Source organism: Streptomyces sp. Ag109_O5-1 (assembly GCF_003814875.1).
GTDB lineage: Bacteria > Actinomycetota > Actinomycetes > Streptomycetales > Streptomycetaceae > Streptomyces > Streptomyces sasae.
On sequence record NZ_RKQF01000001.1, the window covers coordinates 10,722,866 to 10,780,344 of the forward strand.

A 57,479-nucleotide genomic window follows, 5' to 3' on the forward strand; every position below is an offset into this window, starting at 1 on the left:
CATCGCCCATCACCAGCCCGCTGTCCTCCACGGACACGATGACTCCGGACGGCACCTCCTCCACGTACACATGGACCTCGGCCGTCGGGGGCGAGAAGTTGGCCGCGTTGTCGAGGAGTTCGGCGAGCGCGTGCATGACGCCCTCGGCCGCGTGTCCGGCGACGGCGGCTTCGCTCACCGAGTGCACCCGCACCCGGCGGTAGCCGCTGATGCGTCCCATCGCACCGCGCAGGATGGACTCCATGCTGATCGGACGCGCCCAGCGGCGGCCGGAACGCGCCCCGGTCAGTACGGCGATGGAGTCGGCGAGCCGGCCCGCCTGCGCCGTGCGGTGGTCCAGGTGCAGCAGGTCGGCCAGCACGTCCTCGCCGGTGTGCCGCTCCTCCATGGCCCGCAGGTCGGCGAGGGTGGCGGTGGCCAGGGCCTGCATCCGGCCGGCCGCGTTGCTCGCGGCGGCGATCGCGGAGGCCCGCTCCCGGTTGGCCCGCTCCAGCCCGGCGGCGAGCCGGGTGTTCTCCTGCCGGTACCAGTCCAGTTCCTGACTGCTGTCCTGGTGGATCCGGGCCCGCTCCTGCTCGAAGGAGTCGGCGAACTCGCTGCGCTGCTGGGCCAGTTCGTCGATGAGCCGCTGCTGTTCCTGGCGGGCCTCCTCGGTCGTCCGGGCCTGCTGCTGAAGCAGCCGTCCGATGTCCTGACTCACCGTCTCCAGCCGACGCCGGGCGCCACGGGCGGCCCGACCGGCGTGGACGGCCCAGGTCACCGCCGCGCACAACAGGAGCGCGGCCGCACTGCCCCCCAGCGCGAGGGGCACACGGACCGAGTGCGGCGCGGCGGTCACTGCGGCGACGACCGCGAGGGCCGACACCACAGCGGTCAGCGCGATGGTCGGAGCGAGCCTACGGAGGGAGGGTCGATCGCCGGGATGCGTGGGCGCGGTCATCGGTCCGGTCTGGTCCTTGAAACGGGGAGGGATGAGGATCCGGTAAAGGAGGTGTGACGCTCGGTGCTGAACTGCGCGTCACTATACGAGAGTCCGTGATCGAAACAGAACGGTTCCGGTTCTCATTGCATGAAACCGACGCCAGGAAAGTGACTTGCTGTGTTCCGGCTGTGAACGATCTTATGCGCGGCCGTGCTTGAACGCGTCCGTCACCACCGCCGCGGCCTTCCTCGCCAGCGGTGAGTCGGCCTGGGCGGTGGCCTCGATGTGGGTGGAGAACACGGCGAGGACGACGGGGGCGCGGCCCGGAGGCCAGGCGATCGCGACGTCGTTGGCGGTGCCGTAGCCGCCTGTTCCGGTCTTGTCGCCGACCGTCCAGTCCCCGGGGAGCCCCGCGCGGATCCGTTCCCCTCCGGTGGTGTTGGCGCGCAGCCAGCCCGTGAGCCGCCGCCGGTCCGCGCCGTCCAGGGCGTCGCCGACGACCAGCCGCGCGTAACTCACGCCGACGGCCAGGGGAGTGGTGGTGTCCGTGACCCGCCCGGGCTCCGCCGAGTTCAGCTCCGGCTCCCACCGGTCCAGGCGCGTCACTTCGTCCCCGAGGGAACGGCACAGCCGCGTCACCGCCACCGGCCCGCCCAGTTGCTCCAGCAACAGGTTCGCCGCGGTGTTGTCGCTGTACTCGATCGCCGCCGCGCACAACTCTGCGACGGTCATTCCGGAGGCGAGATTCCCGGGTTTCCCGGTGACGGGCGCCCCGCCCGCCCGCTCGACATCACGCTCGTCGTAGTGGACGACCTCGGCGAGCACCTCCTCGCCGAGGTCGCGCAGGACGGCGGCCACCGCGAGCGTCTTGAACACCGAGCACATCGGGAAGAGCTCCCCGCAGCGGTACCGGATCCGGGCCCCGGAGCCGGTGTCCCAGGCGAACACCCCCAGCCGGGCCCGGTGTTCGCGCTCCAGCGCCTGGAACCGGCTCGCCGCCCGCGGTGCCGCCCGGGTGCCCAGCGCGGTACCGGCGGCCGCGGTCAGTACGACGCGGCGGGACGGCTTCTGCATGACCGCTCCTTTACCCGAGGCATCGGTGAGGGGGACGCACCGACGGCCTTGAGGGTTCACTCGTGGACGGGTGATAAACCCGACCTCGGAATTCGACCAGTAGTAGCTCCCGCATCGTCGCAAATGATCCAAACGTCTATACGATGCGCGTGGAACGGCATGCACGCGGAGAGCCTCTTCGGAGGCGCAGGTCCGAGCCGGGGGGCGGTGTCGAGGGGGCGATGCCTTTCATGAGGGGCAACGGAAGCTGGGGGACGGCCGCCGCACGAGCGGTCCGGTTCGTGCGGCGCACGCTGCGCGAGGAGTGGCAGAACATCGTGATGGAGCCGGTACGCCAGCTCGTACGCCGTGGCCTGTCCGGGATCGTGCTCGCGTTCGTGGCCGCGTTCGGCGTCATCTTCTTCCACGCGATCGCCCAGCACCCCTTCGGCAGAAGGATGGTGTGGCACCTCGGCGGTGTCACCGCCGACCTGCCCCTGTGGCTCTCCCTGCTGCGCACCCCGGTGTCGCTGTACGTCCCGGCGCTCGACCTGCCGGTCTGGGCCGGCATCACCCAGCTCTTCCTGGCCTTCGCGCTCGCGGAACTCGGCCTCGGCCGCGCCCGCACCCTCGCCATCGCCTATGTCACCACCCTCGCGGGCACCATGACCGCCCGGCTGATGGTCGCGCTGGGCCCCGGCTGGTGGGGCTTCGGCCTGCCCCCGGAGGTCGGCCGGGTCCTCGACACCGGACCGTCCGCCGCGGTGGTGGGCCTGTTCACCTATCTGGCGGTGGTCCGGCGCGCCCCCGTCGTCTTCACCCTGACCGGCGGCTCGATGGTGTGGGAGTCCATCGCCGTACCGAACCTCGCCGGCCGTGAGCACCTGATCGCCGTGGCCGCGGCGATCGTTCTGGGCCTGATGCACGGCCACCGACTGCCGCTCCCCGCCCGACTGGTGGAACGCCTCGGCACACCGCCGACACCGCCCTGGTCCGACCCGCCCGTGTACCGGCCCGGCCCGCCGCGCCACCCGGTGCCGTCCTTCCGGCTCCCCTGAGACCCCAACCCCTCCGGCTTCCCGGAAACCCCATATGTCACGCGTCCGACCCGCCGAACTGCTCAACGACGTCAATGTGATGGTTTTCGCACTTCAGCCTGTTCGGGCAACCCCTAGTGTTGCGGCGAGCTAGGGGGTGTCCGGCGGATCGGGCCGGCGGGAAGACGCGGTGCCCTGTGGCCGAAGGCCGGGGGCGTCGGCGAGTCACGACAACGCGGCTGGGGGTACCCCGGGTACCCCCTCTGGGGGAGGGCGTGCCGGATCCCGCGTCGCCGACATGATCCGCCGGACACCCCCAAGGACGGGCGCGGCTGACACCATGGTGTTTGTCGCCGGCAGGCTGAAGGGATCCAGGGATGTTCCGCAAGGTGCTGGTCGCCAACCGTGGAGAGATCGCCATCCGCGCGTTCCGCGCTGGCTATGAGCTGGGTGCGCGCACGGTCGCCGTCTTCCCCTACGAGGACCGCAACTCGCTGCACCGTCTGAAGGCCGACGAGGCCTACGAGATCGGGGAACCCGGGCACCCGGTGCGCGCCTACCTCTCCGTCGAGGAGATCGTGGGCGCCGCCCGCCGGGCCGGGGCCGACGCCGTCTACCCGGGCTACGGCTTCCTCTCCGAGAACCCGGAACTCGCCCGCGCCTGCGAGGAAGCGGGCATCACGTTCGTCGGCCCGAGCGCCCAGACGCTGGAGCTGACGGGCAACAAGGCCCGTGCGGTGGCCGCCGCCCGCGCCGCCGGTGTACCGGTCCTCGGTTCCTCCGCGCCCTCCAACGACATCGACGAACTGGTGCGCGCCGCCGAGGAGATCGGCTTCCCGGTGTTCGTGAAGGCCGTCGCCGGCGGCGGTGGCCGCGGTATGCGCCGGGTCGAGGACCCCGCCACGCTGCGCGAGTCCATCGAACAGGCCTCCCGCGAGGCAGCCTCCGCGTTCGGCGATCCGACCGTCTTCCTGGAGAAGGCCGTCGTCGACCCCCGCCACATCGAGGTGCAGATCCTCGCCGACGGCGAGGGCAACGTCATCCACCTCTTCGAGCGCGACTGCTCGCTGCAGCGCCGCCACCAGAAGGTCATCGAGCTGGCCCCCGCGCCCAACCTCGACCCCGGACTGCGCGACCGCATCTGCGCCGACGCGGTCCGCTTCGCCCGCGAGATCGGCTACCGCAACGCCGGCACCGTCGAGTTCCTCCTCGACCGCGACGGCAACCACGTCTTCATCGAGATGAACCCGCGCATCCAGGTCGAGCACACGGTCACCGAGGAGGTCACCGACGTCGACCTGGTCCAGGCCCAGATGCGCATCGCCTCCGGCGAGACCCTCGCCGACCTCGGGCTCTCCCAGGAGACGGTGAAGCTGCACGGCGCCGCCCTCCAGTGCCGTATCACCACCGAGGACCCCGCCAACGGCTTCCGCCCCGACACCGGCCGGATCAGCGCCTACCGCTCCCCGGGCGGCTCCGGCATCCGCCTGGACGGCGGAACCACCCACGCGGGTACGGAGATCAGCGCGCACTTCGACTCAATGCTGGTGAAGCTCACCTGCCGGGGCCGGGACTTCAAGGCCGCCATCGGCCGGGCCCGGCGTGCCGTCGCCGAGTTCCGCATCCGCGGTGTCGCCACCAACATCCCCTTCCTCCAGGCCGTCCTGGACGACCCGGACTTCCAGGCGGGCCGGGTCACCACCTCCTTCATCGAGCAGCGCCCGCACCTGCTCACCGCCCGCACCTCCGCCGACCGCGGCACCAAGCTGCTCACCTACCTGGCCGACGTCACCGTCAACAAGCCGCACGGCGAGCGTCCCCACCTCATCGAGTCCACCACCAAGCTGCCCGTGCTGCCCGCCGGCGAGCCCCCGGCCGGCTCGCGCCAGCGCCTGGTCGAACTCGGCCCGGAGGGCTTCGCCCGCCACCTGCGCGAGTCGCCGACCATCGGCATCACCGACACCACCTTCCGCGACGCCCACCAGTCGCTGCTCGCCACCCGCGTCCGCACCAAGGACCTCCTCGCCGTCGCCCCGGTCGTCGCCCGCACCCTGCCCGAACTGCTCTCCCTGGAGTGCTGGGGCGGCGCCACCTACGACGTCGCGCTCCGCTTCCTCGCCGAGGACCCCTGGGAGCGGCTCGCCGCCCTGCGCGAGGCCGTCCCCAACATCTGCCTCCAGATGCTGCTGCGCGGCCGCAACACCGTCGGCTACACCCCGTACCCGACCGAGGTGACCGACGCCTTCGTCCAGGAGGCCGCCGCCACCGGCATCGACATCTTCCGCATCTTCGACGCCCTCAACGACGTGGGCCAGATGCGCCCCGCCATCGACGCCGTACGCGAGACGGGCACCGCGATCGCCGAGGTCGCCCTCTGCTACACCGCGGACCTGTCCAACCCGAACGAGCAGCTCTACACCCTCGACTACTACCTGCGGCTCGCCGAGCAGATCGTCGAGGCCGGCGCGCACATCCTGGCCGTCAAGGACATGGCGGGCCTGCTGCGCGCCCCCGCCGCCGCCAAGCTGGTCTCGGCCCTGCGCCGTGAGTTCGACCTCCCCGTCCACCTGCACACCCACGACACCGCGGGCGGCCAGCTGGCCACCTACCTCGCCGCGATCCAGGCGGGCGCGGACGCGGTGGACGGCGCGGTCGCCTCCATGGCCGGTACGACCTCGCAGCCGTCCCTCTCGGCGATCGTCGCCGCGACCGACTACTCGGACCGTCCCACCGGGCTCGACCTGCGGGCGATCGAGGACCTGGAGCCGTACTGGGAGAGCGTCCGCAAGGTCTACGCCCCCTTCGAGGCGGGCCTCGCCTCCCCGACCGGCCGCGTCTACCACCACGAGATCCCCGGCGGCCAGCTCTCCAACCTGCGCACCCAGGCCGTCGCGCTCGGCCTCGGCGACCGCTTCGAGGACATCGAGGCGATGTACGAGGCCGCCGACCGGATCCTCGGCCGTCTGGTCAAGGTCACCCCGTCCTCCAAGGTGGTCGGCGACCTCGCCCTGCACCTGGTCGGCGCCGGGGTGAGCCCGGAGGACTTCGAGTCGACGCCCGACCGTTTCGATATCCCCGACTCGGTCATCGGCTTCCTGCGCGGCGAGCTGGGCACCCCGCCCGGCGGCTGGCCGGAGCCGTTCCGCACCAAGGCCCTCCAGGGCCGCGCCGCCGCCAAGCCGACGCCGGAACTGTCCACCGAAGACCGCGAGGGCCTGGCCAAGGAACCCCGTACGACCCTCAACCGGCTGCTGTTCCCGGCCCCGACCCGCGAGTTCGAGACGCATCGTCAGACCTACGGCGACACCAGCGTCCTGGACAGCAAGGACTTCTTCTACGGCCTGCGCCCGGGCAAGGAGTACTCCGTCGACCTGGAGCCCGGCGTCCGGCTGCTCATCGAGCTCCAGGCCGTCGGTGAGGCCGACGAGCGGGGCATGCGCACGGTGATGTCCTCGCTCAACGGCCAACTGCGGCCGATCCAGATCCGGGACCGGGCGGCGGCCTCCGACATCCCGGCCACCGAGAAGGCCGACCGCGCCAACCCCGGCCATGTCGCGGCCCCGTTCGCCGGAGTCGTCACCCTCGCGGTGACCGAGGGCACGGAGGTCGAGGCGGGCGCCACGGTCGCCACCATCGAGGCCATGAAGATGGAGGCCACCATCACCGCCCCGAAGGCCGGGCGGATCTCCCGGCTCGCCATCAACCGCATCCAGCAGGTGGAGGGCGGCGACCTCCTGGTCGAGATCGCCTGACCCGGAAAGCCCCCGAAGGGCCGGCCCGCTCCGCCGGCGCGGCTCTGCGATGCGGGCTGGTGCTGTGCCGGCGCGGCTCTGCGATGCGGGCTGGTGCTGTGCTGGTCCGGTCCTTCGGCGCGGGTGGTTGCCGTGCCGGCGCGGCTTTTCGACGTGGGCGGGTGTTGTCCCGGTCCGGTTACTCGACGCGGGCGGCTGTTGCGGGCGGCGCTCTGCCGACGGGGCGGTTGTGGTGGCCGGGGTCCTGTGCGCCTGCGGTTGTCGGGGTTGCCGTGGGCCGGTGTTCGCCTTTCGGCCGGTGCGGTCCGGTCGCCGTGTGTGGCACGCCGTTCCTTCGCCACGCGCGGGTGAGTCGGCCGGAACTCCCGCACCGGCTCCGGGCTACTGGCGGGCGAAGTAGGCGTCGAGGCGGCCCTTCAGCAGGTTGGGGTCGCGCTGGGTGAGGTAGGCGGCGTCGGCCACGAACAGGTCGCGGCCGCGTACCGCCAGCGAGGTCGGGTTGGACAGGCCGTCCTGCACGGTGAGGACGATGTCGCGGGTACCGTCCGGGCGGACCAGTGCGACCTCGTTGGACGTGCTCAGGGCGGCGAGGACGACGTCCGAGTGCCCGGGGAAGACGAAGTCGTCGACGCCGTCGAGGCCGGTCGCCCGGGTCGCGACCGCCCCCGCCGAGCCGTCGGCGCCGACCGGGATGCGCAGCAGCGTTCCCCGGTCGGTGTTGGTCACCCAGACCGCGTCCTTGTGGACCTTGATCCCGTTGGCGCCGAAGCCGTCGGCCGATCCCGGCAGCCCGGTGAGCGCGGCGCCCCTGGCCCAGGCCGTCGGCGCGCCGCCCGACTGCGGGACGCGCCAGACCGTACCCAGGGCCGAGTCGGCGACGTAGAGCACGCCGTGCCGTTCGTCCAGGGCCAGGCCGTTGGGCAGGCCGTCCGGCGGCAGTTGGGCGATCTGCTCGGGCGAGCCGCCGCCCGCCGGGATGCGCCAGACACCTGTCCTGTCGGTGCCGGTCGCGTAGTTGACGTACAGCGTGCCGTCCTGGGCGCGGGCCAGGCCGAGCGTGACGGCGCCGTTCACCAGTGCGGTGCGGGGGTGGTCCTCGGGGGGCAGGGTCGCCAGGACATGGACCCGGCGCTCGCGGGTGACCTTGACGACCTGCCGGGCGAACGCGAAGGAGACGTCGGCCGAGCCGCCCCGCTCGGCGACGACGCTGTCGGGCGTCTGCCCGCGCGTCAGATCGAAGTGGGCGCTGGCATGGGGATTCGAGACGAGCGGCCCGTCGCTCGCGGCCGGGGCCGCCGCGAGCAGACCGATCGCGACCACGGCCGGCGCGACGACGGCCGGGCGGGGGAATCGGGGCATGTGACCTCTTTCGACGGGAGTGCGAAACTCCGGCGTACCGGTCACACCAACATGACGCTTCCCGGGCCCGGCTCGGCGTCAGCCCCGGCCGGGACGTCGCCCGCCCGGCGCACGGCCCGGCCCCGCGTGCCGCCCGCCCGGGTGACGAACCCGCTCAGTTCCACAGCGGGACGGTCATGACCTGCGTGAATCCCGCCGGCCTCGCTCCGGAGTAGGTCATGGTCATCCGGGTGAAGTGCTGCACGCTCGGATGCTTCTTCCACACCGTCGGCTGGTCGAGCCGTACGGTCACCGGGTACTTGCGGAAGGTGCCCTTCGCGCAGTACGGCTTGCAGTCGTTCACCCAGTTGATGCCCTGGGCGACCGCGGTGTTGTCGTTCCACTGGGTCCAGTGCATGCCGGCGAGGACGCTGTTGCCGTCCCCGCACGCCAGGATGAAGTTGGTCGGCCGGAACCGCTGGTGCCAGAGGCAGTCGACGAGCACGGGATGCTGGACCCCCTGTGCCGCGGCCGGCGCGGCCGATGTCGGCGGAGTCGCCGATGCCGTCGTCATCGCCGTCGTGAGCAGCAGGCAAGCCCCGAGTCCGATCGCCGTTCCCACCACTGGTTTCCGCATGGTCGCTCCCGCCCGTACCGCCGTATGTGCTTCTCTACGACGCTACGACCGTCCCGCGAGATGTACCACTTGCGACTGATGTGCGAGGCCGGAGTCGTCGTAGCCGCCGTAGTCGGTGGTGCTGCGGTAGAGGACCTGGGTGACCAGGCCCAGCAACAGGAAGACCCAGACCAGGAGCTTCGCGGTGGAGTCCAGGAGCAGCGGCCGGGTCGCGGACCGGACCTCCCCGGCCTCTCCGGCCGCCTCGGCCTTGGTGGCCGGGTGGTCGCCCAGGAGCCCTTTGGGATAGGCGGGGGTCAGCATGCTGGCGTAGGCGCCGAACCGCAACCGGTAGCGGGCCACCGCCGCCGTCGCGCCGAAGACCGGCCCGGGCAGCCGCCCCAGCACGATCCCGATGATCCAGAAGATCCAGCTGATCGCGAACCAGCCGGTCGCCGCGAGGTTGGAGATGATCGCCGCCGGGATCATCAGGATCAGCCGGAACAGCACCGCGAGCCGGTTCAGTGTGGTGGGCCGCAGTTCGATCTGCACCGGATGGTCGGGAGCGGTCAGAGCGAAGGGCGGATAGCGGTCCACCAGGAGCATGGAACTCGCCGAGATCCGTGTCTCGTACGCCAGGTACTTGCCGAGGAACGAGGCGATCGGGTCGGGCAGCCGGCCCAGGAAGAGCGCCGCGAACCAGCCGGCAACCGTCACGAAGAACGCGGCGATGCCCAGCAGGAACAGCACGATGTACTGCGGGATCAGCAGCAGCCAGCGCAGCAGCACCGTCCAGCGACGTTGCGGCCCGGGCGCGGGGATGTCCAGCGCGGGCCGCCATTCGGCGCCGTCCGCCGTGACGGGAGGACGTGGTCCCCAGCTCTGAGTCATCGGTCCTCCCGTCGTCCGGCCGTGGCGCGGATGGCCCTTCCATCGTCCTGCGGAACGACAGCCCCCGCCAGGCCGGACCAGGCGAACTCAGCCGTGTGTGACAGTCAGTCCGTAGAAGGCGACCCGGGCGCCGTTCGTGGTGCTGTCGGAGGACGACTGGTTGTACGAGCCCGCCTTGAAGTACTGCTTGTACTGGTTGAAGGAGGACGGGATGGCGTAGTGCGTGGTACTGCCGTTGACGGTCAGGTCGATGGTGTTCCCGCCGGAGACGGCGATGGTGTAGCTCCAGGTCTTGCCCACCGGCACATGGCCCACGCTGTGCGTGGTCTGGCCGCCGTCCGGGGAGTTCTCGGTACCGAGCACGATGTCGCCGTTGGAGTGGTAGTACAGCTCCAGCAGCGGCTTGGTGGACGAGCCGCCGGTGCCGAGGTGGATCTGGCCCACGCACACGTTCTTGGTCACCGAGACCACCCGCAGCGTCGCGTTCATCCGGTGGCTGCCGCTGAGCGACCAGTTCGCGGCGCTGCCGTCCCGGTTCATCTCGCGCAGTTCGGAGCGGGCGTAGTTGGAGTTCGGGGTGGTGACGCCCTTCTCGGGTGCCCAGAAGGTCATCGCGCCGTCGCGGGTGTCGGTGTAGAAGTACGCGTCCTGGTAGCCGTTCGCGTCCTGCAGCCGGGACGAGGGGATGGTGGTCGGCGAGCCGGGGGAGCCGACCGGCTCCTGGAGCTGCCATATGGACAGGTCGAAGTTGCCGCCGGGCGCGACGTTCGGGTTCGCCGCGTTCGCGCTGCCGCCGAGCAGGACGGTCAGGGCGAGGGCCAGGCCCGCCGCGGTCGGCGCCGCGAGCAGCCGGGAACGGTTCACGTGGGGGGTCCTTTCGTCAGGGATGCGGCCGCAGCCTTGCTGTTCATGTCTGTGAACTGTGGCCGCATCCTTAACCGTCGATGACCCGCGAAGCTAAAGGTCCGGACCAATCACGTCAAGGGGTTCAGCAGGCGCCCTCGTCCGTCCAGGGGCCCCACTGCGAGGCGCCCGGCACCTCGTTCTGGGTCCACCACTTGGCCTTCCAGTTGTGGCCGCCGTACGAGGCCTCGTCGTCCTTCACGTACACCGCCGTCGAACTCCACGCGGTCTTGCAGGAGGTCGGGGTCGGCGTCGGGGTGGGTGTGGGGGTGGTGGTCGGCGGGGTGACCCCGGCGAACTTCACCGAGTACTTGGCGAAGTCCCAGGAGTTCTGGGCGACGCTGGAGCAAGTGCCGGATGTGCGGCCTCCGTTGTCGGCCGGGGTGCACTGGCGGTCGCGGTTGAGGGACCAGAAGGTGAAGCGGTCCATGTTGTGGCTCGTGGCGTAGTCGAGCACGGTCTGGAAGTCGGCCTGGGTGAAGTACTCGCCGGTGTCGCTGCGGCCGTTCATCCCGGAGAAGCCCTCGTGGGCGTAGGCGGTCGCCTGGTCCCAGCCGAAGGTGGACTGCAGGATCGAGTTGAAGTTGGTGAGCGCGCTGGTCTGCGAGGCCGCCCCGTTGAAGCCGCCGTCGAACGGCATGATGGAGAAGTTGTTCGGCGTGAACCCCTGCGACTTCGCCTCCAGCAGCATCTGCTTGCCGAACCAGCCGGTCCCGTCCGTCGTACCGGCAGTCGTCACCGACACGTACAGGCCGGGGTTGTTCTGCTGGAGGATCTTCGCGGCGCCGATCTCGTTCCTGATCGCCGCGGTGTTCTCGTACTCCGGCTCCTCCAGGTCGAAGTCGATCGCGTGCAGCCCGTACTTGGTGATGACCTGCTGGTAGGCCGCCGCCGTCGAGGCCGCGTCCGCGCAGGTCTGGCCCAGCTTGGTGCCGCCGTAGCCGCCGATCGAGACGGAGACGTCGCCGCCCTTGGCGCGGATGGTGTTGATGACGGACTGGACGGCGGTGTCGGAGGACACCGCCGTCGTACCGCCCCAAGTGGGGGAGCAGCCGCCGCCGTTGGGCGCGAGGACGAATGCCAGCTGGAAGGCCTTGAGGCCGGTGGCGTCCATGATGGCGGCCGCGCTCGGCGGGTCGTTGTCGAGCGGCATCAGATAGGGCGCGGCCGCGTACCAGCGGTTGCTCAGTGCGGTGGTCGCACCCGAGGCGTTGCCCGCGACGAGTGCGGTAGTGCCGGCGGCGGCGAGCGTGACGGCGGCCGCCGCGCCCAGACATGCGCGAAGAGGTCTCACTGCGTGCCTCCTGTGGGGGTGGGGAGTCGCCCCAGCTTCCGGAGGTGTCACGACCACGTCAATAGATTGGACTGGACCAAAGTGCACTTTGGACTAGACCATACGAGTTCTTTACCTGGAGTGGTGCAGCAGTGTCGGCACCCCGAACCGCACCCGCACGCCGGGGGACCAGAGCACGCTGACCGGCGGCCCCGCCGGAGCGGGCAGGCCTGTCGCCTCGATCAACTCGTCGTCCAGATCCAGCAGTTCGGCCCGGTGTAGCGGCCAGGGCGCATGCTCGTTCGGCAGGTGCGCGGTGCGGCCGAACCAGCTGACGTGCAGTCCCCAGCGCGCGGTCAGGAAGTGCTCCAGCGGCGAGGGTTCGGCGATCGGCGGCCCGGTCCGTACGACCACCCGGCTGGTGGCGGCCGTGCGCCGCCGTCGGCAGGTGTAGGTGATCACATCGCCCTCGTGGCGCAGCCGCATCGCGGACCAGAGGTACGGCAGCCGGACCCCGAGCCGGCCCGCCAGCACCGGGAGCAGCCGGGTCGCGTCCAAGGACATGAACACCACCCCGCGCCGGCCCTGCTCGTCCACCGAGTACAGCCGTACGTTCGTCTCGCAGAACGTGCCCAGATAGGGCAGCCCCGGCCCCGGCCCCAGACCGGTGCGCCGCAGCAGGAACGGAACGAGGCCGATGTACGTGACCCCGTCCAGCGTGTCCGGCCGGGTGCCGACCGGCAGCAGCCCCGCCACCCGTTCCGGCTCCACCGGCCAGTGCAGAAAGGTGAGTTCGTGCCATCCCTGCACCAGCGTCGGCCGCCGTACGGGCCGTGGGGTGGACGGGGTGATCGGTTCGGTCGCCACGGTCTCCATGGAACAGGGGCATAGCGCGCCAGTGCGAGATGGCGGGGGTGCGGGGGCGCACAGAGCGCTCGGCCGGTGGAGCCCGGCCGAGCGCCCACGGAGACGAGGCTCAGCTCATCGGGCCTGGGTGACTCCGCCGTCGCCCACGACGGCGGGGACGCCGTCCACGGGGGTGGCCCTGCCGGGTTCGACGTGCTTCGGCAGCTTGACGCCGGGCACCTCCACGAGCTCGGGGTCGTCCTGCGAACCGGCCGGCTTGATGTGGTGCGGGTGCACCCCGCCGACCGGGACGAGCGTGGTGCCGTCGCAGGTCACCGGGGTCAGTACGGTGCCCTTGCCGGGCTTGTGGGTGGTGGGCCTGCCCTCGCCGGTCACCGGGGTGAGCACGATGCCCTTGCCGGTCACGGGGGTGAGCCCGATGCCGACGCACGTGGGGTCGGGACCCTTGCCGGTCACCTGCTTGGTCGTGGTGTCGGTGCGGCCGGTCTTACCGTGACCGCCGGCGGCCGCCGAGGCGGCCCCGCCGGTGGCGACGAGTACGGCGACCGCGCCGGCGATCAGCATGCTGCGACGGCGTGATGCGTGCATGGGATCAGCTCCTTCATGGGTGGCGGAAACGGGGTGACCGGTCCCGCCCTCGAACGAGTACGGACACGACTCTTGCCGGTGTCCGCTGAAGGGCCGCTGAACGTCCTGAAGATCCCCTTCAGCCTCGGGTGCCGCCGGTGAGGCAAGGCGTACGCCATGCGCGTGCTGGTGATGGACGACGACGCCCGTCTCGTCGAGCTGCTCCAACAGGGCCTGCGGGCCGAGGGATTCGCCGTGGACACGGTGGGTGACGGCCTGGAAGGTCTGGCCCGGGCGGCGGCCGACACCTATGACGTGATCATTCTCGACGTCATGATGCCCGGTCTGAACGGCTACAAGGTCTGTGCCCGACTGCGGTCCGCCGGCGACAACACCCCGATCCTGATGCTGACGGCGAAGGACGGTGAGTACGACGAGGCGGAGGGGCTGGAGACCGGGGCCGACGACTATCTCACGAAGCCCTTCTCCTTCGTCGTCCTCATCGCCCGCCTGCACGCCCTGATGCGCAGGGCCCGTCCGGAGCGGCAGATCGTCCGGCACTTCGGGGACCTGGAGATCGACACCGGTGCCCGCCGCTGCCGCCGGGCGGGCACCGACATCGCCCTCACACCCCGGGAGTTCGACGTCCTGGCGCTGCTCGCGGCCACCCGGACATCGCCATCAGCAAGGCCGCCATGCTCGACAGGGTGTGGGACACCACGTACGAGGGCGGTCCGAACATCGTGGAGGTGAACATCAGTGCTCTACGCCGGAAGACCGACCGGCCGTTCGGCCGGGCCAGCATCGAAACCGTCCCCGGTGGGGCGTACCGGCTCCGCTCCGACGGGGCCTGAGGACCGTCGTCCGAGGCTGCGGCCACGGACGGTGCGCGCCAACTACGCGCCCCCTCACCACCCTGAAGGCCCGCCTCGAACTGGCCATGGCTCGTCCCCACAGCGCCGCATGGACGGCCGTCGGCCGGGAGGCCCTGCGCGACACCACGCAGCTCGAAGAGATCGTCGCCGATCTGCTGCTCCTCGCCCGCCTGGACGCCCGGCAACCGCTGAAACTGCAGCCGCTGTCCCTCACCGACCTCCTGCGGCAGACCGTCGCCGACCGTTATCCCCACCGGCCCGTCGTCCTCGTCACCGACGATCACCCCGACGACCACCCCGACGACCACCCCGACGAGGACGATGTCCTGGGCAGCCGCACCGCACTCGCCCGTCTCTTCACGAACCTCCTGGACAACGGTCTGCGCCATGCCCACGGCGGTGTGACGGTGGAGATACGGCGCTCCGGGCACAAGTTGACGGCCGAGGTCAGGGACGACGGCCCGGGCATCGAGGAAGCCGACCGCGAGCGCGTCTTCGACCGCTTCACCCGGCTGGACAACGCCCGGACCCGCACCGCGGGCGGCACCGGCCTCGGTCTCGCCATCGCCCGAGACATCGCCACCGCCCACGGCGGCACCCTCACCGCCCTGCCGCCCCGGGCCGGCGACCGGGGCGCCCGCATGGTCCTGACCCTGCCCTCGACGGCCTCCCTCACCCATTCACGTGAGGGACGGACAACGGGCCGCTGACCGAACCTGGTCCGCGAACGATCCCCCGCTTCCCTCCCGAGGTGAATCCGATGGTGCTGAACTACGCCCAGGCGCCCATCAGCAGAGTGACCGCGGCCAACGGCATCGAGTACGCGTACCGTGAGACCGGCGAGGGCGGGGTCCCGCTGGTGCTGCTGATCCACCTCAGGGGCAACCTCGACAACTGGGACCCGGCGCTGGTGGACGCCCTCGCCCGCGACCGGAGGGCCATCGCCTTCGACAACACCGGCGTCGGCGGCTCCGGCGGCACCACCCCCGCCACGGTGGCCCAGATGGCGCAGGACGCCATCGCCCTTCGTCGAGGCCCTCGGCCTGGAGCAGGTCGACGTCCTCGGTTTCTCGCTCGGCTCCTTCGTCGCCCAGGAGATCGCGCTCACCCGGCCCGCGCTCGTACGACGGCTGGCGCTCGCCTCGTCGGCACCCCACGGCGCGCCCGGCATGCACGGCTGCGCGCAGTGGGTCATCGACTTGCCCCGGCGGGACACGGCCGGGGCATCCCGTGGGGCACGTGGTGTCCGCGCCGGAGCACCACGTACCCCACCGCACCGCCTCATCAGGACTTCCGGGCCTCCCGCCGCGCCCACCTGGGTAAACTGTGGGCGACACGCAGGCCTTTGGAAGGAGGCGCCGGGATGCCGCCGCACGGCTCTTCCGCGGCCGGGGTCCCCGGCGAGGGCGACGGGCACGGCGAGGCGCCTCCCGTCCGGCAGGCGCTGTCGGACAGCGTGTACGAGAGCATCAAGGCGATGGTCATGGACCACGAGATCGCCCCCAACGCCCGTGTCGGCATCGACGCGCTCTCCCGCACCCTCAAGGTCTCGCCCACCCCCGTCCGGGAGGCGCTGGCCCGGCTGGAGTCCGACGGCCTGGTGGTCAAGCGCGCCCTCTCCGGATACCGGGCCACGGAGCTGCTGACCCCTCAGGGCCTCGCGGAACTCTTCGAGATGCGGCTGCTGCTGGAACCCAGGGCCGCCGCCCTGGCCGCCGCGAACGCCACCGAGGAACAGCTCGACGGTCTCGAACGCATCCTGGAGGAGATGCAGGTCCAGCCCAGCCCGAACGGCCGGTACGCGTCGTACCGTGACTTCGCCGCGCTCGACCAGCGCTTCCACGAGGCGATCGGACAGGCCGCGCACCGGCCGCTGCTCGCGGACGCGGTGGAACGCCTCCACGCCCACCTGCACATCTTCCGGCTCAGCAACGTCGTCGGCGCCGGCGGCCCGACCGTTGCCGAGCACGAGCGGATCGTACGGGCCGTGCTGCGACGCAACCCCGAGCGGGCTGCCGAGGCGATGACGGAGCACCTCACCCGCAGCATGCGCCGCCAGCACGAGGACCGGGGCGACGCGTCGGCTACTCCATGAGGAACACCTGCTCCGCCGTGGCCCACCACTCGCCGGGAGCCGCCTGCGGAACAGGCGTCTGACAGGGCACGGTGAGCCGCCACCACTCCCGGGTCGCCTCGTCGGCGGCCATCAGCGCCAGGTCCGCCTCCAGATCGTCGCCGTGGTACTCGAAGTAGGCGAACAGCCGGTTGCCAAGGAGATGGATCGAATAATTGGCGATGTGGCAGCGCCGGAGCCGGTCCAGGACCGGCTCCGGGACAGCGCGGTGCAACTCCCGGTACTCGTCGAGCTTTTCCGGCCGCACGGCGACGACCTGGGCCACCCGCCTCATGAGCGCACCGCGTCGCGGTCGTGGATCAGGCGGATGATCCGGCCGCTCATCCGGTCGTAGTCCCGGTCGTTGTCGACCTCGCCACGGACGCGGTGGTCCGTCATGACCACGATCCGGTCGGCGAGGGTGACCATCTCCGCGAGGTCGCTGCTGATCAGCAGGATGGGCAGGCCGTCGTGGGCCAGTTCCCAGATCAGTTCGTGGAAGGCCCGCTTGGTGCGGACGTCCACACCCACCGTCGGCTCGTCGATGACGAGCAACCGGGTGTCGGCTGCGAGCCACTTGGCGAGACTGACCTTCTGCTGGTTGCCGCCGGAGAGTTCACCGGCGTTCTGTGCGAGTCCCGCGATCCGGATGCCGAGCCGCTCGACCAGGCCCTGGGCCGTCTCGCGCTCCTTGCGCGCCGGGACGAACCCGAACGCCCTGGCCAGCCTCCGCCACACCGTCACCGTGATGTTGCGGACGATCGGCTGTTCCAGGAAGACACCCTCCTCCTTGCGGTTCTCGGTCACGTACCCGATGCCGAACTCGTGCAGGGCCTGGCGCGGAGAGCTGATCCGGGCCGTCCGCCCGTGCACCCGGACCTCGCCGGCCGTGATGCGGCCGAGGCCGAGCACCGCCTTGACCAGCTCGCTTCGGCCCGCACCGACCAGCCCGTACAGGCCGACGATCTCCCCGGGCCGCACCGCCAGACTGATGTCGCGGTGCCCGCCGGCCGTGGCGACCCCGTCCAGCTCCAGCGCGGGCGCGGCGGACCGGTCGACCGGGCGCGGGTGCAGCTCGGTCGCCGCGTGCGCGCGGCCCACCATCAGGCTCACGATGTCGTCGTGCGAGTGGTCGGCCAGCGGCGAGGACTCCAGCACCGACTTCCCGTCCCGCAGCACGGTGACCGTGTCGCAGACGGCGAAGACCTCCTCCAGCTTGTGACTGACGAAGACGACGCAGGCACCGCGCTCGGCCAGCCGCCGGATCACCTCGAACAGGCGCTCCGTCTCCTCGGGGGAGAGGGAGGCAGTGGGTTCGTCCAGGAGCAGCACCCGGCTCTCCGTGTACAGGGCCTTGGCGATCTCCACCAACTGCTGCTGTGCGACGGACAGTTCACGCACCGGGCGGTCCGGGGCGAGGTCGACGCCCAGCTCCGTGAGGCATCCGGCGGCCGGTTCGGTCATGGCCGCGTAGTCGACCAGCCCGCGCCGGGAAGGAGGCTTCTGCAGCGTGATGTTCTCGGCCACCGAGAAGCCGGGGATCAGGTTGCGTTCCTGGTGGACGACGCCGATTCCGGTACGGGTCGCCTCCAACGGCGAGCGCAGCTGCACCGGTTCGCCCTCCCAGGCGAGGGTGCCGCCATCGGGGGCGTGCACCCCGGTGAGGACCTTGATGAGGGTGGACTTGCCGGCGCCGTTCTCACCGAGGAGGGCGTGCACGCTGCCGGCGGTCAGCCGCAGGCCCACGCCGTCCAGGGCGCGCACGCCCGGGAAGACCTTGACCAGGTCCCGGCATTCGAGGAGGACGGAGTTCATCGGGCACCTTCCGGCTGCGGGGACGCCTCGCTCGACGCGCTCTTCGCGAGGCGGGTCTGGTGCAGGTGGCCACCTGCGACCGTGCCGAGGACGACCAGGCCGATCAGCAGGTTCACCCAGCTCGGGTCGAGCGAGAACTGGGCGCGGGCCGCGTCGATGAGCCGGGTCACGAAGGCCGCCAGCACGGTTCCGAACACGGCGATGGATCCGCCGGTCAGCGCGACCCCGCCGATGATCGGCGCGGCGAAGCTCGGCAGCAGCCAGTCGCCGCCGACGCTGTGGTTCACGCCGGGCAGCGAGGCGGTCGCCGTCACGGCGGCCACCCCGACCAGGAGCCCGGACAGCGTGTGCGCCAGCACGATCTGGCGGTCGGTGGAGATGCCCGACAGCCGGGCCGCCAGCGGGTTCCCGCCGGCGGCGAGCAGCCGCCGCCCCGCGACCGTGCGGTACATGAACGCGCCCAGCAGACCCGCCGCGACGATCGCCGTGACGAACACGAGGGGGGTGTCCAGCGGCGCTGCCGTGCCGAGGTCGCGCAGGGTGGGGGAGTAGCCGTCGACGGTCCGGGTACCGACGAGCCGGTACTGGGCGCCCAGGAGGATCGTCATCGTGGCGAGGGTGACGATGAAGCCGTTGATCTGCGTGGCCACGATGACGATCCCGGTCACCAGGCCGACGGCCGTGGCGGTCAGCAGCCCCACGAGCACGGCGATTACGGCCGGCACCCCGTGATCGGCCATCAGGACACCCGTCAGACAGGCGGTGAAGCCGCCCAGCGCGCCGACGGCGAGATTGAGCTGGCCCACGCACAGCGCAACCATCTGGGCCAGGCCGATGAGGATCGGCGTGGCCAGGTACTGCAGGAAGACCCGCACCGAGGGGCCCTCGAGGAAGGAGCCCGAGGACGCCACCTCCAGCGCCACGGATCCGGCCACGACCACCAGCAGCAGCATGGCCGCCGTCGTACGGGAGAACCGGCGCAGCACCTCGGCGGCCCGGCCCTGCTGATCGAGCAATGTGCTCATGTGGAGCGCACCACCTTGCGATAGGACACCACGGTGCGGATCCGGTCGGCCGACAGCGCCAGCAACAGGATGCAGCCGAGGTAGATGTTCAGGCTTTCCAGGCCGACCCCGAGCAGGTCCAGCCCCTTGCGGATCACGCCGACCAGCGCGGTGCCGAGCAGGGTGCCAAGGACGGACACCACCCCGCCGGTGAGCAGGGTGCCGCCGAGCACCGCGCCCAGGAAGGACGGCAGCATGAAGTCGTCGCCGATGGAGGCACGGAACGTGCCCGTACCGGCGGCGGCCATGAACCCGGCGAGCGCCGCGAGCAGTCCGGAGAGGGTGTGAGCCAGCAGGACCCGGCGTCCGGTGGGGATTCCGGAGAGCTCGGCGGCGGCCGGGATCGCCCCGGTGAGCAGCAGCTCCCTGCCGATACGCGTACAGCCGTAGAGGAAACCGAGACCGAGCATGGCGAACACGGTGAACTGGGCGAGCTGCGGGACGGCCGGCGAACCGCAGAGCGGGCCCACGCAGATGTCGGCGAGGGAGTAGGAGCGCAGTGCGTCGATGCCGGCCGGGCGGGTGGTGAAGGCGGCGTCCTCGGTGAGGCCCGAGTACATCAACGACACCAGGCCCAGCAGAGCGAAGTCCATCGCCAGGGTGACGACGAAGGAGCTCACGCCGGTCCGGGCGATCAGCCAGCCGGTGACCGCGCCGATCGCCGCACCGGCGGCCAGGCACAGCAACAGCCCGGCCTGCATGGGCAGATGAAGCCTGTCGTAGCCGATGCCCGCGAACATCGCCCCGAAGGCCGCCATCCGCCCGACCGCGAGATTCATGTGCCCCACGGACAGGGCGACCATCTGGGCCAGCGCCACCACGGTCAGGGTGGCGACGTCCCGCAGGAGCGGGAAGAGCACCAGCCGCTGGTCGAGGAACGCCGGCCGCAGCACGCCGAACAGCATGCTCAGGGCGATGACCAGGACCAGCAGGCCGAGCCGCTGGTTGACCCAGAACGGCATCCGGTGACCGGCCGTCCTCTCCTGTGCCGGAACGGTCTCCGGTGGGCTCACGGAGGTCGTCATGCCACCCTCCGGTCGTCGAGGGCGTCCAGGTCCCAGTCGATGCCGATGCCCGGCACGTCCGGGGCCACGGCCATGCCGTCGCGGATGGTCAGCTCGGTCCGGGTCACGGCCCGCAACTGCGGGATGTACTCGACGTACCGGCCGTTGGGCACCGCCGCGGAGAGGCTGACGTGCAGCTCCATCAGGAAGTGCGGGCAGACCATCACGTTGTGGCTCTCCGCCAGGTGTGCGACCTTCAGCCACGGGGTGATGCCGCCGATCCGGGCCGCATCGACCTGGACGACGGACGCGGCACCGGTCTCCAGGTAGCTGCGGAACTGCATCAGCGAGTACATGGACTCGCCGACGGCCACGGGTATCCGGGTGGCGCGGGCGAGCCGGGCGTGCCCGCTGATGTCGTCCGCGGGGAGCGGCTCCTCCAGCCAGTAGGGGTCGTACGGCTCCAGCGCGGCCGCGAGCCGGAGCACCGAGGACGCCGTCTGCGACTGGTTGGCGTCGGTCATGATGTGCAGCGAGGGCCCCACCGCCTCGCGTACCGCGCGCAGCCGTTCCGCGTCCTCGGCGGGATGCGGCTTGCCCACCTTGATCTTGACGCCCGCCCAGCCCGCCTCCTGGGCCCGCAGGGCGCCCTTCACCAGCTCCTCGGTGCCCAGATGGAGCCAGCCGCCCTCCGTGTCGTAGACCGGCACCTCCTGGCGATGCCCGCCGGCCAGCCGCCACAGCGGCTCGCCCGCCCGCTTGCAGCGCACGTCCCACAGGGCGGTGTCCACGGCGGCGAGGGCGAGGGAGGTGATGGCGCCGGTGGTGGTGGCCCGGGTCAGGGCGAACAGCCGCTGCCACAGGGCCTCGACCGTGCGGGCGTCCTGCCCGACGAGGGCGGGCAGCAGATGGTCACGCAGCAGCGCCAGTACGGCGGTGCCGCCGGTGCCGATCGTATAGGCGTAGCCGGTGCCCGCCAGGCCGTCCGCCGTCTCCAGGTCGACCAGGACCGTCTCCTGTTTGACGAAGGACTGCACCGCGTCGGTACGGTCCGTCTCGACGGCGATGTCGGCCAGCCTGGCGGTCGCGGTCGTGATGATGGTCATCGATGTCCGTTCTCTGTCGAGACTCTCTGTCGGGGCGCTGCCGGTGCTCCGTCGGGCGGTCAGCCGCACGAGAGGTACTTGTCGGCGAACTCCGTCTTCAGCTCCGCGGTCTTCGCCTGCCGGGCCTTGTCGTAGCCGTCGACGTTCGCCTTGGTGACGACGAACGAACCGGAGTCCACCTTCACGCCGGGATCGCGTACCGTGCACTGCTTCGTCTGGAGCAGCGCCAGCGCCCAGGTGCCGATCTCGGCCTGCCCGACCGGGTTCTGAACGACGGTGGCGGTGACCGTGCCCTGCTTGATGCCGCTGAGGATCTTGGCGTCGTCGTCGATGGCGATCACCTTCGCCTTCGAGCCGGACGACTTGACGGCGTCGTCGGCGGCGACGGCCGGGTTGTAGGCGGTGGCGACGATGCCGGTGATCTGGCCACCCTTGGCCGCCATCAGGTCGGACACGGCCTTTTGCGCGGTCTGCAGGTCCGTGTCGATGTCGGTGACGGTCTGCAGCAATTTCACCTCGCCGTCGGACTCCTTGACGGCGCGGGCGACGCCCTTGATCCGCAACTGGGTGTTGGCGTCCACGTTGTTGCCGGTCAGATGGACCAGGGTGCCCTTGCCGCCCATGGCGTCGATGGCCGCCTTCGCGGCTTTGTAGGCGGCGAGTTCGACATCCGTGGAGAGGCAGAAGTCGGCCTCGTCCGTGCTGCCGGCCGGACAGGAGCCCAGGGACGCCACGGGGAAGCCCTGGGACTTGAGGTCCGCGAAGGTCGTGTTGATGTCGGTGGGGGAGACACCGAAGATCCCGAAGGCGTTGTAGCCGCGTGCCGCGAGCGTGGACAGCAGGTTGTTCTGCTTCTGCTGGTCCCACTCGGCCGTCTCGTCGAAGGTGACGTCCCCGAGGCCGTAGGTCTTCTTCGCGACGGCGCCCGCCGTCTTCCAGGGCTGGAAGTACGGATGGGCGCCGCCGGGCACGAGGGCGACCTTGGTCTTCGAACCGTCCACCAAGTCGGCCCCGCCGCCCGAGCGTTGGGCCGCAGAGGCCTGACCGGCGGCGGGACCGGGTGCGTTGCGGTACGTACAGGCCGCCGACCCGGCGGCGAGCAACGTCACCGCGAGAACCCCGGGCAGGACGGATCTGGTCGGGAAGCGCATGTCCCACCCCTGAAGAATCAGATAGGAAATTGATGCGGCGATCGTGGGTCAGGGGCGCGCGTCCGTCAAGACTTGCGACAGAGATAGGTGTGATCAGGAGTGACATGGACGCTGGCAGCGCTTGCCGTCGGATTGGAGTGACCGGAGGGCCGCTAATCCTATAGGAAATCGGAGAGGTACCGGCTGCCTGACGCTCGCGAGTGATGCTCGGCCCTGGACCGACCAAGCAGGTCGACATGTTCGCAAATCATGCGACTGGGATAAACGGCCAGGAATTCCGCCATCGGCCCGCCGTCCGTGAAGTCGCCGGTGAGTGTTGGTATTTGACTCTGTCGGCCCAAAGAACGGGACAAGACATGGCCGGGATCATTCGCCTTGTAGCCGTCGGATCCGCGCTCGCCACCGGCGCGGTCATCACCGACATGTGCAACCACTCGGCGGTCATCAACGGCCAGCTGCAGTCGACGGAGGCATCGATCGGCGGCGGCTTCGCGGCCGTGTCACCCATCACCCAGAACTGCGGCTCGACGACCGACTCCCAGAAGTCCTTCACCGCCAGTGGAACGGTGACCCGGGTCATCCAACTGGAGGACGGCTCCAGCGTCTCCGGCGGCACGAAACTCGGCAGTGACATCTTCGAGATCGGCCTGGAGTTCAACACCCAGGAAATCAACATCAAGCGGGACGGCACCGCCACCGGTTTCTCGTTCACCCGGACCGACACCGCCCTCGCCGACCACATCGACGGGCGGCTGTGGCTGCGCAATCTCAAGTGCGGTACTCCGCAGGCCTGCGCGCTGCGCAACAGCGACAACAGTGTCCGCATCGAACCCGGATTCCAGGAGGGTGGGGACGGCGTGACCGATGCCGAGGTCCCGCTCTCGGAAGTTGAGGGCCTCACGGTCTCGTAGCCAAGGGACAGCCGCCTGGAAAAGCGCTCCGGCGAACGGCCTCCGTGTCGGAACGGAGGCCTTTCGCGGCGTTTCCTGAAGCAAATCGATTGCCCGGATCACATCGCGGCCGCCGCGTCGTCCGCGCCCCGCAGACTCGCGCCGTGCCGGCGCGGCACCGCCTCCGTACTGTTCCGGACGCCCAGGTTGGCGTAGATGTTGCTGAGGTAGTTGCGGACGGTCTGCTCGCTGAGGCCGAGGTGCGGGCCGATCTCCTGGACCCCCCACGCCCGTCGACAGCAACTCCATGATCTGCTGCTCGCGCCGGGACAGCGGGGCCGGTGGTGTGTCCCGCGCACCGGCCTGGGGGGAAGGTCATGCGCCGCGCTCCCTCCCGGAGGGCCGAGCAGGCGACGAACGAGAGATGGGTGTGCCCGTTCATCGCGTTCATGACCGCCACGGAGAGCATGCAGGGGGAGTGGTCGCCCTCGACGAGATAGCCGCCCCCGAGCCGGAAGACCGCCATGACCGCCGCGATGTCCCGGCGGGGACTGATGGCGATCACCGGAGCGGGCATGTCCCCCATCGGGTCGAGCAGTTCGGGGAACGAGTCCGACGGGTCCTCGCAGCGCGGCACCACCACGTCCGCGGCCTCCAGCAGGCCTCCGCGCAGGCCACGGCGGCGGTCAGTCTTCGGGGCAGCGGCATGGCGCGGGAGGCGTCCCACCCGGCGGGCCGGACGGCTCACCGGTCTGCCGTGCCTCGGCCGTGGAAGATCGCACGTCGTCGTGTCCTTCCGTCTCGGCATGACGTCCTCGAATGTCCATGCATACGCGGTGCGGACCGCCCTCGCTCAACGCGACCGGCCGATCACTCCTTCTTCCGGCCGTCAGGGCACCGGGCAACGGCCGAGGCCACGGCGACCTGACCGAAAAGGACCTGGAAAGTCCGAGTCACCACACCCCCATCTCGCCCTGACAGTGGCACCCTTGACAGCGTGCGTACTGTTTCGCGACGTTTGAGCGACACCTCCGGCCCGGCGACCCGGTCGCCGGCCGCGGAACGACGGTGCGCAACGGGGAACAGGAGCTGTTGACAGCAGCGGGAGAACGCGGAAGACGCGTTATGGGGGGAGCGGTCGCCCATGCGATCCAGAGGCCAGTGCAGAGGTCCGTCCGGGAGTCGGTCCGAGAGCCGGTTCGGGAATCATGAACCACACACCTCGTCAGCCGAGGGGCGGTTGATCTGAGGTGGACATAACGATCCACAGACCCGGCGAGCTGACCCAGTCGCTCTGCCGGACCTGGCACCGTGCGATGGACGAGTCCCCGGAGTACGCCAACCCCTTTCTGGCCCCGGAGTTCACGATCGGCGTCGGCAAGCAGCGCGCCGGCGTCCGGGTGGCGGTCCTGCGGGAAGACGGCGAACCCGTCGGCTTCTTCCCGTACGAGCGCAACCCCCTCGGTGTCGGCCGGGCCATAGGCCTCGGCCTCTCCGACTGCCAGGCGCTGGTGCACCGGCCCGGAGTCACCTGGAACGCCCAGGAGTTGCTGAGCGCCTGCGGGGTGTCCATCTTCGAGTTCGACCATCTGGTCGCGGAGCAGAGACCTTTCGCCCCGCATGTCACCGGCACCTTCGCCTCACCGGTGATCGACGTGAAACCCGGCGACGGCGGCTACCCGGAGTGGCTGCGCGCCACCTACCCGGGCCTGGCGAAGACCACGCTGAAGAAGGAAAGGCGGCTCGGCCGCGACATCGGCGACCTCCGCTTCGAGTTCGACGAGCGCGACCCTGCGGCACTGCGGACCCTCATGCGCTGGAAGTCAGCCCAGTACCGGCGGACCGGACGCATGGACCGCTTCGCCCGCCCCTGGATAGTCGACCTCGTCGACCACCTCTTCCACGTCCGCGAGGAGCACTTCACCGGCGTGCTGTCCGTGCTCTACGCCGGCGACCGTCCGGTGGCCGCCCACTTCGGTCCGCGCTCCAGCTCCGTGCTCGCCGCCTGGTTCACCGCCTACGACCCCGAACTGCACTACTACTCACCCGGGTTGATGATGCATCTGCGCACCGCCGAGGCCGCGGCGCGCGGCGGTGTGACCCTCGTCGACCTGGGGCGGGGCGACAAGGAGTACAAGGACTGGCTCAAGACCCGCGAACTGCGGGTGGGTGAGGGCTTCGTCACCCGCGCCCACCCGGTGGCCGCCGCGGCCCGGCTGTGGCGCCGCCCGGTGCGCGGGCTGCGCAACACCGTCCTCGCGCATCCCCGGCTGCGCGACCCGGCGGACCGGCTGCTCAAGACCGTCGGCACCCTGCGCGCGTCCCGCCGCGCCGACGGCATCCACAAGGGGTGAACCCACCGTCCTGACCATGAGCCCGCCCGGGCCGCCGGACCGGTCCGTGGTCAGGACGGCGACGGACGGCCCTGCACGTCCGTCGCCCCGGTGGCGTCCGCGCCCCTCCGTTCGCCGCCCACCGAGTCCTATTCGCACTATGATCCTGTAAAGGTAAAAATCCACGGTTTTGCCCTGGTAGGGCAGCCGCCGCGGCCGGAGTGCCCCATGCCCCGCAAGCGCTCGACGGACGACGACGAGCTGCTGGTCAGACTCAGGTCGCTCACCGCCCAGGCGCGCGAGCGGGCCGAGTACCAGCGCTCGCAGGTCGAGCTGGCCGTCGCCCTCCAGCGCGGCATGCTGCCCCGGGACCTGCCCGACACCCCACGCGTCCATCTGGCCGTCCGGTACGCCCCGGCCTGCTACGGGCTCAACGTGGGCGGCGACTGGTACGACGCGTTCACCCTGCCCGACGGCCGCATCGGCCTGGCCATCGGCGACGTCCAGGGCCACAACATCGAGGCCGCCGCCTTCATGGGCCAGGTCAGGGCGGCCAAGCGGGCGCTCGCCTCGGTGACCAGCGAGCCCGGCGAACTGCTCGCCCGGACGAACGACCTGCTGGTGTCCCTGGGCAGCGGCCTCTTCGCCACCTGCACCTTCATGCGGCTCGACCCGGAAACCGGAATCCTGGAGAGCGCCCGGGCCGGCCACGTCCCGTTCGTCTGGGCCACCGCCGACGGAAAGTCGGGCATCGGCGAGGACGAGGGCGGACCGCCGCTCGGTATCGAACCGGGCGTCGAGTATCCGGTCACCCGCTTCCGGCTCGCCACCGGCGGCATGTTCGTACTGCTCACGGACGGGGTGGTGGAGGGGCCGTCGATAAGCATCGACGAGGGGCTCGACCAGGTGGTACGCCTCGCCGGTGTGGCCGCCGTGGCCGGTCTGGAGGCGCAGGCGCTGGCCGCCGCCGTGATCAAGGGCGCGGAACGGGTGGGGCACGAGGACGACGCGGCCGTCCTGGTCGTGGGCCACGACGGCCTCGACTCCACGCCGTAGGAGAACCGGCAGCCCGCCCGGCACCGGCCCGCCGGGTCGGCCATGGGTGTCCCTCGCCTGGCCGACCCGGCCGCCTCGGTGTCTGATGGCTGCTGTGGTGGGTATCCAGGAACTGCGCCGACCGGCTGTCCTCGCCCTCCGGACGCTGGCCGTGGCCACCTGCTACTACGCGGGAGGGCAGCTGGGCCTGCTGCGCCGGCTCACCGTCGAGGGCGCCGTCGTCACCCCCCTCTATCCGCCGACCGGCGTGGCCGTGGCCTGTCTGCTGGTCTTCGGCCTGGGCTGTGGGCCGGGCATCGTGCTCGGCGCCTTCTTCGTCATCGTGTCGATCACCGAGCCCGCGCCCGACACCGTGGGCATTCTCGCGGGCAACACCGCCGGGCCTGTCTGCGCGTACCTGATGCTGCGCCGGGTCGGCTTCCGCAGCGACCTGGGCCGACTGCGGGACGGCATCGCACTGGTGTTCCTCGGGGCGCTCGCCGCCATGCTGGTCAGCTCGACCATCGCCGTGGTCACGCTGATGCTCGCCGGCAAGTTCGACCCGGGCAGCTTCTGGCCGATCTGGTTCGCCTGGTGGGCCGGCGACGCGATGGGCGTCCTGATCGTCACCCCGTTCCTGCTGGTGCTGCTCGGCGCTCGCTGGCCCCCGCCCATGGCCCGCTGGAAGGAGGTCCTGGCCCTCGCCGTCGTCGCCGCGGTCCTGGTCCCGGCGGCCACGCACAGCACCATGAGCGCGCTGTTCCTCGTCTACCCACTGCTGGTCTGGGCCGCGCTGCGGTTCCGGCTCGCGGGGAGCACGCCGTGCGCCCTGTTCACGTCGGTCATGGCCACGATCGCCGCGACGGACCATGTCGGCGCGTTCGCCAGGCTGTCCCAGGTCGAGGTGATGCTGAAGCTGCAGCTGTTCAACGGCGCGATGGCCCTGACCACGCTGCTGCTCTCGGCCGTGATCACCGAACAGCGCAACACCAGGCTCTCCGTCGAGGAGGCCTGCCAGGAACTGGCCGAGGCCCTGGAGCACCTCACCGCCCATGACACACCGGGGGCACGTGCCCCGGCGGAGACGGAGAGGCTGCGGCCCGGACGCGACGAACGGTGACCGGGCAGCCGCCCGGTCACCGTTCGTCGCGTATACAGGTACCGGCCCCCGTCGTCAGACGGTGCCGCTCGCCGTGATCTTGACCGCGGCCTTGGGGGAACCGCTGCGGGTGCCGTAGCCCTCGATCTTGTCGACGAGGTCGGAGCCCTCGACGACCTCGCCGAAGACCACGTGCTTGCCGTCCAGCCACGGGGTCAGCACGGTGGTGACGAAGAACTGCGAGCCGTTGGTGTGCGGGCCCGCGTTGGCCATGCTCAGCAGGTACTTGCGGTCGTGCTTGAGCTGGAAGTTCTCGTCCTTGAACTTCTCGCCGTAGATGCTCTTGCCACCGGTGCCGTCACCGCGCGTGAAGTCACCGCCCTGGAGCATGAACTCGGGGATGATCCGGTGGAACGACGAACCGGCGTAGCCGAAGCCGTGCTGCCCGGTGGCGAGCTCGCGGAAGTTGCGGGCCGTGTCGGGCACCACGTCGTCGAACAGGTGGAACACGATCCGGCCGGCCGGCTCGTTGTTGATCGAGATGTCGAAGTAAACGTTGTCGCTCATGCAGGTCAACCTATCGCGAACCGCCCCCCGGTCCCTCCCGCGGGGCCGAACGGCCCGGGGTGTCGGGTCCCGGGGACGGCTCAGCCGCTCACCAGCGCACGCAGCAACTCCCGGCCGACCGGCCAGTCACCGAGCCCGCTCGCGGAGTTGAGGTGCCCGTGCGCGCCGACGGAGTGCCGGGGCGCCTGCCAGGCCGCGGCCAGTGCGGCGGAGGCCGAGGGCCCGCCGTACGGGTCGTCGTCGCTCGCCACCACCACGGCGGAGCACGGCAGCGGGCGGGCGGACAGCCCCAGGAACGTCGGCGCGGCCGCACGCGGGAACGCCGGGCCCCGCGGATCCGGCGGCGCGGACAGGAACGCCGACACCCCCTCGGGTCGCGCCCGCGCCAGCCACTCGGCCGCCGCCCAGCAGCCGAGACTGTGTGCCACCAGGACCACCCGGCCGCCCCGCGCCGCCGCGCGGACGTAGGCGGCCTGCACCGCGGCGACCCAGTCCGGCAGCTCGGGCCGGCTCCACGACCCCGGTGCGATCCGCACGGCCGCGTGCCCCCACGCCGCCTCCCACCGGCTCTGCCAGTGCTCGCCGTCCGAACCGTCGATCCCGGGGATGATGATGTACGCGACCACCGCCGACCGCCCTTTCCTTCGTGGCCCCGGACTTCAGGGGCCCCCTCCTGGGGGCGATTCTGGATGAACCAGCGGCGACGGCGGGGTCGTGCAGGTGATCCATAAGAAAGTGGGGACGACGACGATGGAATCACTCGACGAGATCGACCGCGCGATCCTGGACCTGCTCCAGACAGACGGGCGGCTCACCGGGGCCGAGGTCGGGCGGCGGGTCGGGCTCTCCCAGCCGGCGGCGGGCGCCCGGATCCAGCGGCTGGAGAAGAGCGGTGTCATCACCGGCTACCGGGCCGTCGTCGCCCCCGCCGCGCTCGGGCTGAACATCCACGCCGTCGTCCGGCTGCGCACCACGCACGCGCACCTGCCGAAGGCGCTCGCCCTGGCCGCCGGCATCCCGGAGGTCGTCTCGACGCTCCGGGTCACCGGCGAGGACTGCCTGTTCCTCGACGTGCACTGCACGCACGCCGAACGCCTCGAAGAGGTCGTGGACTCCCTCGCCCGCTACGGTCCGGTCACCACGTCCCTCGTCCTACGCGCCTACCCACCCAAGCCGCTGCCCACGGCGCCCTAGGGGAGTCCTGTCCCCCTAGTACCTCCTGCCCAGCCGCTCCAGCACGGCCTGGGCCATGGCCGCCTCGCCCTTGGCGTTGGGGTGGACGGGGGCCGCCGGTGAGGTCGGCTGGAGGGGCTCGATCCAGCGGTCGGCGGGGGCCTTGCACGCGTCGTGGCCGACGGTCGGGCCGTAGGTGTCCACGTACCGGGCGCCGTTCCAGGCGGCGACCAGCCGCAGCATGAGGTTCAGCCGCTTGCCGGTGTCCCGGAGGTAGGGGAAGTCCTTGGCGGCGAAAGGCATGGTCGGGTAGCAGCCGCTGCCGTCGTCGGGCAGCAGGTCGGGGTAGCCGACGACCAGGATCCGGGCGTGCGGGGCCCGGACGCGGACGGCCCGCAGCACCTTGTCGACCTTCGGCGCGGTCTGCGCGATGTTCAGCGTGAGCTGGTCGGTGCCGGACGCGTTGTAGTACTGCTGGCAGGGGTTGCCGGTCAGGTCCTTGGAGCTGAGGGCCGCGCAGGTGCCGATGACGGAGCTGAACCCCACGTCGTTGCCGCCGATCTGGACCGTCACCAGGTCGGTGTCCCGCTGCACGGCGTCGAGCTGCGGGCCGTTGGTGCCCTGCGCCTTCCACATCTCCGCGGTCGTCGCACCGGAACAGCTCACGTCCTTGAACGCGCTCACCTGCCGGGCCGCCGCCACCAGCGAGGGGTAGTTGTGGTCGGAGCGGGCACAGTTCGCGTCGACCTGCGTCGGGATGAGGGGCCCCGAGGTGTAGGAGTCGCCGAGCGCGACATAGCTCGTGCCGCGGTCGTGGCCGGGGCCGCCGCCGTGTGCCGCGGCCGGTGTCGTGGACGCGGCCACCAGGGCGCAGCCCCCCAGCGCCGCCGCCACGGTGGCCCTACGCCGGTGCCGTCTCGCCGAATCGTCCGACGGGGTGCCGTACGCCATGGAAATCCCCCCTGCAACGAGGACGCGCACGGAACCGGTCCCGACGGGCGGCCCGTACGCGTGTGTCGGGCTCTGTATACCGCCCGGTAGGAGTCCGTAGCCAGAGGTCGGACGCAATGAACTTGATCGAGTAACTGCCCCTGCCGGCGCGGCGGTTCGGGCCGGCGGAGGACCGGGGGGCGCTCTCCGCGATTGAAGCTGGAAACCGATCGGTTTACGATGGGGGCCGTGCGTCGGAAACCGATCGGTTTCCAGTCTTCGTCCACGTCTGGAGTGTGAGTGTCATGACCGCGATCAAGGGCTCTGTCGTCCTCGTCACCGGCGGCAGCCGAGGCGTCGGAAAGGCGCTGGTGGAAGGCTTGTATGCACGCGGCGCGGGCAAGGTCTACGCCACCGCCCGCGACCCGCGGACCGTCGCCCACCCCGATGCCGTGCCGCTGGCCCTGGAGGTGACCGACCCCGCCTCCGTGGCCGCCGTCGCCGAGCAGGCGCAGGACGTCACCGTGCTGATCAACAACGCCGGGGTCGCCACCGGAACCCGCTTCCTGACCTCCTCGCTGGACGAGATCCGCCACGAGTTCGAGATCAACTTCTACGGCCCGTTGCTGGTCGCCCGTGCCTTCGTCCCGGTCATCGAGCGCAACGGCGGCGGCCACATCCTGAACGTCCACTCGGTCCTGTCCTGGTTCGCCGAGGGCGGCGCCTACAGCGCCTCCAAGTCGGCGCTCTGGTCGCAGACCAACAGCCTGCGCCTGGCGCTCCAGTCGCGCGGCATCGGCGTCACCGGACTGCACATGGGCTATGTGGACACCGACATGACGGCCGGTGTGGACGGCCCCAAGGCGAAGGCCGAGGACATCGCGGCGGCCGCCCTGGACGGCATCGAGTCGGACGCGTACGAGGTGCTCGCCGACGACATCACCCGCTGGGCCAAGGGTGCCCTGTCCGGCGACCTCGCCGCCATGTATCAGCAGCTCGCCGGGTGACGGGATCCCGGAACCTGGTGGGCAGTTGGAAATTTCCAGTGACCCAGGGCTTGTCCCCGGGTTGCCTCATCACTTAAATCAAATCCTGAACTAAGCAGTGGGGTGCGCCGGTTGCGCGTACCCCGTGCCAACCTCAGGAGCCGCTGATGAGACTGAGATCCCTGGGCGTAGCGCTCGCCGCCATGGCGGCGCTGCTCGCCCTGCCCACCGCGCACGCGCCGGCGGCGCAGGCCGCCGACGCCCCGTTGTCGCAGGGGAAGACGGCCACCGCCTCTTCCGAGGAGAACGCCGGGACCGCCGCGGGGAACGCGGTCGACGGCAACACCGGGACCCGCTGGTCGTCGTCCTTCTCCGACGACCAGTGGCTCCAGGTCGACCTCGGCGCCACCGCCACGGTCAGCCAGGTCGTCCTCAACTGGGAGACCGCGTACGGAAAGGACTACAAGGTCCAGATCTCCGCCGACGGCAGCAGCTGGACCGACCTCAAGTCGGTGACCGGCGGGGACGGCGGCACCGACACGCTCGACGTGTCGGGACAGGGCCGCTACGTCCGGATGCTGGGCGTGCACCGCGCCACCCAATGGGGCTACTCGCTCTGGGAGTTCCAGGTGTACGGCACCACCACCGGTACGCCCCCGGTCCAGGGCGGCGGCGACCTCGGCCCGAACGTGATCGTCGTCGACCCGTCCACGCCGAACCTCCAGGCGAAGTTCGACTCCGTCTTCGCCCAGCAGGAGTCGGCCCAGTTCGGCACGGGCCGCTACCAGTTCCTGCTCAAGCCGGGTACCTACAACGGCATCAACGCCCAGATCGGCTTCTACACCTCGATCTCCGGGCTGGGCCTCAACCCCGACGACACCCAGATCAACGGTGATGTCACGGTCGACGCGGGCTGGTTCAACGGCAACGCCACCCAGAACTTCTGGCGCTCGGCCGAGAACTTCGCCATCACGCCGTCCAACGGCACCGACCGGTGGGCCGTGGCTCAGGCGGCCCCCTTCCGCCGTATCCATGTCAAGGGCGGCCTCAACCTCGCCCCGAACGGCTACGGCTGGGCCTCCGGCGGGTACATCGCCGACTCGAAGATCGACGGCACCGTCGGCCCGTACTCCCAGCAGCAGTGGTACACCCGCGACAGCTCGGTCGGCGGCTGGACCAACGGCGTCTGGAACATGACCTTCTCCGGAGTCGAGGGCGCCCCCGCCACCAACTTCGACAGCGGCCCGTACACCACGCTGGACAACACCCCCGTCTCGCGTGAGAAGCCGTTCCTCTACCTGGACGGCGGCGCCTACAAGGTCTTCGTCCCGGCGAAGCGCACCAACGCCCGGGGCGTCTCCTGGCCGGCCAACGCGGGCACCTCCATCCCGCTGGACCAGTTCTACGTCGTCAAGCCCGGCGCCACCGCCGCCACCATCAACCAGGCCCTCGCCCAGGGCCTCAACCTCCTCTTCACCCCGGGCATCTACCACCTCGACCAGACCATCAACGTCACCCGCGCCAACACCGTCGTCCTCGGGCTCGGACTCGCCACCCTGGTCCCGGACAACGGCGTCGACGCCATGCACGTCGCCGACGTCGACGGCGTGAAGCTCGCCGGGTTCCTCATCGACGCGGGCACGGTCAACTCCGACACCCTGCTCCGGATCGGCGACCCCGGCTCCACCGCCGACCACTCCGCCAACCCCACCACCATGCAGGACGTGTTCGTCCGCATCGGCGGCGCCGGCCCCGGCCTCGCCACCAACTCGGTCGTGGTCAACAGCAACAACGTGATCATCGACCACACCTGGCTCTGGCGCGCCGACCACGGCAGCGGAGTCGGCTGGGACACCAACCGCGCCGACTACGGCCTGCGCGTCAACGGCAACGACGTCCTCGCCACCGGCCTGTTCGTCGAGCACTTCAACAAGTACGACGTCTACTGGAACGGCGAACGCGGCCGCACGATCTTCTTCCAGAACGAGAAGGCGTACGACGCCCCGAACGCCGCCGCCATCACCCACGACGGCGTCGTCGGATACGCGGCCTACAAGGTCGCCGACACCGTGACCACCCACGAGGCCTGGGGCCTGGGCAGCTACTGCAACTACACGGCCGATCCGACGATCGTGCAGTCCAACGGCTTCCAGGTGCCGACCGGCTCGGGCATCAAGATGCACGACCTGCTGGTGATCTCCCTCGGCGGCATGGGCCAGTACGCCCATGTCGTCAACACCACCGGATCGCCGACCTCGGGCACCAGCACGACCCCCTCGAAGGTGACGCAGTTCCCGTAGCCGGTCAGGCCGCCGCCTTCTTCTCCCGTGCCGGATACCGCAGCAACAGGCGTCGCGCGGGCCGCTCCACGCCCTCGTAGAGGAGCCAGGAAAGGCCCAGCGACACGGCGAAGGCGACGGCGGCGGCGGCCGCGCCGGTGACCAGGTCGAAGCGCGGACGGGTGCCGAGCAGATGGGTGCCCGTCCGCAGCACCAGCAGATGGACCATGTAGAACGCGAACGACAGTTCGCCCAGGCGTACCAGCCACCGGCGGCGCCACAGCGAGGGCAGGCCGCGCAGGTCGGCCTGGGCCGCCGCCGGGATGAGCAGCGCGAAGCCCGTGATGGTGCAGGCGGTGGCCGCGTAGCCGTCGGTGTCGACCTGTGGGACCAGGAAGTAGCCGATGACCGCCAGCGCGAGCGAGGCCTCCAGGCCGGGGCCGCGCCAGCGGCCGAGCAGCACCAGCCGGGCGGTGGCCGCGCCGAGCACGAACTCGGGCAGCCGGGCGGCCGGGAAGGAGCTGATCGGCTGGTCCCACCACTGATGGCTGTCCGTCCAGGCCAGCGCCAGCACGGCCAGCAGGGACAGCGCGGCCAGCGCCGTGGCGCCCCGCCCGCCGAGGCGGCGCAGCAGCAGCGCCAGCAGCGGGAAGGCGGCGTAGAAGAAGGCCTCGCAGGCGAGCGACCAGCTGACCGGGTCGAGTGTCTGCCACCACGGGCGCCACCAGGAGTGCACCAGGAAGACGTCGGCGAGGCCCTGGAGGAGGGTCGGCCTCGGCTGGCGGGGCAGCGTGAGCATCATGACCAGCGCGATGCCGACGGTCACCAGATGCACCGGGTAGACCCGGGCGACCCGCCGCCACCAGAAGCGCGGTGCCCGGTCGCCCGGCCGCGCGGACCACATCAGCACGAACCCGGAGAGCACGAAGAAGAACGACACCCCTGAGGCACCGGCCTCGAATCCCCAGTCCATGAGCCGGCCGCCGGTGCCGCCGAAATAGCGGAAGTTGTGCACGTGCAGCCCGAAGACCAGCACCGCGGCCATCCATCTGAGCCCGGTGAGGGACGGCAGCGAGGGGGCCGGGGCGGCCGGCCGGGGACGGGAGGGTGGCGCGGCGGCCGAAGCGGTGGAAAGGGCCTTGGTCGCCGTCGTCATCGAGTCACCTGCCGGAGGGTTGGCGCATGGAGCATGAAACGGAGCGTTGCCCGTTCCGCATGTTTCATTCCGGCCCCGTACGAAACATCACACCAACGCCGAGGAGCGGCCTCGGCCATACGGGCCGCAGCGGCCGGACGGGCGAGTGCGACCCTACCCGGACGGCCGACACGGTCCGTGGTCCCCGCAGCACCCTGCGCACCCGGGTGTGACGCCCCGGCCCGTGCCTTTGGGCGGTGGACGGTATGCCGAAACACGGCGGCACGAACGGATGACTCGTCCGGTACGGAGTTGACGCCCGCTACCGGGCGGACGGTGTGGCGGCGGCGCTCGCCCGGTCCTCGGACGGTGTGGCACGGACCGCCGACGGGGGCGACGACGGGGCCATCGACCGGGGCGACGACGTGCCACGCGTGGGCGCCTGTGAGGTGTCGCTCCTCGTGGGCGCGGCGCTCGGACTCGGACTGGCGGGCGCCGGAGACGTCGAGGGGCGGTGCGGTGCGGCGGGGCTGGAGGCCGGCGGTGCGAGAGGGACCCGCGGGGTCGTCGGCGCCGTCGGCCCCGCCAGGAGCAGGGGCAGTGCCACGAGGGCGGCGACGGCGCAGGTCACCCCGGCTCCGGCGGCGGCGCGGACCAGCCGGCGGCGACTCGCGGCACGGCGGATCTCCTGGTAGCGGCCCGGCGGCGGGCCGAGATGAGCGGTGGGCGGTCGCAGGATGACCGCGAGGGGATCGTCCGGGCCGTCGAACTCCGGCTCGTCGTCAAAGCGTGTGGTCAAGGCTTCTCCTCAGATGGCCGCGGAGCAGTTCTCGGGCCGCGTGCAGATCGGCCTTGACGGTTCCTTCCTTGCGCCCGGTCAGCTCGGACACCTCCCGGATCGGCATGTCGGCGTAGTAGTGCAGCAGGATCGGCACCCGCAGCCGCTCGGGCAGCGACTGCACCAGCAGCCGTACCGAGGGGTCCGTCTGCTCGGTGTGCGGGCGGGTCGCGGCCTCCGAACCGACGCGGCGCACGGCCCGGCGCTCACGCTCCAGCTTGCGCCAGTGGTCCCGGACGATATTCGCCGCGGTGACATAGAGAAAGCCGCGCGGCTCCTCCACCGACGTCCACCGGGCCCACAGCCGGGTGAACGCCTCGGAGGCGATCTCGTGCGCCGTCTCGTCGTCGTCGACCAGACGGCGGCACCAGCCGGCCAGGCGGGGATACAGGGCGGCGAACAGCTCGGACGCCGCCTTGTCACGGGACCGTTTCAACGTTCTCCATGGTCGAAGGGGTTCGCCCGGGAGGACGCGGGACCGACGGCGTACGTTCCACCGGTCCCGCGCCCGTTCCGGCGGGTCAGGATGTGGTGCCGGTCAGCGCGGCGAAGACGATCACGTTGTCGAGGTAGCCGTGGCCGCTGCGCGGGCCGCCGCAGGTGATCAGCCGCAGCTCCGGGCGGTCCACGTTCCCGTACACGTCCTTCGTCGGGAACTCGGCCTTGGCGACCGTACGCACCTCGCCGACGGTGAACACCGCCGACGTGCCGTTCTCCAGACGCGTCACGACCTCCTCGCCGCGGCGCAGCTCCGCGAGACGGCGGAAGACGCCGTCCCCGTAGGTGCCGACCGTGACATGGCCGAGGATCACCGACGGGCCGACCTGCCCCGGTGTGGGGGAGTAGCGGTACCAACCCGCCCGGTCGTGCGCGGTGATCGGCGGCACCTGAACCGTGCCGTCGGCCGCGAGGCCCAGCGCCAGCAGCGGGGTGTCGACCCCGATCGCCGGGATGCGCAGCCGGACCGGTACGGAGCGGCCGAGCGCGGTGGGCGTCGCGGACGTGGCGGACGCGGTGGACGGCGAGGCCGACTGCTTCCGGGGGGCCGCCGTGGCCGTCCGGTGCGGTGCCTCGCCGCCGCAGCCCGCGAGCAGCGAGGCCGTCGCGGCGGTGACGAAGGCGCGCCTGGAGAGCGAGGTCATTCCCCGGTCGCCCGGCGGCGGACGGTGAACAGCACCGCGCCCGCGGCGAGCGCGACGGCCGCCGCGCCGCCGCCGACCAGCGCGCCCTCGGATCCGGAGCCCGACGACGACTCCGTCACCCCGGTGTCGGGCGCCCCCGCGGGCACGGCCGCGACCTGGCCCCGCTGCCGTGCCGGCGCCGGGGTCGCCACCCGGGTGGGCGCGGCGGACGGTACGGCGGACGGTTCCTCGGAGGGGACGGCGGACGGCGCCGCGGACGCGACGACGGTGGGGACCGGGCTCGGAGCGGTGCCGTCGGCGAACGCGGGCACGGTGCCGCCGAGCACGGCGGTGCAGGCGAGTGCCGTGGCGCTCAGGACAGTTCGGCGCATGGGGCGCATGAAGACGCTCTCTTTCGTCGGCCCGCCGTGGTCGGGGCGGGCTGGGTTGCGAATCGAGCGGAGAGACGAGCCGGCCCCGCGGCAGGTTGTAAAGAGATGGCAAAGCTGTACGGCGGTGGGAGGCCGGAGGGATGGGGGTTGTCCGGATCTGGGCCAAACTTGAACTGCTTGTTTTCTTGAATCACTCGTGTTTTTGAGGATAGGTTGGCGCCATGACCGCATCCCAGCCCCCGACGACCGCCGAAGAGCTGCGCGGTGCCGGCCTGCGGGTGACGGCCGCCCGTGTCGCGCTGCTGGAGACCGTCCGCCACGGCGACCACCTCGACGTCGAGACGATCGCCTCGGGTGTCCGCGAGCGGGTGGGCCACATATCGCTTCAAGCCGTGTACGACGCGCTGTACGCGCTCACCACGGCAGGACTCATACGCCGTATCGAACCGGCCGGCAGCCCCGCCAGGTTCGAGGGACGCGTCGGCGACAACCACCACCACGTCCTGTGCCGGTCGTGCGGTGCCGTCGCCGACGTCGACTGTGCGGTCGGCGAGGTTCCTTGCCTGACCGCATCGGACGCCCACGGCTTCGTGATCGACGAGGCCGAGGTCATCTACTGGGGTCTGTGCCCCGCCTGTACCACCGTCAGCAGTTCCTGAGTACGCAGTTCCCGAGTACGCAGTTCCTGAAGGCGTAGTTCATGAATACGCAGTTCCTGAGTACCTTGATCCGCCCATTCCGGAAGGATTTCCCCCATGTCTGAGACCCAGGAGAACGCCGCGGGCCAGTGCCCGGTCGCGCACGACCGCGCCCCGCACCCCACGCAGGGCGGCGGCAACCGCCAGTGGTGGCCCGAGGGGCTCAACCTGAAGATCCTTGCCAAGAACCCCGCCGTCGCGAACCCGCTCGGTGAGGGCTTCGACTACGCCGAGGCGTTCCAGGCCCTCGACCTCGCGGCCGTGAAACGGGACATCGCCGAGGTGCTCACCACCTCGCAGGACTGGTGGCCGGCCGACTTCGGCAACTACGGCCCGCTGATGATCCGCATGGCCTGGCACAGTGCGGGCACCTACCGCATCTCCGACGGCCGCGGTGGCGCCGGTGCGGGCCAGCAGCGCTTCGCCCCGCTCAACAGCTGGCCGGACAACGGCAACCTGGACAAGGCGCGCCGTCTGCTGTGGCCGGTCAAGAAGAAGTACGGCCAGGCCATCTCCTGGGCCGACCTCATGATCCTCACCGGCAACGTGGCCCTGGAGTCGATGGGCTTCGAGACCTTCGGCTTCGGCGGCGGCCGCGAGGACGTCTGGGAGCCGGAGGACGACGTCTACTGGGGCCCCGAGAAGGTCTGGCTCGACGACCAGCGCTACACCGGCGACCGTGACCTGGAGAACCCGCTGGGCGCCGTCCAGATGGGCCTGATCTACGTCAACCCGGAGGGCCCCAACGGCAACCCGGACCCGATCGCCGCGGCCCGCGACATCCGCGAGACGTTCCGCCGGATGGCGATGAACGACGAGGAGACCGTCGCCCTCATCGCCGGTGGCCACACCTTCGGCAAGACCCACGGCGCCGGCCCCGCGGAGAACGTGGGCGCCGAGCCCGAGGGTGCGCCGATCGAGCAGCAGGGCCTGGGCTGGAAGAGCACCTACGGCAGCGGCAAGGCCGGCGACGCGATCACCAGCGGCCTGGAGGTCACCTGGACCACCAAGCCGACCCAGTGGAGCAACGATTTCTTCGGCATCCTCTTCGGCTACGAGTGGGAGCTGACCGAGTCTCCGGCCGGCGCCAAGCAGTGGGTGGCCAAGGACGCCGAGGCGATCATCCCCGACGCGCACGATGCGTCGAAGAAGAAGCTCCCGACGATGCTCACCACCGACCTGTCGCTGCGCTTCGACCCGATCTACGAGCCCATCTCCCGCCGGTTCCACGAGAACCCGGAGGTCTTCGCGGACGCCTTCGCCCGCGCCTGGTACAAGCTGACCCACCGTGACATGGGCCCGAAGTCCCTCTACCTCGGCCCGGAGGTCCCGGCGGAGACGCTGATCTGGCAGGACCCGCTGCCCGAGGCCGAGGGCGAGGTCATCGACGCCGCCGACGTCACGGCCCTCAAGGCCAAGCTCCTCGACTCCGGCCTCACGGTCTCGCAGCTGGTCTCCACCGCCTGGGCGTCGGCCTCGACGTACCGCGGCAGCGACAAGCGCGGCGGTGCCAACGGCGCCCGGATCCGCCTGGAGCCGCAGCGCGGCTGGGAGGCCAACGACCCCGACCAGCTCGCCCAGGTCCTGCGCGTCCTGGAGAGCGTCCAGCGGGAGTTCAACACCGGTGCCAAGAAGGTCTCCCTGGCCGACCTGATCGTCCTCGGCGGTGCCGCCGCGGTGGAGAAGGCCGCCAAGGACGCCGGTGTCGACGTCGAGGTGCCCTTCACCCCGGGCCGTGTCGACGCGACCGACGAGCACACGGACGCCGAGTCCTTCGCGGCCCTGGAGCCGACCTCGGACGGCTTCCGCAACTACCTCGGCAAGGGCAACCGCCTGCCCGCCGAGTACCTGCTGCTCGACCGCGCCAACCTGCTCGGCCTGAGCGCCCCCGAGCTGACCGTCCTGGTCGGCGGTCTGCGCGTCCTCGGTGCCAACCAGGGCGGTTCGAAGCACGGTGTCCTCACCGAGACCCCGGGCGTGCTGACCAACGACTTCTTCGTCAACCTGCTCGACATGGGCACGACCTGGAAGTCGACCTCCGAGGACCAGTCCACCTTCGAGGGCCGCGACGCGAGCGGCGCCGTGAAGTGGACCGGCACCCGTGCCGACCTGGTCTTCGGCTCCAACTCCGAGCTGCGTGCGGTGGCCGAGGTCTACGCGAGTGACGACGCCAAGGAGAAGTTCGTGAAGGACTTCGTCGCCGCCTGGACGAAGGTCGCCGACGCGGACCGGTTCGACCTGGTCTGAGCCGTCCGGCCCGGCTGACACAGCGAGCCCGACAGCGCGAGCCCGGCGCAGGACGCCCGGGCCGGCCCTCACCGGCCGGCCCGGGCGTCCGTGCGTGTACGGGGGCTTTGCTTTGCGGGTGCGGGCTTTACGGTCCAACTGCCCGTAGTTTGCTGCACATCGGCGGTTCTTTACCCCACCATGACCTCGACTCCCGCTGTTCATATGGCCTTCGCAGACTCTGCACGTCCTGACCCACCCCTCGTCCAGGCCGCCAGCGGGAGATCCGAGCATGAGTCACGGTCACAGACACGATCACGGTCACCACCACCATCACCACCACACGGACGGCGCCGACGCCTCGTCGCTGCCGCCCGCCCTCGATCTGTCCGTCCCCGACGAGGAGCTGACGCCCGGTCAGCTCTCCCGGCGTTCGATGCTGCGCCGCACCGGCCTGCTCGGCGCGGGCCTCGCCGCCGGCAGCGTCCTCGGCGGCGCCGGCCAGGCCGCGGCGGCCACCTCCGCCTCGCTTTCCCACGGCGGCGGCCGGTCCGCCGGCTACCTGTGGCTGGCCGGCGACCACCACATCCACACCCAGCACAGCTCCGACGCCAAGTACCGGGTCATCGACCACGTCCGGCAGGGCAACGCGCACGGCCTGGACTGGATGGTCATCACCGACCACGGCAGTGAGACCCACGCCAAGATCGGTGTCGAGAAGGTCAACCCGGACATCGTCGCGGCCCGCGACCAGATCGACGACACGCTGGTCTTCCAGGGCCTGGAGTGGAACATCCCGGCCGCCGAGCACGGCACCGTCTTCGTCCACCCCGGCAAGAACGAGGTCGCCGTCCTCAAGGAGTTCGAGACCTCCTTCGACGGCTCGGTCAAGGGCGCCTCCGCGAGCACCCCCGCCAACGAGGCGCTGGCCATCTCCGGCCTCAACTTCCTCGCCGAGCAGGTCCAGCGCCGCAAGGTCAAGGACGCGCTGTTCCTCGCCAACCACCCGGCGCGCAAGGGCATCGACTCCCCGCACGAGATCCGCGCCTGGCGCGACGCCCAGCCGTCGATCGCCGTCGGTATGGAGGGCGCCCCCGGCCACCAGGCGGGCGGCCTGCCCAAGCCGAACGGTCCCGGCTCCGCGCGCGGCATCTACGACAACAGCCCGAGCGCCGACTCCTTCGCCGGCTACCCCCTGGAGAGCTACCGCACCTGGGGCGGCTTCGACTGGATGACCGCCACTGTCGGCGGCCTGTGGGACAGCCTGCTCGCCGAGGGCAAGCCCTGGTGGATCACGGCCAACTCCGACTCCCACAACGTGTACGCCGACACCGCCGTGCGCGGCCCGAACAGCGACTTCAACGCCAACGGCCGCTACGACGACCCGGTCTACGGCGGTGCCATCAGCCTCACCGACACCGACTTCTGGCCCGGCCAGTACTCCCGCACCCACGTCGGTTCCGCCTCGTTCTCGTACCAGGCGGTCATGGACGGCATCCGGGCCGGCCGCGTCTGGGTCGACCACGGCGGCCTGATCAGCGGCCTCAACGCCCAGCTCCGCTCCGGCTACCGGGCCGTGACCCTCGGTGACGTGCTGCACGTCCGCAAGGGCAGCCAGGTCGACCTCGTCATCGAGATCAGTCTTGCGAACGGCCCCAACTGGGCCCAGTTCGTGCCCACCCTGGCCCGTGTCGACGTCATCCAGGGCGATGTCACCGGAGCGGTCTCCGACAAGGACACCTTCGCCACGCCCGCCACCAAGGTCGTGAAGTCCTTCGAGGTCAACAAGTCCACCGGCACGGTCCGGCTGAGCTACTCCCTCGGCCGCCTCGACAAGCCGGCCTACGTCCGGCTGCGCGGCACCGACGGCAACCGCTCGGCGGTCGGCATCAACGGTGCCGCCGTGGACCCGGCGGGCCCGGCCATCGACGTCCTCGGCGACGCGGACCCGTGGAAGGACCTCTGGTTCTACTCCAACCCGATGTGGGTCCTGCCCGCATGAGCACACCGCACGACCCGTCCGGCGTCCGCTCCGTCATCGGGGTGGACGCCGGTACGGTGACCCTGCGGGAGGCCGATCACCTCATCCACGAGCTGCTGGGACAACTGGCGCTCACCGACGATGTGTTCGCCTGCACCCACCTCCACCGCACCGACGACCGCCGGGGTACGGCGGTGTCGCTCGGCGTCCCGGACCCGGACGCGGTGTGGCGGGAGCTGCCGGCCAGGCTGCCGGAGGGCACCGGCCTCGTCCTGGCCGACCGCGTCCACGGCCCGGACGACGCGGTGGCCGCCGCCCGCCGGGCGGCGCTCGCGCCCCCCACCTCCGGCCGCGCGGTGGTCTACCCCGGCGTGGCACACCTGACCGGCACGGTCACCGTCGCGGACCTGCTCGACCGCACCGCCATCGAGCGCCTGGTCGTGCTCGGTGCCCCGGCCGCCGAACTCCCGGCCGACGCCGAGGTGCTGACCCAGAACCACGTACGCCCGGAGTGGCGCGACGGCACCCTCACCCTCGCCCTGGTCCCGGCGGCGGGCGGCCTGCTGGCTCCCTTCGAGGTCCCCGATCCGACTCCGTGCTGCGCGGACCACAGCTGACGCGCGGGTAATCCCTTAGTGACATGGCCTGGTCAAATCTGTCAGGCTTCCGACTCGCACCACTTCGTAGCGCGTGACCCGTGACCGCTCCCCGGCGCACCCCAGCCGGGCGGGCGGTCTCCGAGCAGGCCGGAATCCCGGCCGGCGTAAAGGAGTTTCGTGTGAGATCGACCCCCCACAAGGCCTTCGTGACCATCGCGTCGGCCATCGCGGCACTCACCGCGGCCCTGCTCCCCGGAAGTACGGCGTCGGCCGCCGACCAGGCGGCCTGCACCCCGTCCCAGCTGATCACCAACGGCGGCTTCGAGAGCGGCACTTCACCCTGGACGCAGTCGTCGACCAGTGTGATCACCAGCCGCTCCGGCCAGTCCGCCCACGGTGGCACCAGCTTCGCCTGGCTGGACGGCACCGGCGCCACCCACACCGACACGCTCTCGCAGAGCGTGACCATCCCGTCCGGGTGCTCGGCCACCCTGACCTTCTGGATGCACATCGACACCGCCGAGACGACCAGCTCGACGGCGTACGACAAGCTCACCGCGAAGATCGGCAGCACCACGCTGGCGACCTACTCCAACCTCGACAAGAACACCGGCTTCGTCCAGAAGTCGTTCGACGTCTCGGCGTTCGCCGGGCAGACGGTGACCGTCGCCTTCACCGGCACCGAGGACTCCAGCCTCCAGACGAGCTTCGTCCTGGACGACCTCGCCCTGGACACCTCGGCCGCCACCACCCCGGGCGACACCACCCGCACCCCGGCGTCGCCCTCGTACACCGTCAGCCTGACCAGCAACTCCAGCGGCACCGGCTGGACCGGACACGAGAGCGTGAGCTTCACCAACGCCTCCGCGACCGCGCTCAGCGAGGTCTACCTCAGGCTGTGGGACAACTACCACGGCACCTGCTCGGCCCCGCCGATCACGGTCAGCAACGTCACGGGCGGCACCGCGGGCGCGCTCTCGGTCGCCTGCACCGCGCTGGAGGTCGCCCTGCCGACACCGCTGGCCCAGGGCCAGAGCACCACGATCGGCTTCGACCTGGGCATCACCGTCCCCAGCGGCGCCGACCGCTTCGGCTACGACGGCGCCTTCAGCATGATCGGCAACGCCCTGCCCGTCCTCGCGGTCCGGGACGGCTCCGGCTGGCACCTGGACCCGTACACCAACAACGGCGAGTCCTTCTACTCCCTCGCCGCCGACTTCAAGGTGACCCTGGACCACCCCACCAGCCTCCTGGTCCCGGCGACCGGCACCTCGGTCGACACCCCCGGGACCAGCGGCCGTACCGTCACCACCGCGACGGCCTCCAAGGTCCGTGACTTCGCCTGGGCGGCCGGGCCGTTCAGCAAGATCTCCGGCACCTCCCCCGGCGGCGTCCCGATCAACATCTACTCCGTCTCGGGCATCAGCTCCTCCAGCGCCCAGTCGATGCTCACCACCGCCAAGTCGGCCGTCGACGCGCACGCCGGCCGCTTCGGGGCCTACCCCTACGGCGAGTTGGACGCGGTCATCGACAACAACTTCTGGTTCGGCGGCATGGAGTACCCGGGCTTCGTCCTCGACCTCGTCAGCACCACCGCGCTCACCCACGAGATCGGCCACCAGTGGTGGTACGGCATCGTCGGCGACGACGAGTACAACAGCCCGTGGCTGGACGAGGCGTTCACCGACTACGCCACCGACCTCGCGCAGGGACTGTCCGGCACCAACTGCTGGAACAGCGTGTCCTGGGCGTCGTCGGCGGAGAAGATCACCAACTCGATGGCGTACTGGGACGCCCACTCCTCCCGCTACTCCACCGTCGTCTACGGCTACGGCAAGTGCGCCCTGCACGACCTGCGCCGCCTCATCGGCGACACCGCCATGACCAACCTCCTGAAGAGCTACGCCAGTTCGCACTGGTACGGGGTCTCGACCACCGCCGAGTTCAAGGCGGCGGCCCAGGCGGCCACCAGCACGGACCTGACGTCGTTCTGGACCACCCACCGCATCGAGGGCTGACCGAAAGGGTTCCATCATTCGGGCGTGGGACGGCCGCTGGTCAGGGCCGTCCCGCGCCCGTCCATGTCCGGCTGACGGGAGATGCTTCCCCAACGGGCAGGAGTGGAGGAACGGGGGTTGTTCCCGAACCGGGCGTACACCGCCGCGTGGCCGAGCGCACCGAGCAGCAGCCTCGGGGCGTCGTCGACAGCGAGGGGCCGCCGGGACATGCCGAACAGATTGAGGAACAGCACCCCGTCGGGAAACCCCGCCCGCGCCGCGTGCGTGGCGCGGATGGCGAACGTGGTCTTCCCCAGCCCGGCTGAGCCGGTGATCAGCCCCACCACTGCGGCCCCGGGCGCGGGTTCGCCGTGCCCGAGACCCTTGATCCAGGCCAGTTCGGCAGCGCGACCGGTGAAGTCGTCGACAGACAGGGGGAGTTAGAGGAGTTGCCTACGGGCGTCGTACGACAGGGAGAGCGCGTCCGCGACGGCGGTCACCGTGCGGTGCTGGGGACCCTTGCTCCGGCCGCGCTCGATGTCCGACAGGGTCGGGGCACGACTCCCGAGGCCTGGGCGAGCTGCTCCAGGGTCAGCCGGGCCGTACGGCGATGGTGCCGCAGCAACTGCGCGAAGGCCGGACGCTCGTCGATCGGCCTGCTCCTACTCGGCCATATGGGTACTTGGACGCTCCTGGCGAAACGGCCCGATCCGGCCCGCTCGCTCTAGGAGTTGGAGGGGGTCTCGTCGCGCAGCCTGCCGATGTGGTTGTAGACGGACGCGCGCGACATCCCCAGTCGGCCGGCCAGCATCGGCACCGCCCGACGAAGCTGGAAGACCCCGCGCTCGTCGAGGGTCTTGAACACCGACAGCCATTCGGCGGTGGCGAGCTGGGTCAGGGGCTTGCCCAGTTGTGCCTCGACCTCGGCGAGCACCGACTCGATGACGGTCTCCGCGTCACTGCCGAAGGTGACGGGCTGCGGTTCCGAGGCGGTCGCCTCGCCGCTGTCGCCTATGACCTCGCTCAGCAGCATCGACGACATCCGCAGCTGCGTCACGTCCAGGTTGATGCAGAGCGCGCCCGTCACCGTGCCGTCGGCGAGGCGCAGCAGCATCGTCGACGACTTCATGACCCGGCCGTCGGGCAGGCGTGTCACGTAGTTGAGCTTGTCCGCGGCCGCCTCTGCCTGTCGTAGCAGCGACAGCCCGATCGCGCTCATCGGGGAGCCCACCTTGCGGTGCGTCACGTCGCCGGCGACCGCGACCACCGAGTGGTCCCCGCGCCGGAAGTCATGCAGGACGACCTCGCAGATCCGGCCGAACGTCGCCTGGATCCCGGTGACCAGCGGCAGGGCGGTGGCCAGCACCCGGTCGGCCTCCGCGTCGTTCTCGGCGGACCGGGAGCCGGGGCCGGTTTCGCTGTCCATCGTGTTCCTCTGCCTCGACGACGCCGTCGTCCCCACGATAACGGTCGCCTTCGACGTGCTCCGTGCCCGAGGGAGGCGTCAGGTGTCGTGCTCGATGATGTGGTCCGCCCGGACGGTGACGACGAGCCGGGGGTTGGTCGCGGTCTCCTGCCAGGGGCGGGCGGCGGCCCGCGTACCGGTACGGGTTGTCGTGGGCGATGATCAGTACGCTGGCACGCGGATCACGCATCAGGTTGAGGTGCTTGACGCGGCCCTCGACCGTGGAGAAGGCGATTCCGTCCTCGGTGGCCGTCACCCAGATCACGCTCTGCTGGGGCGGACCGCCCTCCCGGTCGTGGCCCCCGTTGCGAAATTCGGTCCGGAGGCCAGTTGCCCTGCCAGCTCGGTGAGCCGAGGCATGCCGTGCGGTCCCTTCAGGGCGGGCGCGCTCAGGACGAGGCCGGTGACAGACCTCTGACATGGGGAAAGCCGGAGTCTGTCACCGTCCACGGCCCGAGGGCTCGGACCGCGTCCCGGGTCAGCCGGTGTGCCCCTCACCGTGGCCGTCGTGCGCCGCGCCGTGGTCGAACTTCATCGCCTCCTCGGGCATCACGACGAAGGGCCGCATCATGCCCATGTCCTCGTGTTCGAGGAGATGGCAGTGGTACATGAACCGGCCGTACGCGCCGTCGAACCTGCCCATCACCCGCAGGACCTGACCGCCCGGCACCCGGAAGACGTCCTTGTACCCCAGCTCGTTCGGAGCCAGGGGGAGCTGTGTCGCCGCGTCGAAGGAGATCGGCTTGACCGTGCCGCCCACCGCCGGGTCGAAGCCGGAGACGTCGTAGGCGTCGCGGCCCAGCAGCTGGAAGTCGGCCAGATGGATGTGCATCGGGTGGGTGATCGGCGCGAGGTTGAGGAAGCTCCACTGCTCGTAGGAGCCCTCGGCGATGGTGAAGCCCAGGGCGTCGTTGAAGGTCCGGGAGGTGCTCCGGTACGTCTTCGTCGTGCCGTCGGCTCCGGTGAGCTGGATGACACCCTCGGCGGGGACCTGGACGGAGCCGGGGTCGGTGACCTCGGTCATCTCCCAGATCTCCGGGTGTCCGCCGGCGCCCTTGGTGGCGGGCGGGGTGAGCACGATCAGCCGGTGACCGTGCGGGATGTCGTGCGTGAGCCGGCGGAAGGAGCCGGAGAGCACCTCGGGCAGCTCGAAGGCGTCCGTCCCGCCGTCGCAGTCGACCCGGAACTCCATGACCGCCGGGTAGCGCACGTCACCCGCGGGGTCGGGCACCCCCGGCGCCTGGTTGCGGCCCTTGTTGACCAGCCGGAGCTTCTTCCCCCCGAGGCCCCGGAAGTCGACGAGCAGGTCGAACCGCTCGGCCGGGGCCACGGTCAGCGTCGGCAGCGCGCCGTCGAAGTCGACCGGGACTGGCCGGGGCAGCAGTCCGCCGTCGCTGCCGATCTGGTGCATGACGCCGGGGACCGGGTTGCCGTCCTCGTCGACCAGGACGAGTTCGAAGATACGCGCGTTGGACGCGTTGACGAGCCGGAAGCGGTACCAGGCGTCGGTCACCTCCGCGTACGGCCAGATACGGCCGTTGACCGTCGTGTACGGCCCGGTGAACGGGATGGAGACCGGCTTGCCCGTCTCCGGGTTCTGCTGCTGGACGACCACTGTCTTGTGCAGCAGCCGTCCGTTGAGCCGGCCGTCCTCGTCGGTGTCCAGGTTGCGGTCGGCGAGCAGCAGCGGGATCTCCCGCTCCCCGCACGGCAGGCCGAGCGCGTCCTCCTCGTCGTCACGGACGAGGTAGGTGCCGTACAGGCCCGTGTGCACGTTCCACCGGGTGATGTTCATGGCGTGGTCGTGGTACCACCATTGCACCGCCTGGTGGTCGTTCGGGTACTCCGAGAGCTGGGCGTCGCCGAAGCCGACGGCGTTGTCCGCCCAGCCGTCGTTGCCCCCGCCGGTCTGGGCTCCGTGCAGGTGGGTCACCGTCCAGGCGGGCAGGGCGGCGACGTCCTTGTCCGGCTCGACGCCCTCGCGGCCCGGTTCGGTGCTCGCCTGCGGACGGCCGTCCGTGCGCAGCGGCACCTCCACCGAAGTGACCGGATACTCACTGCCCTTGGGGATCCGGTTGGTCCAGGCGATCCGCACGCGCTGCCCGCGGCGCACCTCGACGGTCGGGCCCGGCACCTGCCCGTCGTACCCCCACATCAGGGTCGGCGGGAGCTGCGGGTGCACACGCACCCAGGTCGGGCGCAGGGCGATCTGTGTCTCGCGCAGCACGTCGCCGGTGCCGAGTCGCAGCACGGGCGGGACGGGCAACGGCGTGACGTACGGCGCCAGTTCCTCCGGAGCCGGTGCCGCTTGCTCCGCGCCGCTCCCGGTGATCCTCTCGATGATGTCGGTCAAGGTACGAACACCCCCGTGTGTTCTGTGGTCCTGTTCCTTCACCCCACAGGACTCCTGACGCATCGCCGAAGTTCCATGAATGCCCCGTTCCGCCCGAAAGGGTGAAAACATTCCGGCCATGCCGTACGCGGAGTTCCCGCGCTCTGCTCCGCCGCCGGTTCAGGAGGCCGCGGACAGCTTCCGGAGCACCCGCTGCCCGTCCTCGGTGCTCTCCTGGCCGAACGGATCGCAGGCGTCGCCCAGGGAGGCCGCGACCCTGCGTACGGTCTCGCGCAGCCAGCGGTGCGCTGGGTCGGCGTGCCGGTTGTGGTGCCAGTACATGGCCTCGACCAGCGGTACCTCCGGGAACGGGGTCGGCACGGCGACGCAGCGCGCGAAGCCGGCGTAGTGGCGGGCCAGCAGCTCGGGCACCAGCGCCACCAGGTCCGTGCCGCCGACCAGGAACGGCAGCGTCGCGAAGCCGGGCGCGCTCACCTGTACGTGCGGTGTGACGCCGAGGGTCTCCAGCTGCCGGTCGGCGTGCGTGAGCTGCTTGCCGAAGGCGGAGGCGGCGTGCGGCATCTCGGCCAGGTCGCGCAGGGTGAGCCGGCCCTTGGCCAGGCGCGGGTTGCCGGGGTCGACGATGCACACGAACCGGTCGCGCATCACGGCCTCGCTGACCCCGGGCAGATGGAAACCGAGCGGCACGATCGTCAGGTCGTGGCAGCGCAGGTTCGACTCCGACTCCGGCCGGCCGGGGACGAGCGGGAGCACGTCGAGCCGGACCCCGGGCGCCTCCTGCGTGATGGCCCGCAGCAGCGGCTCCACGAGCACCGTCATGACGTAGTCGGACATCACGACGGAGAACTGCTGCTCGCTGTCCGCGGGGTCGAAGCGGCGCGTGAGCGACAGTGCCTCCTCGGCCCTGTGGAGGCACGCCTGGATGACCGGGAGCAGCTGTTCGGCGAGTGCCGTGAGTTCGTAGTCACGGCCCACACGCACCAGCAGATCGTCCTTGAAATGCCTCCGCAGCCGGGCGAGGGAGCCGCTCATCGCGGACTGGCTGATGGACAGGCGACTGCCGGCGTGTGTGACGTTCTTTTCCTCCAGGAGCGCTTCCAGCGCCACCAGGAGATTGAGGTCGATCGCGCCCAGGCCCATCCGGCGTCCCCTTCCGGCCTCGTCGTCGAGGCTGTGGTGGAACCGGAGCGTAACGAGCGTCCCGGGCCCGGAAAAGGGCCGGCGGGGAGTTTCCCGGGATCCGGCGGCGGACATGCCGCTCGGCACGGTCCGGGGAGGAGGACCGTGCCGAGCGGGTCAGACAGGGGGTGACGTCAGGCGGCGGTGCGCTGCTTGCGGCGCAGCGTCAGGTACGTGCCCGTGGCGCCGGCGGCCAGGAGGGCGGCCGTACCGAGGCTCACCGGGAGGGTGGGGAACTGGCCGGAGCCGGTGGTGGCGGCCGTGTTCACCATCGCCGGGCCCGGCGTGATCTGCGTGCTGACCGGGGCGACGTGGTGGATCGGGCCCACCGACTTGACGGAGCCGTCCGAGTTCAGCAGCACCTGCTTGTTGTTCGGGTGCCGGAAGTCGAACATGCCGGACAGCGAGCCCGCGGTGGCGTCGAAGGAGCGGTCGCCGATGCGGCCGGTGCGCCAGTTGTTCTCGACGAACTGCGTGATCGAGGCCTGGTTGGTCAGGGTGTGGTCGACCTTGTTCACCTTGCTGTACGGCGAGATGACCAGCAGCGGCTGCCGGGTGCCGGGGCCGCAGCGGTCGGCGTAGCCGCCGGACGCGGCAGGGCCGGACTGGCAGGCCGCGCTGTCCAGGGCCTTGCCGTTGGAGCCGACCGTGCTGTCCTTGGAGCCGTTGCGGGGCTTGACGTACGCGTGGTCGTACCAGCCGTCGGAGTCGTCGTAGGCGACGACGATCGCGGTGGACTTCCACTGCGGCGAGCTCTGGATGGTGTTGATCTCGTTGACCAGGAAGTGCTGCTCGTCGGTCGGGTCCGAGTAACCGGCGTGACCGTCCTGGTACTCACCGGCCTTGAGGAAGCTGACGGCCGGGAGCTTGCCCGCCTTGGCGACCGCGGTGAAGTCGGTCAGGTCGTAGTTGTGGTTCGCCTGGCCGTTGTGGCCGATCTCGTTCACGTTCTTCGGCGCCACGTGGTGCGGGTTGGCCGTCGACTTGTAGTACGAGAACGGGTTGTGGTGCGGGCTGTAGTCGACCACGGAGGCGCCGCCGACGTTGGTGTGCGTGGTGTCGCACTTGGCGTAGGAGCCGGACGTGCCGTTGTAGGCCGTGGACGGACGGAAGCCGCCCTGGAACCAACCCCAGGTCACGTGCTTGGTGTTGAGCAGGTCACCGATGTTCTTGCCCTGCAGCGCCGCCAGCGCGCTGGTGCTGGTGTGGTCCTTGTCGGAGCAGTCGTCGAAGGCCGGGTCGGGGTCGTTGATGACCGTGCCGACACCCTTGGCGTTCGGGGACGCGATGGCGTACGAGTCGGGGGTCGAGGTCTGCTTGCCGGTGACCGGGTCCACGGAGATCGCGCCGTGCGTCTGACCCGAGACCAGGTTGAGCGCACCCGGCGTGGACGGGCCGTAGACCGAGCTGTACGACTTGTCGTTGAGGGCGTAGTGCTGGGCGTAGTTCCACAGCCCCGTGACCGTGTTGCCGTCGTAGTAGTCCATTACCAGGCCGGGCTCGCCGAACAGGCCGCCGCTGCACTTGTCGACCTCGGTGTTCTGGACGAACTGGTCGGCCTTGCCGCCGTCGTAGGCGAGCTGCTCGGGCCCGTAGGAGTGGTTCTGGTCGCAGGTCATCGCCTGCGACGAGGTGAGCCGCTTGGGCAGGTACTGGTTCGGGTTCTTCGTCAGCAGCCCGGCGTGCGTGAGGGTGTCGATGTCCTTCGGCGTGTTCTTCGCCGCCGTGAACTTCGTGCCGTCGGTGTTCGCGGCCTTCGGGTAGGTCGCGAAGTAGTGGTCGAAGGAGATGTTCTCGTCGAACAGCACGACCACGTGCTTGATCGGCGTCGTGGTCGACGAGCCGCCGTGGTGCCCGGCGGGTACGGCGGCCCAGGTGGGCGCGGTGCCGCCGAGGACCGTGAGTGCGGCGGCCCCCGCGAGAGCGCCGAGGCTCCTGATCGCCGTTCGTCTTCCTGTGCTGGCCATGCTGCTTCCCCTCCGGGCATGAACGTCACTGCGTCGTACAGGCAGGGATGCTTCGCCCGCTGCCGGGCGTCGCGGCGGAGCCATGATGGCGTGCGAGTGAACACCGGGTCAGGGATGCTGGGGCAAACCTTGACTGTGTATTGACCGATTGGGCTACGGAATTGCCATGGAGTTGTTCGAACAAGCTCAGGTGAGGAGGGCGCGTCCGTACCAGTCGTTCCTGTCGGCCACACCGGGCAGGGCGTAGAAGTAGCCGCCGCCGAACGGCGAGACGTAGTCGACCAACGGCTCCCCGGCCAGCCGTTTCTGCACGGTCTCGAACTGCCGGGCCAGGTCCTGCTGGTAGCAGCTGAACAGCAGGCCCATATCGAGGTTGCCGTTGCTGTCCATGCCCCGGTCGTAGTTGTAGGCGCGGCGCAGGATCCGCTGCTCGGCGGTGGCCGTGGTACGCGGGTTGGCGAGCCGTATGTGCGCGTCCAAGGGGATGACGTCGCCCTTGGGATCGTCGGCGTAATCGGGCGTGTCGTGCTCGGCGTCGCCGTCCAGCGGAGCCCCGGACTCGCGGGAGCGCCCGAACATCCGCTCCTGCTCGCTGAGGGAGACCCGGTCCCAGAACTCCACCAGCATCCGGATCAGCCGCACCACCTGATAGCTGCCGCCGACCGCCCAGTCAGGCTCGCCGGAGTCCTTGCCGACCCACACCAGCCGGTCCATCTCGCGGGCGCTGCCGGTCTCCGGGTTGGCGGTGCCGTCCTTGAAGCCCAGCAGATTGCGCGGGGTGCCGGACGGGCGGGGCGGGCTGCTGAAGCCGTCCAGCCGCCAGCGGACCTGCATACCGCCCCGGGTGTGCCGGGCGATGTCGCGCAGGGCGTGCAGCACGGTGTCGGTGTCGTCCGCGTGGAGTTGCAGACTGAGGTCGCCGTGGCACCATTCGGGCTTGAGGTCGTCGTCGGGGAAGGCCGGCATGGTCGTGAGCCGACGGGGTCTCAGCCTGCTGAGCCCGTACCGGTCGTCGAAGAGCGAGGCGCCGACGCCGACGGTCACCGCCAGCGCCCCGGACGGCAGTTGCCCGCCGAGGACGCCCGAGTCGGCGGGCGGGGCGGTGATGCCGACCGGGTCGGGGATGCCGCCCGAGGTCAGGAAGCGGGCGCGCTCGGTGAGCGTGTGCAGCAGATCGGTCAGTTCGGTCCGGCTGTCGGCGGTGACGTCGAGGGAGGCGAACACGGTCGTGCGCCGCGGGGTCGCGATCGCGGACTGCTGGCGGGGGCCGTGGAAGGGCGCGACGGCAGGTGTGCCCGTGGTGGTGCCGGCGGCGGTGTCCGCGCTGCCGGGGGCGGCCGCACCTCCGGCGGCCAGCCCCGCACCCGCGAGGGCCGCACCGCGCAGGAAACCGCGCCGGCCCACTCCGCCGGTCTTCTCCATGTCACTCACCGTTGCTCACACCGTCCTCCGCGGATCGCACAGGGTCGCCACCGCCGCCAGCCGCTCCACCAGGTCGTCGAGAACCGCGTCGACGTTCTCGCGCTGCCGGTGGCCGATCCGGTCCAGCGGGGTCCAGGTGCCGTCGTGCTCGAAGCCGTCCAACGTCTTCCCGGCCCGGTCCAGTTCGTTCTCCAGGCCGGACAGGCCGGCGTACCGGGTGGCCAGCAGCGGATGCAGCCGGGACATGACCTCCACCGTGCCGTCCAGGTTGGCGCGGGCGGTGGCGAGGTTGCTGCCGCTGCCGTAGTCGGTGCGGCCGGTCAGCTCGAACTGCACCGTGTTCTCCAGGATCTCGTGCGCCCGCAGCCCCAACTGGGCGGGATCCATCCGGGTCTGCGCCCAGTCGTCGCGCAGCGCGGTGACCGCCTTCAGCAGACCGGCCGCCGGGCCGCGCAGGCCGCCGGCGGACTCGCCGTGCCACAGCCCGTACTCGATACGATGGAACCCGGTGAAGTCCTTGTCGTGCACCCCGTCGGACAGCCCCGCGTCGGTGCCGTTGATCGCTCCGTCCGCGTCGCCGAAGGCGTCGTACGCCGCGCCCATCCGCTCGTACTGCAGGTGCGCGGGCAGCCAGGCGGTGCGGGCGGCGGCGAGGTCGCCGCGGTCGATCGCGTCCCGCAGCGCCGTCGTCAGCCGTACGACGTCGGACAGACCGCTGCCGATCCACTTCTGGTAGGCGAGCGCCGGCGGGATGAGGTCGTGCTCGGTGACCGGGGCGGCGGCCGGACCGCTGCGCCCCTTGCTGATGCGGACCGTGGGCCCGGTGACCGCGTCGGCGTCGTCGGGCACGCACTTGAACGCGAACGCGCCCTTGCCGAGACGGACCGTCAGCTCCCGGGTGGTACCCGGACCGATGTCCTCCACCTCGCCGTAGACGGCCTGGCTCGTCGGATCCTCCAGGAACACCTCGGCGGCGCCGTCGGTCGGGTTGTGCAGGTCGAAGACCTGGACACCGGGCGTCGGCGCGTTCCACCCCCTGCCGCAGCGGCTGGGGGACACCTCCACGGTGGTGTGCCGCGGCCCGGCCGACTCGGCGTGTGCGGGGCGTGAGTCATGGGTGAGCGCCAGGACTCCGGCAACCAGGCATACGACGACGACTCCGACGACCGTCCAGGGACGCAACGACCTCCAGCTGAGGCCGGACAACACCATCCCGAGCTCCCGGGTTCGTACCGTTCGTGATCGCCTCATGTTAGGCAGCCCTTCGTTCTCGAACGGCCGTCCAGGGAAACCCATGACCAAGAGTTCCCTGCCGGTTCACCGGACGTGCAGCGGAGGTGACCGGTGATCGCGCGCTGCTGTGAGCGGGCATCCCGCTCGGCCGTGCCGCGCCCGAGGGCCCGTCGTCCCGGTGAGCCGGGCGCGCGACCGGCGTACCGTCGTGTGTGTGGCGCCCGGCAGTCTCCTGTCCCGTGCGGCCCGTGAGCTCGGCTTGCGCGCCCACGAGGTGATCGCCGACGTGGACCGGCGCCTGCGGCGTGAGCTTCCCGAACTGTGGGAGGACCCGAGCGTGGCCCGGCTCGCCTCCGAGAACATCTCCGAGCACGTCGCCGCCGCCCTGTACGGCCTGGAGCACGCCGTGGACCCCGGCCGCATCGTGCAACCGCCCGCCGACGCGGACCGTGCCCGCCAGCTGGCCCGGCACGGCACGCCGCTCAGCTCGATGCTGCGCGCCTTCCGGCTGGGCGAGGAGATCGTCATCGACTGGCTGCTCGCCGAGCTGCCCCGGCTCAGCGACGATCCCCAGGAGGTCAGCGCGGCGGCCCGCAGGCTGAACGCGGTGTCCACCGTCTACGTGGACCGCACGTCGGAGCGGGGCGTCGCGGTGTTCCAGGAGGAGCGGGACCGGCGGCTGCGCTGGCGGACGGCGATCGTCAACGAGGCGGGCATGCGCATCGGGACCACCCTCGACATCGTCCGCACCACCCAGGAACTGGCCGACCTGGCCACCGAGCGGTTCGCCGACTGCGTCACCGTCGACCTCCTGGATCCCCTGCTCCACGGCCGGGACGCCATGGGCGAGGGCCCGTTCGTACTCCGCCGGGTCGCCCTGGCAGCGGTGGACGGGACGGGTCCGGGGGCGGTGGGGCAGGCACATACCGGGAGTGGTCCGGGGGCGGCGCAGAAGCTGCGGACCGGAAGCGGTCCCGGGGCGGTCGAGGAGCCGCCCGCCGGAACCGGTCCGGGGGCGGTGGGGGAGCCGCACACCTGGAGCGGCTCCGGTGCGGCGCAGCAGGACCTTCACACCTGCCCCGACGGATCGTTCCCGGCGTTCGCGCTGGCCACCGGTCGGCCCGCCCGGCACCACAGCGACGGGCCCCTGGACGCCGGGGAGGTCCACTCCACCCTGACGGTGCCGTTGCGTGCCCGGGGGACCACGCTCGGCGTCGCCGAGTTCGTGCGCTACCGCAACCCCCTCCGCTTCGACGACGAGGATCTGCTCCTGGCCCAGGAGATCGCGGCCAGGGCGGCCGTCGCCGTGGACAACGCCCGCCGCTACACACACGCCCGCGCCACCGCCCTCGCACTGCAGCGCAGCCTCCTCCCGCGGCACGCGCCCCGGCAGTCGGCCGTCGAGGTCGCCTACCGGTATCTGCCGGCCGGCCCCGAGGCCGGGGTGGGCGGCGACTGGTACGACGTGATCCCGCTGTCCGGGGCCCGGGTGGCGCTCGTGGTGGGTGACGTCGTCGGCCACGGCATCCACGCCGCCGCCACCATGGGCCGGCTGCGGACCGCCGTACGCACCCTGGCCGACATCGACCTGCCGCCCGACGAGCTCCTCACGCATCTGGACGATGTCGTCCTGCGGCTGTCCGCCGAGGCCGCCGCCGACCCGGACGCCGAGGCCGACGAGGCGGACTACATCGGCGCCACCTGCCTGTACGCGGTCTACGACCCGGTCTCCCGCTGCTGCACCCTGGCCCGCGCCGGTCATGTGCCGCCCGCCGTGGTGATCCGCGACGGGGAGGCGGACCTCCTGGAGCTGCCGCCAGGCCCGCCCCTCGGCCTCGGCGGCCTGCCCTTCGAGACGGTGGAGGTCGGCCTGCCCGAGGGCAGCCTCGTCGCCCTCTACACGGACGGCCTGCTCGAGGCCCGCGACCACGACGTCGACGTGGGCCTCACCACCCTGCGGGAGCTGCTCGCGCAGCCCGCGCCCTCCCTGGACGCGGTCTGCGACACCGTGCTCGACGCACTGCTGACCGGGCATCCCGACGACGACATCGCCCTGCTCCTCGCCCGCACGCACGGCCTCGGGGCCGACCGGGTCGCCACCTGGGAGCTGGAGGCCGACCCCGCCGTCGTCGCCCGGGCCCGCTCGGACGTCTCCCGGCAGCTGAGCGACTGGGGGCTCGCGGACTTGGACTTCACCGCCGAGCTGGTGGTCAGCGAACTGGTCACCAACGCCATCCGCTACGGCACGGCCCCGATCACCCTGTGCCTCATCCACGACCGCACGCTGCTGTGCGAGGTCTCCGACGCCAGCAGCACCACTCCGCACATGCGCCGGGCGCGGGGGTTCGACGAGGGCGGACGAGGTCTGCTGCTGGTCGCCCAGCTCGCCGACCGGTGGGGCACCCGGCACGCCCGGCACGGCAAGACGGTCTGGGCCGAGCTCGGCGAATCCGCCGCGGTCCCGGCAGCGGCCTTCGGCTAGCCGGGTCGGGCGCGACCTCAGTCGGGTCCGGGCTGTACGAGCTTGAAGAAGAGGCGGGCGGCGGCGCGTTGCGCGGACCGGCGCAGGCGTACCGGAAGCGGTCGGGCCGCGGCGGGCGCGGGGGCGCTGCCGGCCAGGCGGGGGAAGAGGGCTTCGGCGTTGCCGCGGTCGATCGCCGCGAGGGTGCCGGGGCCGACGCCGCTGTCGAGTCCGTTCGCGAAGTACTGGCCCGCGGCGGTGGGCGCGAACGGCCAGTCGCTGCCGAACAGGACGTGTCCGGGGCGGGCGAACGCGAACAGCGTGGGCAGGGCGGCGGGGCTGGAGGAGAGCGCGGTGTCGAAGTGGAAGCCGCGGAGGTCGTCGAGGATGTCGAGGGGGCTGCGTCCGGTGTCGGCGGCGATGGCGACCGCCATGCGGTGGGAGGCGTACGGGACGAAGCCGCCGGCGTGGCTGAGGACGAACCGGATGTTCGGGTACCGGCGTACGACCCCGTTGCGGACGAGCAGGTAGGCGGCGCGGGTGGTGTCGAGGAGGAAGTCGGCGGCGAAGGGCGGGATGCCTTCGACCGCGGGGGCCGGCAGTTCGGCCGGGTGGACGAAGGCGACGGCGTGGTGCTCGTCCAGGACCCGCCACAGGGCGTCCCGGCCGCCGGTGCCGAGGTAGCCGCCGTCGCTGTTGGCGAGCAGGGTCACGCCGTCGGCGCCGAGCTCGGTCAGGGCCCGCTCGGCCTCCTGGGCGGAGGCGGCGGCGTC

The 57,479-nt window shown here is 71.0% G+C and carries 49 protein-coding genes and 2 pseudogenes (2 of these 51 running past the window's edge); 18 read left to right on the forward strand and 33 right to left on the reverse strand.

The window, feature by feature from the left end; genetic code table 11:
* Positions 1-940, reverse strand: the 5' portion of a protein-coding gene (locus EDD90_RS48820) for a sensor histidine kinase KdpD (RefSeq protein ID WP_123979439.1). The gene continues 653 nt to the left of window position 1, outside the view; only the first 940 of its 1,593 coding nucleotides appear in the window; it begins with the start codon at positions 938-940; its stop codon lies beyond the left edge, outside the window.
* A 180-nt stretch (positions 941-1,120) separates the two neighbouring features.
* Positions 1,121-1,996: a class A beta-lactamase gene (bla, locus tag EDD90_RS48825; protein ID WP_123979440.1), complete on the reverse strand. Its 876-nt coding sequence runs from the start codon at positions 1,994-1,996 to the stop codon at positions 1,121-1,123.
* Between the two features lie 230 nt (positions 1,997-2,226).
* Between bla and EDD90_RS48830 the strand changes: the two genes are divergently transcribed.
* Both EDD90_RS48830 and EDD90_RS48835 read left to right on the forward strand, forming a co-directional pair.
* A complete protein-coding gene (locus EDD90_RS48830) occupies positions 2,227-3,033 on the forward strand; it encodes a hypothetical protein (protein WP_260328567.1) in 807 nt (268 codons plus the stop codon).
* 356 nt (positions 3,034-3,389) lie between these two features.
* Complete coding sequence (locus EDD90_RS48835; protein WP_123979441.1) at positions 3,390-6,764, forward strand: pyruvate carboxylase; 3,375 nt, start codon at positions 3,390-3,392, stop codon at positions 6,762-6,764.
* 381 nt (positions 6,765-7,145) lie between these two features.
* Here EDD90_RS48835 and EDD90_RS48840 read toward each other — a convergent pair whose 3' ends face one another.
* The 7 genes from EDD90_RS48840 to EDD90_RS48870 all read right to left on the reverse strand — a co-directional run bounded on the left by EDD90_RS48840 (position 7,146) and on the right by EDD90_RS48870 (position 13,240).
* Positions 7,146-8,123 (reverse strand): SMP-30/gluconolactonase/LRE family protein, encoded by a 978-nt coding sequence (locus EDD90_RS48840; RefSeq protein WP_123979442.1) that lies wholly within the window; start codon positions 8,121-8,123, stop codon positions 7,146-7,148.
* 154 nt (positions 8,124-8,277) lie between these two features.
* Complete coding sequence (locus EDD90_RS48845; RefSeq protein ID WP_123979443.1) at positions 8,278-8,739, reverse strand: hypothetical protein; 462 nt, start codon at positions 8,737-8,739, stop codon at positions 8,278-8,280.
* Between the two features lie 42 nt (positions 8,740-8,781).
* On the reverse strand, positions 8,782-9,609 hold the full coding sequence (locus tag EDD90_RS48850; RefSeq protein ID WP_123979444.1) for a DUF4389 domain-containing protein: 828 nt from the start codon (positions 9,607-9,609) through the stop codon (positions 8,782-8,784).
* Between the two features lie 87 nt (positions 9,610-9,696).
* Entirely contained in the window at positions 9,697-10,473 is a 777-nt protein-coding gene (locus tag EDD90_RS48855) for a polysaccharide lyase family 7 protein (RefSeq protein WP_123979445.1), read from the reverse strand.
* 124 nt (positions 10,474-10,597) lie between these two features.
* Positions 10,598-11,806, reverse strand: coding sequence for a carbohydrate-binding protein (locus EDD90_RS48860; protein ID WP_123979446.1), 1,209 nt, complete (start codon positions 11,804-11,806; stop codon positions 10,598-10,600).
* A gap of 111 nt (positions 11,807-11,917) precedes the next feature.
* A complete protein-coding gene (locus tag EDD90_RS48865) occupies positions 11,918-12,661 on the reverse strand; it encodes a YqjF family protein (protein WP_221305158.1) in 744 nt (247 codons plus the stop codon).
* Between the two features lie 105 nt (positions 12,662-12,766).
* Complete coding sequence (locus EDD90_RS48870) at positions 12,767-13,240, reverse strand: hypothetical protein (RefSeq protein WP_123979448.1); 474 nt, start codon at positions 13,238-13,240, stop codon at positions 12,767-12,769.
* A gap of 156 nt (positions 13,241-13,396) precedes the next feature.
* Between EDD90_RS48870 and EDD90_RS48875 the strand changes: the two are divergent.
* The 3 genes and pseudogenes from EDD90_RS48875 to EDD90_RS48885 all read left to right on the forward strand — a co-directional run bounded on the left by EDD90_RS48875 (position 13,397) and on the right by EDD90_RS48885 (position 16,189).
* A pseudogene (locus tag EDD90_RS48875) lies at positions 13,397-14,073 on the forward strand (response regulator transcription factor).
* Between the two features lie 86 nt (positions 14,074-14,159).
* Positions 14,160-14,804 carry a cell wall metabolism sensor histidine kinase WalK gene (locus EDD90_RS48880; RefSeq protein ID WP_123979449.1) on the forward strand — a complete coding sequence of 215 codons (645 nt, stop codon included), beginning with the start codon at positions 14,160-14,162 and terminating at the stop codon, positions 14,802-14,804.
* A 653-nt stretch (positions 14,805-15,457) separates the two neighbouring features.
* The gene (locus EDD90_RS48885) at positions 15,458-16,189 is read left to right on the forward strand and encodes a GntR family transcriptional regulator (protein WP_123982438.1); all 732 of its coding nucleotides are present in this window, start codon (positions 15,458-15,460) and stop codon (positions 16,187-16,189) included.
* On the opposite strand, the gene EDD90_RS48890 is transcribed toward EDD90_RS48885, so the two are convergent.
* The 6 genes from EDD90_RS48890 to EDD90_RS48915 are packed head-to-tail and all read right to left on the reverse strand — an operon-like array spanning position 16,179 to position 22,347.
* Positions 16,179-16,502 carry an L-rhamnose mutarotase gene (locus EDD90_RS48890; protein ID WP_123979450.1) on the reverse strand — a complete coding sequence of 108 codons (324 nt, stop codon included), beginning with the start codon at positions 16,500-16,502 and terminating at the stop codon, positions 16,179-16,181. The two genes, EDD90_RS48885 and EDD90_RS48890, sit on opposite strands and share 11 nt — an antisense overlap.
* Positions 16,499-18,022, reverse strand: coding sequence for a sugar ABC transporter ATP-binding protein (locus tag EDD90_RS48895; protein ID WP_123979451.1), 1,524 nt, complete (start codon positions 18,020-18,022; stop codon positions 16,499-16,501). The genes EDD90_RS48890 and EDD90_RS48895 overlap by 4 nt, the downstream gene beginning before the upstream one ends.
* A complete protein-coding gene (locus EDD90_RS48900; protein ID WP_123979452.1) occupies positions 18,019-19,047 on the reverse strand; it encodes an ABC transporter permease in 1,029 nt (342 codons plus the stop codon). Before EDD90_RS48900 ends, EDD90_RS48895 begins: the two co-directional genes overlap by 4 nt.
* On the reverse strand, positions 19,044-20,111 hold the full coding sequence (locus EDD90_RS48905; RefSeq protein ID WP_123979453.1) for an ABC transporter permease: 1,068 nt from the start codon (positions 20,109-20,111) through the stop codon (positions 19,044-19,046). The genes EDD90_RS48900 and EDD90_RS48905 overlap by 4 nt, the downstream gene beginning before the upstream one ends.
* The gene (locus EDD90_RS48910; protein WP_123979454.1) at positions 20,108-21,196 is read right to left on the reverse strand and encodes a mandelate racemase/muconate lactonizing enzyme family protein; all 1,089 of its coding nucleotides are present in this window, start codon (positions 21,194-21,196) and stop codon (positions 20,108-20,110) included. Before EDD90_RS48910 ends, EDD90_RS48905 begins: the two co-directional genes overlap by 4 nt.
* A gap of 59 nt (positions 21,197-21,255) precedes the next feature.
* Positions 21,256-22,347, reverse strand: a complete 1,092-nt coding sequence (locus EDD90_RS48915) for a substrate-binding domain-containing protein (protein WP_185149491.1) — start codon at positions 22,345-22,347, stop codon at positions 21,256-21,258.
* Positions 22,348-22,703: 356 nt separating this feature from the next.
* Between EDD90_RS48915 and EDD90_RS48920 the strand changes: the two genes are divergently transcribed.
* A complete protein-coding gene (locus EDD90_RS48920) occupies positions 22,704-23,258 on the forward strand; it encodes a hypothetical protein (protein WP_123979455.1) in 555 nt (184 codons plus the stop codon).
* Positions 23,259-23,356: 98 nt separating this feature from the next.
* On the opposite strand, the gene EDD90_RS58030 is transcribed toward EDD90_RS48920, so the two are convergent.
* Positions 23,357-23,596, reverse strand: coding sequence for a LuxR C-terminal-related transcriptional regulator (locus tag EDD90_RS58030; protein WP_260328568.1), 240 nt, complete (start codon positions 23,594-23,596; stop codon positions 23,357-23,359).
* A gap of 891 nt (positions 23,597-24,487) precedes the next feature.
* Between EDD90_RS58030 and EDD90_RS48930 the strand changes: the two genes are divergently transcribed.
* The 3 genes from EDD90_RS48930 to EDD90_RS48940 all read left to right on the forward strand — a co-directional run bounded on the left by EDD90_RS48930 (position 24,488) and on the right by EDD90_RS48940 (position 27,725).
* On the forward strand, positions 24,488-25,591 hold the full coding sequence (locus tag EDD90_RS48930; RefSeq protein WP_123979457.1) for a GNAT family N-acetyltransferase: 1,104 nt from the start codon (positions 24,488-24,490) through the stop codon (positions 25,589-25,591).
* Between the two features lie 207 nt (positions 25,592-25,798).
* Positions 25,799-26,626: a PP2C family protein-serine/threonine phosphatase gene (locus EDD90_RS48935; RefSeq protein ID WP_123979458.1), complete on the forward strand. Its 828-nt coding sequence runs from the start codon at positions 25,799-25,801 to the stop codon at positions 26,624-26,626.
* A gap of 94 nt (positions 26,627-26,720) precedes the next feature.
* A complete protein-coding gene (locus EDD90_RS48940; protein WP_398928793.1) occupies positions 26,721-27,725 on the forward strand; it encodes an MASE1 domain-containing protein in 1,005 nt (334 codons plus the stop codon).
* A gap of 54 nt (positions 27,726-27,779) precedes the next feature.
* Here the strand turns inward: EDD90_RS48940 and EDD90_RS48945 are convergent, their stop codons facing one another.
* Both EDD90_RS48945 and EDD90_RS48950 read right to left on the reverse strand, forming a co-directional pair.
* Positions 27,780-28,271: a peptidylprolyl isomerase gene (locus EDD90_RS48945; RefSeq protein WP_123979460.1), complete on the reverse strand. Its 492-nt coding sequence runs from the start codon at positions 28,269-28,271 to the stop codon at positions 27,780-27,782.
* Positions 28,272-28,351: 80 nt separating this feature from the next.
* Positions 28,352-28,897 (reverse strand): alpha/beta hydrolase, encoded by a 546-nt coding sequence (locus EDD90_RS48950; protein ID WP_123979461.1) that lies wholly within the window; start codon positions 28,895-28,897, stop codon positions 28,352-28,354.
* A 124-nt stretch (positions 28,898-29,021) separates the two neighbouring features.
* Here EDD90_RS48950 and EDD90_RS48955 point away from each other — a divergent pair, with 124 nt between their 5' ends.
* Positions 29,022-29,465, forward strand: coding sequence for an Lrp/AsnC family transcriptional regulator (locus tag EDD90_RS48955; RefSeq protein WP_123979462.1), 444 nt, complete (start codon positions 29,022-29,024; stop codon positions 29,463-29,465).
* Positions 29,466-29,480: 15 nt separating this feature from the next.
* Here EDD90_RS48955 and EDD90_RS48960 read toward each other — a convergent pair whose 3' ends face one another.
* A complete protein-coding gene (locus tag EDD90_RS48960; RefSeq protein ID WP_123979463.1) occupies positions 29,481-30,395 on the reverse strand; it encodes an SGNH/GDSL hydrolase family protein in 915 nt (304 codons plus the stop codon).
* A gap of 284 nt (positions 30,396-30,679) precedes the next feature.
* Between EDD90_RS48960 and EDD90_RS48965 the strand changes: the two genes are divergently transcribed.
* Together EDD90_RS48965 and EDD90_RS48970 are read left to right on the forward strand one after the other, a co-directional pair.
* Positions 30,680-31,381, forward strand: coding sequence for an SDR family oxidoreductase (locus EDD90_RS48965; RefSeq protein ID WP_123979464.1), 702 nt, complete (start codon positions 30,680-30,682; stop codon positions 31,379-31,381).
* 146 nt (positions 31,382-31,527) lie between these two features.
* Entirely contained in the window at positions 31,528-33,660 is a 2,133-nt protein-coding gene (locus tag EDD90_RS48970; protein ID WP_123979465.1) for a discoidin domain-containing protein, read from the forward strand.
* A gap of 4 nt (positions 33,661-33,664) precedes the next feature.
* Here EDD90_RS48970 and EDD90_RS48975 read toward each other — a convergent pair whose 3' ends face one another.
* The 5 genes from EDD90_RS48975 to EDD90_RS48995 form a co-directional block, all read right to left on the reverse strand.
* On the reverse strand, positions 33,665-34,795 hold the full coding sequence (locus tag EDD90_RS48975) for an acyltransferase (RefSeq protein ID WP_123979466.1): 1,131 nt from the start codon (positions 34,793-34,795) through the stop codon (positions 33,665-33,667).
* Between the two features lie 301 nt (positions 34,796-35,096).
* Positions 35,097-35,573 (reverse strand): hypothetical protein, encoded by a 477-nt coding sequence (locus EDD90_RS48980; RefSeq protein ID WP_123979467.1) that lies wholly within the window; start codon positions 35,571-35,573, stop codon positions 35,097-35,099.
* On the reverse strand, positions 35,557-36,048 hold the full coding sequence (locus tag EDD90_RS48985) for an RNA polymerase sigma factor (protein WP_123979468.1): 492 nt from the start codon (positions 36,046-36,048) through the stop codon (positions 35,557-35,559). Before EDD90_RS48985 ends, EDD90_RS48980 begins: the two co-directional genes overlap by 17 nt.
* A gap of 85 nt (positions 36,049-36,133) precedes the next feature.
* Positions 36,134-36,754: a class F sortase gene (locus EDD90_RS48990; protein WP_123979469.1), complete on the reverse strand. Its 621-nt coding sequence runs from the start codon at positions 36,752-36,754 to the stop codon at positions 36,134-36,136.
* Complete coding sequence (locus EDD90_RS48995) at positions 36,751-37,125, reverse strand: Tat pathway signal sequence domain protein (protein WP_123979470.1); 375 nt, start codon at positions 37,123-37,125, stop codon at positions 36,751-36,753. The genes EDD90_RS48990 and EDD90_RS48995 overlap by 4 nt, the downstream gene beginning before the upstream one ends.
* Positions 37,126-37,346: 221 nt before the next feature.
* Between EDD90_RS48995 and EDD90_RS49000 the strand changes: the two genes are divergently transcribed.
* From EDD90_RS49000 to EDD90_RS49020, 5 genes are all read left to right on the forward strand, one after another.
* On the forward strand, positions 37,347-37,784 hold the full coding sequence (locus tag EDD90_RS49000; protein ID WP_123979471.1) for a Fur family transcriptional regulator: 438 nt from the start codon (positions 37,347-37,349) through the stop codon (positions 37,782-37,784).
* A 96-nt stretch (positions 37,785-37,880) separates the two neighbouring features.
* On the forward strand, positions 37,881-40,070 hold the full coding sequence (gene katG, locus EDD90_RS49005) for a catalase/peroxidase HPI (RefSeq protein WP_123979472.1): 2,190 nt from the start codon (positions 37,881-37,883) through the stop codon (positions 40,068-40,070).
* A 271-nt stretch (positions 40,071-40,341) separates the two neighbouring features.
* Positions 40,342-42,051: a histidinol-phosphatase gene (locus EDD90_RS49010; protein ID WP_123979473.1), complete on the forward strand. Its 1,710-nt coding sequence runs from the start codon at positions 40,342-40,344 to the stop codon at positions 42,049-42,051.
* The gene (locus EDD90_RS49015) at positions 42,048-42,647 is read left to right on the forward strand and encodes a hypothetical protein (RefSeq protein ID WP_123979474.1); all 600 of its coding nucleotides are present in this window, start codon (positions 42,048-42,050) and stop codon (positions 42,645-42,647) included. Before EDD90_RS49010 ends, EDD90_RS49015 begins: the two co-directional genes overlap by 4 nt.
* Positions 42,648-42,808: 161 nt before the next feature.
* Positions 42,809-44,647: a M1 family aminopeptidase gene (locus EDD90_RS49020; protein WP_123979475.1), complete on the forward strand. Its 1,839-nt coding sequence runs from the start codon at positions 42,809-42,811 to the stop codon at positions 44,645-44,647.
* 14 nt (positions 44,648-44,661) lie between these two features.
* Here the strand turns inward: EDD90_RS49020 and EDD90_RS49025 are convergent, their stop codons facing one another.
* From EDD90_RS49025 to EDD90_RS49060, 8 genes and pseudogenes are all read right to left on the reverse strand, one after another.
* Positions 44,662-44,970, reverse strand: coding sequence for a hypothetical protein (locus EDD90_RS49025; RefSeq protein WP_123979476.1), 309 nt, complete (start codon positions 44,968-44,970; stop codon positions 44,662-44,664).
* Between the two features lie 380 nt (positions 44,971-45,350).
* Complete coding sequence (locus EDD90_RS49030; RefSeq protein WP_123979477.1) at positions 45,351-46,052, reverse strand: transcriptional regulator; 702 nt, start codon at positions 46,050-46,052, stop codon at positions 45,351-45,353.
* A 178-nt stretch (positions 46,053-46,230) separates the two neighbouring features.
* A pseudogene (locus EDD90_RS58035) lies at positions 46,231-46,512 on the reverse strand (pyridoxamine 5'-phosphate oxidase family protein); the annotation flags it as partial.
* Between the two features lie 57 nt (positions 46,513-46,569).
* Positions 46,570-48,444, reverse strand: a complete 1,875-nt coding sequence (gene phsA, locus EDD90_RS49040; RefSeq protein WP_123979479.1) for an O-aminophenol oxidase PhsA — start codon at positions 48,442-48,444, stop codon at positions 46,570-46,572.
* Positions 48,445-48,603: 159 nt separating this feature from the next.
* On the reverse strand, positions 48,604-49,584 hold the full coding sequence (locus tag EDD90_RS49045) for a LysR family transcriptional regulator (RefSeq protein ID WP_123979480.1): 981 nt from the start codon (positions 49,582-49,584) through the stop codon (positions 48,604-48,606).
* A gap of 173 nt (positions 49,585-49,757) precedes the next feature.
* Positions 49,758-51,590, reverse strand: a complete 1,833-nt coding sequence (locus tag EDD90_RS49050) for a phospholipase C (RefSeq protein WP_185149492.1) — start codon at positions 51,588-51,590, stop codon at positions 49,758-49,760.
* A gap of 186 nt (positions 51,591-51,776) precedes the next feature.
* Complete coding sequence (efeB, locus tag EDD90_RS49055) at positions 51,777-53,012, reverse strand: iron uptake transporter deferrochelatase/peroxidase subunit (protein ID WP_123979481.1); 1,236 nt, start codon at positions 53,010-53,012, stop codon at positions 51,777-51,779.
* 15 nt (positions 53,013-53,027) lie between these two features.
* Positions 53,028-54,224 carry an EfeM/EfeO family lipoprotein gene (locus EDD90_RS49060; protein WP_123979483.1) on the reverse strand — a complete coding sequence of 399 codons (1,197 nt, stop codon included), beginning with the start codon at positions 54,222-54,224 and terminating at the stop codon, positions 53,028-53,030.
* A gap of 235 nt (positions 54,225-54,459) precedes the next feature.
* On the opposite strand from EDD90_RS49060, the gene EDD90_RS49070 reads away from it, so the two are divergent.
* Positions 54,460-56,727, forward strand: coding sequence for a SpoIIE family protein phosphatase (locus EDD90_RS49070; RefSeq protein ID WP_260328569.1), 2,268 nt, complete (start codon positions 54,460-54,462; stop codon positions 56,725-56,727).
* A gap of 17 nt (positions 56,728-56,744) precedes the next feature.
* Here EDD90_RS49070 and EDD90_RS49075 read toward each other — a convergent pair whose 3' ends face one another.
* Positions 56,745-57,479: the 3' portion of an amidohydrolase family protein gene (locus tag EDD90_RS49075; protein WP_123979485.1), read on the reverse strand. It continues 315 nt past the right edge of the window; 735 of the gene's 1,050 nt are visible here — the last part of the coding sequence; its start codon lies off the right edge, out of view; it ends in the stop codon at positions 56,745-56,747.

Bases quoted from the DNA above. Each gene is read 5' to 3' on its own strand.
- bla (WP_123979440.1), bottom strand. From the start codon at position 1,996: ATGCAGAAGCCGTCCCGCCGCGTCGTACTGACCGCGGCCGCCGGTACC.
- EDD90_RS48830 (WP_260328567.1), top strand. From the start codon at position 2,227: ATGAGGGGCAACGGAAGCTGGGGGACGGCCGCCGCACGAGCGGTCCGG.
- EDD90_RS48835 (WP_123979441.1), top strand. From the start codon at position 3,390: ATGTTCCGCAAGGTGCTGGTCGCCAACCGTGGAGAGATCGCCATCCGC.
- EDD90_RS48840 (WP_123979442.1), bottom strand. From the start codon at position 8,123: ATGCCCCGATTCCCCCGCCCGGCCGTCGTCGCGCCGGCCGTGGTCGCG.
- EDD90_RS48845 (WP_123979443.1), bottom strand. From the start codon at position 8,739: ATGCGGAAACCAGTGGTGGGAACGGCGATCGGACTCGGGGCTTGCCTG.
- EDD90_RS48850 (WP_123979444.1), bottom strand. From the start codon at position 9,609: ATGACTCAGAGCTGGGGACCACGTCCTCCCGTCACGGCGGACGGCGCC.
- EDD90_RS48865 (WP_221305158.1), bottom strand. From the start codon at position 12,661: ATGGAGACCGTGGCGACCGAACCGATCACCCCGTCCACCCCACGGCCC.
- EDD90_RS48870 (WP_123979448.1), bottom strand. From the start codon at position 13,240: ATGCACGCATCACGCCGTCGCAGCATGCTGATCGCCGGCGCGGTCGCC.
- EDD90_RS48880 (WP_123979449.1), top strand. From the start codon at position 14,160: ATGGCTCGTCCCCACAGCGCCGCATGGACGGCCGTCGGCCGGGAGGCC.
- EDD90_RS48885 (WP_123982438.1), top strand. From the start codon at position 15,458: ATGCCGCCGCACGGCTCTTCCGCGGCCGGGGTCCCCGGCGAGGGCGAC.
- EDD90_RS48890 (WP_123979450.1), bottom strand. From the start codon at position 16,502: ATGAGGCGGGTGGCCCAGGTCGTCGCCGTGCGGCCGGAAAAGCTCGAC.
- EDD90_RS48895 (WP_123979451.1), bottom strand. From the start codon at position 18,022: ATGAACTCCGTCCTCCTCGAATGCCGGGACCTGGTCAAGGTCTTCCCG.
- EDD90_RS48900 (WP_123979452.1), bottom strand. From the start codon at position 19,047: ATGAGCACATTGCTCGATCAGCAGGGCCGGGCCGCCGAGGTGCTGCGC.
- EDD90_RS48905 (WP_123979453.1), bottom strand. From the start codon at position 20,111: ATGACGACCTCCGTGAGCCCACCGGAGACCGTTCCGGCACAGGAGAGG.
- EDD90_RS48910 (WP_123979454.1), bottom strand. From the start codon at position 21,196: ATGACCATCATCACGACCGCGACCGCCAGGCTGGCCGACATCGCCGTC.
- EDD90_RS48915 (WP_185149491.1), bottom strand. From the start codon at position 22,347: ATGCGCTTCCCGACCAGATCCGTCCTGCCCGGGGTTCTCGCGGTGACG.
- EDD90_RS48920 (WP_123979455.1), top strand. From the start codon at position 22,704: ATGGCCGGGATCATTCGCCTTGTAGCCGTCGGATCCGCGCTCGCCACC.
- EDD90_RS48935 (WP_123979458.1), top strand. From the start codon at position 25,799: ATGCCCCGCAAGCGCTCGACGGACGACGACGAGCTGCTGGTCAGACTC.
- EDD90_RS48945 (WP_123979460.1), bottom strand. From the start codon at position 28,271: ATGAGCGACAACGTTTACTTCGACATCTCGATCAACAACGAGCCGGCC.
- EDD90_RS48955 (WP_123979462.1), top strand. From the start codon at position 29,022: ATGGAATCACTCGACGAGATCGACCGCGCGATCCTGGACCTGCTCCAG.
- EDD90_RS48960 (WP_123979463.1), bottom strand. From the start codon at position 30,395: ATGGCGTACGGCACCCCGTCGGACGATTCGGCGAGACGGCACCGGCGT.
- EDD90_RS48965 (WP_123979464.1), top strand. From the start codon at position 30,680: ATGACCGCGATCAAGGGCTCTGTCGTCCTCGTCACCGGCGGCAGCCGA.
- EDD90_RS48970 (WP_123979465.1), top strand. From the start codon at position 31,528: ATGAGACTGAGATCCCTGGGCGTAGCGCTCGCCGCCATGGCGGCGCTG.
- EDD90_RS48975 (WP_123979466.1), bottom strand. From the start codon at position 34,795: ATGACGACGGCGACCAAGGCCCTTTCCACCGCTTCGGCCGCCGCGCCA.
- EDD90_RS48990 (WP_123979469.1), bottom strand. From the start codon at position 36,754: ATGACCTCGCTCTCCAGGCGCGCCTTCGTCACCGCCGCGACGGCCTCG.
- EDD90_RS48995 (WP_123979470.1), bottom strand. From the start codon at position 37,125: ATGCGCCGAACTGTCCTGAGCGCCACGGCACTCGCCTGCACCGCCGTG.
- EDD90_RS49000 (WP_123979471.1), top strand. From the start codon at position 37,347: ATGACCGCATCCCAGCCCCCGACGACCGCCGAAGAGCTGCGCGGTGCC.
- katG (WP_123979472.1), top strand. From the start codon at position 37,881: ATGTCTGAGACCCAGGAGAACGCCGCGGGCCAGTGCCCGGTCGCGCAC.
- EDD90_RS49010 (WP_123979473.1), top strand. From the start codon at position 40,342: ATGAGTCACGGTCACAGACACGATCACGGTCACCACCACCATCACCAC.
- EDD90_RS49015 (WP_123979474.1), top strand. From the start codon at position 42,048: ATGAGCACACCGCACGACCCGTCCGGCGTCCGCTCCGTCATCGGGGTG.
- EDD90_RS49030 (WP_123979477.1), bottom strand. From the start codon at position 46,052: ATGGACAGCGAAACCGGCCCCGGCTCCCGGTCCGCCGAGAACGACGCG.
- EDD90_RS49045 (WP_123979480.1), bottom strand. From the start codon at position 49,584: ATGGGCCTGGGCGCGATCGACCTCAATCTCCTGGTGGCGCTGGAAGCG.
- EDD90_RS49050 (WP_185149492.1), bottom strand. From the start codon at position 51,590: ATGGCCAGCACAGGAAGACGAACGGCGATCAGGAGCCTCGGCGCTCTC.
- efeB (WP_123979481.1), bottom strand. From the start codon at position 53,012: ATGGAGAAGACCGGCGGAGTGGGCCGGCGCGGTTTCCTGCGCGGTGCG.
- EDD90_RS49060 (WP_123979483.1), bottom strand. From the start codon at position 54,224: ATGGTGTTGTCCGGCCTCAGCTGGAGGTCGTTGCGTCCCTGGACGGTC.